The organism is Paenibacillus sp. 2TAB19 (genome assembly GCF_052115185.1).
In the GTDB taxonomy this organism is placed as follows: Bacteria; Bacillota; Bacilli; order Paenibacillales; family Paenibacillaceae; genus Pristimantibacillus.
Window position 1 is genome coordinate 1 of sequence record NZ_JBFRGE010000052.1, and the last position, 45,852, is coordinate 45,852.

Sequence of the window (45,852 nt, forward strand, 5' to 3'; positions counted from 1 at the left end):
ATACAAATGAATCTTGTGATTTTTTCAAGTCAAGATTTTCAGAAATGATTAACTTGAAATCCGTACCTACAAAACCAACCGACTTTGTTTGAGCATCATAATTTATAGAAATATCATATTTTTCTCCGCCTTCTCTAAGCGGAAGATATACGACTCCATTAACTCTAATTGCAGGTGTCGAAGAAGTCGGTAAATAATCGTTCAAAATTTCAGGCTGTTGATTACTTGATCCTTGAGAAGGCTCTGTCTCAGAATTATAATCATGAATCTCAACTGTCTTAGCCGAGGAATCCCAAGCAATCTCCTTGCCAAAAACGGATGCTAAATCTCGAACAGATAAGTAGGTGCTTCCTTCATAAGTTATTGCTTGTTTTGCTAACTTAACCTGTGTCCCATTTGTATTCACTTTAATATCGTCTCTAAGAAAAACTTGAATCTTTTTGTACGTATCTGCTGCAAAAGAGGTAGTCGATCCAAACAATGCTGCTCCGCAAAGAAAGCCGATTATAAATTTTTTCATTTTTACATCTCCATAAATATGTTTTTGAATTGGATTGATGCAGTACTCCCTAGATCTCATTCTCGCTATCTAATTTGAACACTATAAATTGTTGCATATTTCAAATACAGTTGAGTAAATATTTTTTCTCGAAACAAGGGGGTAACCTCTATATTGAACATCACAATTTTTACAAACAACAAAAAAAACACGGTATCATTAGTATGTTAAGCATCCCAATGATACCGTGGTTTCTCCTATTAAACGTGATTGCAGTTGATAACAAGCGTCTTTTGCTTCATTAAACCGTTCTGAGCACGGCGATTTCATCGCATGCATGCTGCTTCGGGCAGTTGACGCAGTCCTTCCACACCTTCTCCGGAAAAATCTCTTTCTCCACGATCGTGAAGCCGTTGCGCTTGAAGAAGTTGTCCGCGTACGTGAGGGCCATCACTTTAGTAACGTTCAGCGCCTTGGCCTGCTCGATCAAGCTCTCGACAAGCTTGTTGCCGATGCCAAGCCCTCTGTAACCATCCGTCATCCCGAGCGAGCGAATTTCCACCAAGTCGTCGCCAAGCCTGCTTAAGGAGCCGCAGCCAACGACAACACCGTCAACCTCGGCAACGACGAAAGTATCTATTATATGTTGCAGAGCTTCTCGTGTACGAGGCAGCATAATGCCTTTCTCGGCATAACCCTTAATTAATTGAAACAACGTCTCGATATCATCGGACGTCGCTTTTCTGCATAGAACCTCTAATGCCTGCATCGCTGCCTTCGCCTCCGCTCACCACTGATGATAAAAACAATATGAATAAATATACAACACAATGTATTTTAACACAATAGTAAAAATAGTGCCGATCATTAGCCCTCGAGGAAAGCTCCGAACACTTCATTTCCGAGCAAAACACCTTGTGAAGTAAGCTTATATACGGTATCGTCCGATAATTCCAGCTTCTCGAGCAAGCCGTCTCTTATAAGCTTGTCTATCGTCGGACCAAACTTCTGTTCCAGTGATAGGCCGCCGCCAAACTGCTTGGAGAAATTCGAAGAGCGAACGCCTGAGAGCAGCCGCAAGCCTACCATCATGAAATCCTCCATTGCTTCTTGCTCGCTCACCTCGAAAGAGTCCAGCCGCGGCAGCTTCTCGGAGGCAGCATCAATGTAAGGCGTAATTCCTTTCAAATTCACATGACGCTGACGATTGGCGTAGCCATGCGCGCCTGCACCGAGGCCGTAATACGGCTCATTGCGCCAATACGTAGAGTTGTGACGGCTTTCATATCCCGGTTTTGCAAAGTTGCTGATCTCATAATGCTCGTAGCCGCCGGCCTTCAGCAAATCCATTAACCGAATGAACATATTAAATTCTTCATCCTCAGTTGGCAAAGGTAGCTCATTGCGCTCATACAGCTTGTGGAACAGCGTATTCTCCTCAACCTTCAAGCTGTATATCGAATAGTGCTTCAAATCGAGCGCAAGCGCGCTCTCGACGCTGCTCGTCAAATGCTCGATCGTCTGACCCGGCAAGCCGAACATAAGGTCGATCGACATATTGGTGAAGCCGACCTTGCGTGCATTCTCCAAGCTCCGGTATACATCATCTACACTATGGATACGACCGATTCGCTCCAGCAAGCCATTATCGAACGACTGAACACCAAAGCTGATTCGATTGACTCCGCCATCTCGCATCGCCTGTAGCTTCTCGATATCCGTAGTTCCGGGATTCGCTTCCATCGTGAATTCAACGTTCGGAGCGAGTGGAAAATGAGACTTAACCGCATCAAGAAACACTTTCATCTGCGGCGGTGTCAGTACGGTCGGCGTACCCCCGCCTACGAAGACGGTATCGATCTCCACGGGCGGCAGCAGCTCGGTCGTCCGCTTCATCTCCTGCTCTAGCGCAATCAAATATTGATCGACGGGCTGACCCTTCAATACATAGGAAGTAAAGTCGCAATAATGACATTTGTTCGTACAAAAGGGAATGTGAATATATAACGCTCTTGGCGATTGTATGACACTTGTAACATTCATCGTTAGTCCTCCTTCCGTCGTGCGCTAAAAAAATAATATCTCAATAAAAAGAAGGAGAGCCGCGCTCTCCCTCGCTTCGCTACTTTAGTCGCTTAAGCTTAATTCTCGTCGATCTTAAGAACAGCCATGAACGCTTCCTGCGGCACCTCTACGCTGCCGACCTGCTTCATCCGCTTCTTGCCTTCCTTTTGCTTCTCAAGCAGCTTACGCTTACGGCTGATGTCGCCGCCGTAACACTTGGCAAGAACGTTCTTGCGCATAGCCTTAACCGTCTCGCGGGCAATGACCTTCGTTCCGATCGATGCCTGGATCGGCACCTCGAACATTTGACGCGGGATAAGCTCTTTCATTTTCTCGCAAATGAGACGTCCACGGTTGTATGCGCGATCGCGGTGAACGATGACCGACAAGGCGTCAACCTGCTCGCCGTTCAGCATGATGTCCATCTTCACGAGATTCGAGCGGCGATAGCCGGATACTTCATAATCGAACGAAGCGTAACCCTTCGTATTCGACTTCAATTGATCGAAGAAATCATATACAATCTCGGACAACGGGATTTGGTACGTAAGCGTAACGCGGTTCGTATCCAAGTATTCCATGTTAACGAACTCGCCGCGTTTATTTTGACAAAGCTCCATGATCGCTCCGACATAGTCGTTAGGCACGATAATGCCCGCTTTAACGAAGGGCTCTTCAACATAATCAAGCTTGCCCGCTTCAGGATAGTTCGACGGGTTATCGATATCCATTGTATCGCCGTTCGTCAACGTTACTTTGTAAATAACGCTTGGCGCCGTCGTAATAAGCGGAATATTGAACTCGCGCTCGATACGCTCCTGAATAATCTCCATATGCAGCAGTCCCAAGAATCCGCAGCGGAAGCCGAAGCCAAGTGCTGTCGAAGATTCCGGCTCGTATCTGAGCGATGCGTCGTTCAGCTCAAGCTTCTCAAGCGCTTCGCGCAAATCATTGTAATCTTGCGTCTCGATCGGATACAAGCCGCAGAATACCATCGGATTAATACGACGGTAACCTGGCAGCGGCTCTGGAGCCGGACGCTTCGCTTCCGTCACCGTATCGCCGACACGCGTATCCTTCACGTTTTTGATGCCTGCTACAACGAAGCCTACGTCGCCTACGGCCAGCTCGTCGACAATCGTCATCCGCGGCTTGAAGGCGCCGACCTCAATGACTTCGAATTCCGCTCCTGTTGCCATGAAGCGAATTTTCTTGCCGGCTTTGATGCTTCCGTCCATGACGCGCACATATACGATTACGCCTTTGTAGGGATCGTAGTGTGAGTCGAATATAAGTGCCTTAAGCGGCTCATCCGGATCTCCGGTCGGTGCAGGAACTTTGGCTACGACCTGCTCCAATATTTCCTTTATGCCGATACCCGCTTTCGCTGATGCAAGAACGGCTTCGCTTGCATCAAGGCCGATAACATCCTCGATTTCCTGCTTCACTCGTTCAGGCTCGGCGCTAGGCAAATCGATCTTATTAATGACAGGCAAGATCTCCAGGCTGTTGTCCAATGCCAAGTAAACGTTGGCAAGCGTCTGCGCCTCGATACCCTGCGCCGCGTCAACAACAAGCAGTGCTCCTTCGCAGGCCGCCATGCTTCGAGATACCTCGTATGTAAAGTCGACGTGTCCCGGCGTATCGATCAAGTTCAGAATGTACTCTTCGCCGTCGTCGGCGCGGTATCCTAATCTAACAGCTTGAAGTTTAATGGTAATGCCGCGTTCCCGCTCCAGATCCATCTGATCAAGAACCTGCGATTGCATCTCGCGGGAAGTAAGTGCGCCGGTATACTCCAGTATCCGGTCGGCTAAAGTTGATTTGCCATGGTCTATATGCGCAATAATAGAAAAATTTCTAATTTTCTTTTGTCGGTCACGAACGTCTGTCATGCCTAACCCCCACAATTTCCAATAATTCTACTCATTCTTTCTAGTATATCAGCTTAAGGGGCATGTGGGCAATGTTCATTCTTACTTCGTCAATCCGTCGAAGATCGAGACGACGAAACGGATGCCTCCGCTCGATACAGACTGCAGCATTCCTGAAGCGGATTCCGCCAGCTTGTCGACGGCGGGCTCGTTCTCTTGAAGCGGAATACCAGGCAGCCGCTCGTTCTCATCGACAACCGCATTCTCGTCTGCTCCGGCATCTGCTTTGCCAGCTTTGGTCAGCAGACGCTTCGTCTCCTCAAGCTCCCGCTCCAATTGCTCAATCTTACGCGCATAGACCAAGTTCTCATCCTGCTGCTCTATATTTTCCTCAGTTCCGTCACTTTCGTATTCGTCATAGTAGCCGCTGCCCGATTCCGTTTCCTCGAAGGAACCGTTAATGCGCTCAATGCCGGATGAAGACATCTCGATTCCGTATAAGACAATAAACACAATCGCGCCTCCCAGCAGCGTCCACTTAAGCGCACCCTTCTTCATCGCTCATTCTTCCCTTCCACTCGTTCATAATGGCTTCTTTGTATTAGGAGCTGTTACCTTCGCATCTTCCCAGTAGATCTCGCCAATGACTTCCGCAAGCGCATCTGCCGTACGGTAAGATTCCTCAAGCGTGTTATCTACACCGCCGATCTCGATTAGCACGCTGTCCGAAGCGAGCGATTGATTATATTCCCCATTACCTGTAGCAGCTGTCTTGCCCCAAATGCCGCGCGATATGCCAGGATACTTTTTCTCCAGCTCTTCATGGATTTGCGTAGCGAACTCTTCGTTTTCTTTCCAGTTCGGATTTTTGTGGCCGATTATAAAATACACCTGAGCATAACTTTTGCCCTTAATATCAATCGTCGTATATTTACGCTTCTGCGAATCGCGATGCAGATCGAAAAAAAACTTAAGCTTCTTGCTGCTCGCAATCGCTTCCTTCACGGTCTTCATCGAATATTTGTAGGACAGCTCCCAGCGGTAATCCTTAATCGCGGTCGGGTAGTCAGTCTTGCTGTGCAGCGCGCCGACGCCTTCTTCCTCCAATTTATCCGCGAGTCTTTTGCCGACCAAAGTGATGTTAGTCGTCGTGGAGTTCGGATCCTTCATCTTCTCCGTCAATTCAGGGAACCAGGATTCGCGATTATGCGAATGATAGATGAAGACAACGTCCTCGCCACCTGTCGTTGGCTCTGACGGTTCGTCTCCATCACCTTGCGATGGAGCATCGGTCGCTGGCGTTGTTGGTGCAGCTCCAGGATCGGTTGCGCCTTCAGAGCCTTCAGAGCCTTCAGAGCCCTCAGAGCCTTCAGAACCAATACCTGTGCCCGTATTAGGCTCGGATATGATTGGCGTATTGTCTTCCGGTCCAATTGCGGTGTCCGTTCCAATGCCCTGCCGAATTAGGAATGCGTCGTTCGCGCTCATACCCGGCAATTCCCCCGCAAGAAGACTTTTCGGATCATTCGGATTAATATCGGTTAACGCACGAATGAGAAATTTKCTGATTTGCTTGCTGGAAAGTGAACCCGATTCGCCGCTGCTCTGGAATGCAGGCATCTCCATCTCTAGCATGTCCCCAAAGAAGCCGCTAGATACCGATGCAGCGAAGCCTTTCATTGAATTGACCGGATCGGCCGTCGATTGCTGATGAGCCATGCCCGCTAATCCTATCAAAATAAAAAATAAGGTCGAGCTAAATGAAAGAAGCGCAAACGTGCGCCCCGTCACCAGCAAATTTCGTATCCGCCTGCTTTCTTTCCCGAAATCCAGCAGCATCATCGTTCGTTTCATCACTTGTATTCCTCCCGTCTTAAATGTCCGTTAGCTACTATTAATCTATGATCGCCGCCGAGTTCATAGAACCACTAGAGAGCAGTTTGTTGGTTACAATCTCATAGATTTGGATTGGGAGAGGATCGTTTTATGTGAAAAGGTAGGAATGCAAAAAAGAACGTCCCAGCCAAAGACCGGGACGTCACATGTGATCCTTAATGCGTATAGGCAGCCACATTATCGGTATCCACCGCATCATGAAGCGAAGCGTTAAGTCCGCTTGCGATAATGTTGGCAATATCCTCAATAAACTGGTCTATCTCCTTCGGGGTAACGAGCAGATCATGGCCAAGCGGACTCAGAACTTCCTTTACAAGCTGAAGCCGCTCTTGTTCGGGCAACTGGTTCATGACTCCGAAAATATGATTCGAATCGCCCTTCTGCTTCTCGATATGGGATCTCATCATCTCGAGCGTATTGTTGACAATGGTCGAAGCGTACACGACGGTCGGCACGCCGATCGCGATGACAGGCACGCCCAATATTTCTTTCGTCAATCCTTTGCGCTTATTGCCTATACCCGAGCCGGGATGAATGCCTGTGTCCGCAATTTGAATCGTCGTATTCACCCGTTCAATCGCTTTAGACGCCAAAGCGTCGATTGCAATAACAAGATCAGGCTTCGAGCGCTCCACGATCCCTTGTACGATCTCGCTTGACTCGATGCCTGTAATGCCGAGTACGCCTGGCGCGATCGCGCTAACGGGACGATAGCCTGGCGCGACTTGATCGGGCATTAATTCAAAGTAATGCCGAGTAACCATAACGTTCTCGACGACTAGCGGTCCAAGCGCGTCGGGAGTAACATTCCAGTTGCCCAAGCCGACGATCAATACTTTGGCCATTTTGTTAATGCCGAGCCGCTCTAGAAACTTCTCGAAATGTTTGGCGAACGCCGTTGCCACCCGGTCTTGAAGCTCCGTATCCTGATTGCGCAGCTCCGGTACCTCGATTGTTACGTATTGGCCTTGCATTTTGCCGATAGCCTGCGAGCCCTGCTCATTCTGCACATGCAGCTGCGTAATCGTAATGCCTTTATCCTCCGTCACCTCGGAGACAATGCCGGGTATGGGACCGCCGCCCGGCGTTTCCGCCATTTCTTTCGCTTCCAGCGCCAAGTCGGTTCGAATATTATATTGCTGCAGATCAAGCTCACTCATTGTTCGGTGCTCCCTTCTTGCGTACGTATGTACTTTCGTTATTGTTTGCAAGGAGATCATTTTCATACTTTGATTTCTTTGGCTGCATCCTATTGACGTCTAGACCTCACATTGGTTACTATTGCTTTTTGGCAACCTGCATGATAATATATTTTAAGTTGTGTTATCTAGATATTTACCGTTGTGAACAGTTTAGGAGGTGAATTCCATGCCAAACATTAAATCCGCAATTAAACGCGTCAAAACAAGCGAAAAACGCCGTGCTTTGAACGCATCCCAAAAATCCGCACTTCGTTCGGCCGTTAAATCTGCTGACCAAGCAATTGCTGGCACTGACGTTAACGCAGCTAAAGCTGCATTGATCGCTGCTACCAAAAAATTGGACAAAGCAGCTACGAAAGGCCTGATTCATAAAAATGCGGCTTCCCGCAAAAAATCGCGCCTTGCTAAAAAGCTGAATGCCTTGTCGGCACAAGCTTAATAACAGCCAAGTTGAAACGGCTTCATCGATCGCTTAGCGAACGGTGAAGCCGTTTTTTTTGTTATAAGGCATAGTGGGAATTCCAGTTTGAGATAAAAAAAGAGCAGCAGCGCTGCCGCAATGTCGCGGCTACGCTCTCTGCTCAAGTCCTAATGATAGCAAGTACAATTCAAGTCCTAATGTCTTGTCAATGGCGCCTGTCTTCATTTTGTAATCCAGGTCGGCTAACGACGCGAGCAGTTGCCCAAGTCTTGCTGTTTGGAACTTGCGGCTCTTCTCCGCTGACAGCTTCACCGCATAAGGATGAAGGCCGAGCTGCCCCGCCATCTGCTGCGGCGAATACTGATGCTGCTCAAGCTCCTTAATCTGCAGCATGATACGCAGCTGCCTTGCGATGAGCGCAGCAATCTTAATCGGCTCTTCCCGCCTGATGAGCAGCTCGCGATACATACGGAGCGCACGGTCGATACGCAGCTCAGCGATAGCTTCGATAAGCGCGAATACATCCTCTTCGGCCGTTGCGGCAGTAAGCATCGACGCTTCTTCAGCGGTAATCGTCCCCCCTGCTCCAGCATGCAGACAAAGCTTGTCTACCTCTTGCGCCAGCTGCTGCATATTGGCGCCTGTCCGCATGAAGAGAAGATCGGCTGCATCTGACTCGAGAGTTCTCTGCTGTTCTGCTGCACGCTTGATCATCCATTGCTTCAATTGCGCCGCGTCCAGCTCTGGAAAAGCGATTAGCGAATGGCGATCCTTAAGTGTCTTCACCAGCTTACGGCGTTCATCCAGCTTTTCCGCATGCACGCTTACCACAATAACCGACGTTTCGGAAGGATTCTCTATGTACTGCAACAGCTTCTCGGGCTTATGCTCGATCTTGCCGCCTTCTTTGCCGCCAGCGGCAAACACATTCATATCTCGAATTAACACGAGCTTGCGCGGCACAAAGAATGGCAGCGTCTCCGCTTCCAATACGGCTTCCTCGATCGATGTCTCGGCGGTATCGAATTTAACGATGCCGAGCTCCCTCTCATCAGACGTAAACAGCTTGTCCGATAACGTATCAATAAAATGCTGAACGCGGTAACGATCCTTACCGTACAATACATAGATCGGTCTGAAACGGCCTCCCTTAATTTCCTTTAATGCTTCCTTCGGATCCAATCGTATTCACCGCCTTCCCAATGATGTCCTTAATCTCGGCTTGGCACACGATGACTTAGAATAGACGGCAACAAAGGGATGTGCCGTCAGAAGGCTACATCCCTTTGTCCAAAGATAAGAGCTGATTCATGAAACAAACAACGCTTATCCCTCAACATGACCCGGTTCTCACTATTATCCGGATGCCCTACTCCGTTAACAGTCAGCCCGACCCAGCTTGCCGAACATCTATATAAACAGCCGCAGGCAGGTCCATGGTACCGCCCTACGGTTGGTCATACGTTCGTCACGCTCTCGCCAGCTTGCAATGGTTGCTCGTTGCTTATACTATACGCAAAGCTTCAGGATAGTGTGCGAATACCCGCAAATTAATGTTGCGCCTTCGTGTCGCTTCCCGCCTTTACGTCTATAACGTATTTCTCACTAGCGCCTTGTTCCAACTGTACTTCATAGTTCAGCACGGTATTGTCGTCTGACCAGACGAGCCCGGCAAGCTTGCCGTTCTTTCGGTCCGTCTCGAACAGAAGCGATTGATCCGCAGCCTTAAATATCTTCACCTTAAAGCCTTCCGCGACCGCTTGCCATTCTCCATTAGGTGAAATGGCAGTAATCGCAACCGGCACTTCGCTCATAATCCCTTGAGTGCCCGGCGTAGAGGTAAAGGTGTCGGTTCCGGACTTATTGCTCATTCCATCGCCGCTTAACGCTCCGCTTTCCAAGGTATTAGACGTCTCCATCTCCGGTTCGGATTCAGGTATCGGTTGTTTGCCGACTTCTCCCGAGCTCGTTGCTTCGTCTAACTGGTCTGGAGCTCCTGCTGCAGGTGATCCTTCATTTCCTTGCGTGCGAACGCTAGGCTGAGCACCGCCATCTGAATCACCTGACGATTCGATGTCCTCTTCGGCGGCAGACGCGTCCTGCTCTATTTTTTGGTCCGATTTCAAGCTATATACGTCGCTTCGCTGAGCAATGTCCATCGTGTCATTGGAAGCCGATTCTTGAGCAGTCATCGAATTCGCACTGTCGTTGTCGAAGCCCGGGCCGATTCCTGCGTTATAGCCAATAATGAACAAGCCGGCGACGACGCCTGCCGCTATGATCCCGCCCACATACCGAAGCGATGGAAGACGTCGGCTGCGTGCCAACCGGCGAGCTGCAAGCTTACCCTGCTCCTGTTCAACTTCATCCTTATGAACGACATACATCGAATCGTTTCGCTCTTCCAGATCCAAACGCTGTAGCTCCGGCAATATCGCATCGACTAAGCTATAGCTTGGAACAACCTTAGGCAAACTAGTAAGTTCGGCGGACAGCAACTGAAGTCTATCATACATTGCTGCACAGTCCGGACAATGTCTAGTATGATCTATCAAGACGCTGTACTCGCTCTCGTCGAGATCGCCATCTAGCTGCCTGTGCATTAAATCCATCACCTCTTGACAATTCATCCCCGGACACCACCTTTCTGATAATCATGGAGTAAAGTTTGCAGTTGCTGTCTAGCTCTAAACAAATAAGACTTCACCGTATTGAGCGGCAAATCGAGCGAATCGGCAATTTCGTTGTACGAAAAATCCTGCAAATAACGAAGCACGACGACAGCCCGATGATGCTCGGGAAGCTTCTCGATCGCGGACCGAATGTCTTGTACCGCATACGCGGACATAACCTCGTCCTCTACWTTCTGCTTCTCGCGAAAAACCATCTCATGCTCGTCAATCGATACCGTCGGCTTATTCCTTCGAAATTTATCGATACATATGTTRGTCACGATTCGTTGAATCCATGTCTTGAATTGAGCCTTCTCTTCATAAGAGCTGATCTTCGTATAGATGCGTATAAGCGMCTCCTGGGCCGCATCCATAGCGTCCTGCTCGTTATTCAATATATAATAGGCTGTMCGATAAACATGGGTTTCAATCTCACGCAATAGAGTTATTAAAGCGTCGCGATCTCCCGACTGAGCGGCTCGTATGAGGTCCGGCTCCACCACGAAGGATCCCCCTCTCTTGCAACCTCTCTGACGAGGCGGTTGCATTAAAAGTTGCAATTTTTTTTAAGAATTCTTAAGAAATATTAAGAAATATGAAGTTCGCCTTTAATTAGCTTCTAATCGCCAACACACTGCGGCAGTTAAGCCCCCACAGTCAGAGTTCGATCACAGCTGTATACGCTAATTTATATACTAAGAATTATTAGAAAAGTTTCATGACAGACAAYTCCACATTAAAGGATACCAAATATTCAGTTGCCCGTATATAGAAATGCGATGTTCCGCTTGCATTTACAAACGTCAATAAGCCCTCTGCTCGATGAGCGGGGCTAATATAATGACTTTTAGCAGCTATGCTTTTGATTCATCATCAACTCTAATTTCCAACAAATAGTCCTTTCTCCGATATGGAGAATTGGATCTCTCCGTCCAGGTCGGTTCGCCATAGCCGAGCTCCAGCCGCAGCAAGTTTGGCAAGAACGTCCGGATGAGGGTGACCGTAGCTGTTCGTTGCTCCAACCGAAGCTGCCGCACCCATTGGCCGCCAATAATGAAGCCATTCATCGCTTGTCGAGAACCTGCTGCCATGATGAGCGATCTTTAATACAGCTGCACGGTCGATTGGGTCAATGGCATGGTTGGTTTGGCGCATCAGGTCGATAATCGCGTGCTCCGTAGACGCATTGATATCGCCGGACATAACGAATAATTGTTCGTGGATTCGAAGGGACAAGACGACGCTTAGCTCATTCTGCTCCTGCTGTACTTCAATAACGTCATTTGATTGTTGCGGCGGCCATAACACTTGAACATCCGTACTGTCATCAACATTCATCTCCATCCCCGCATAAACTCCGTACATGGGGATAGACTTGTCAAGCGCAGTCTGGATAAGCTTCTCTGCGTCCTCAGCTTGCTTGACCGATCCATTCCACCAAATACTTTTGACGGGAATCGATTCAATCACTGCCTGCAGTCCCCTTATATGATCGCTGTCAAGATGAGTAATCACAAGAACGTCAATCTCCCGCGCGCCTCGCTTCATTAAAAGCGGTACTAGAAGCTTGCGTCCTACCTCGAAAGGATCGCTTCTCGCACGCCATTCTTCGCCTGGCTTCACGAAAGATAAAGTACCGCCCCCGTCGATAAGCATATGCTTGCCTTCTGGCGTTCTAATATGGATGGCATCCCCTTGTCCGACATCGATGACGCTGATCTTCGCCTTGTTATCCCATCGATCGGGATCGTATGCCAAAAATAAGAGTGTTCCTATAATCATTATCATTACAAGAGGCTTGTACACTTTGCGAAGTACTTCACCCACTGAGTGCTCCTCCCTTATCGTTGACAGGTTAAGGCGTTGTCGTAACTCGATTAACGGGTCGGGAAGCACGACATCGTTCGAAGTGCCAACAGGAAGCGGAATCGTGGGTACAACCAAACGATCTGTTATCTGATCTATAGGATTGTTTTCATTAAGCTGAGGACGAACGCGCTGATTAAGCCAATGAAACGTCAAGCACAGTGCTGCCAGCCAAGCAACAACCCACCATAAGGGCGGGCTCGCCCAGATCGTTCGAAGACTATCGACCGCAGCTAACTTCTCGACAAGAGCGAACGTCCATTCGTTGGCATAATGGGATACATAAGAGAGCGTCTTACCGCCGCCCTCCCATAACAGGCTGATAATGAGCGCTCCAGCACCTATCGGCATGACGACAAAGCTAATAAACGGGACGAGAATGAAATTGGCCGGAAGCGACAATAGATGAAATTGGTTAAAGTAATAGATCGATATCGGAAACGATACAAGCTGCGCGACGAGCGTCACTGCCGCAAGGTCAAGCAGCGCCTTGCCCCTGCGCCACTCAGGCATTGCCTTTCGCACTGGATTGACGCCGAGTATTAGCCCGATCGTGACAATGAAAGACAACTGGAAGCTTACATTCTCGAGGAAATAGGGATCGTAGATGAGCATAACCAAAGCAGCTGCCGCCAGCAGATGCAGCCCGTCCTTAAGTTTGCCCAGCCGCGCTGCAAGCAGGCCGAGTATCGCCATAAGTCCGGCTCGCACGACGGATGGCGATGCGCCGGAGAGCAGGACATATAGCGGTACGGCAATCATAAGCAGCAGAAGCGTTCGCTCGCGCGTCAGCCTTGCGAGCCGCAGCAGTCCTCCAAGCGCGTAGAGGAACACCGCGACGTGCAGTCCTGAAATGGCCAATATATGCGTCAGACCAAGACGCGAGAATTGCTGGAACTGCTGCGGGTCGAGGTCCTCGCGGATGCCGAGGACGAGACCCTTCATGTACCCGGACTGATCGGACGGGTACAGGGCGTTCATCCGTGCGCCGAGGCTGTCGCGCGCGGCATCGATGCGGCCGAGCATAGCGGCCGCGGTCCAGGCTGGGCCCGCCGACGCTTTGACGTAGGCGGCGCCCTTGACCTTGAGCAGCCAGTGGATGCGCTGGCTGCGAAGATAGCGGCGGTAATCGAAGCCGCCGCTATTCGTTGCTGCGGCCGGCTGCGCTAGCTCGCCGCTAATCACGACCTTGTCGCCGCGCTTCCAGCCCGCGGCAACAACTTGCTCCGGCTGCTCCGCCAGCCGCACCTGAACGATCAGCCGCTCGCGCACAGCTCGCGGCTTCGCATCCCCCTTCACGCGCAGACGTTCCGTCCTGACGCGGAAGCTGACCCGGTCGCCGTCGACCTCTACGACCGACACGATAACCCCCTCCGCCTCCGCCTCGAATCCGGCTCGCGGCCCTTCCGCCTCGGCGGCGGCCAGCAGCTCCGGCAGCCCGGTCACGTTATGGGCATCCGCCCATAGACGCTCCCCTGCCGCAAGCCCCGCCGCGAGCAAGCAGGCGATCGCCAGTCTCGGCGACGCCTTCCCTAACATCACGCAGGCGGCGGCCCCGAACAAGGCCGCCTCGCCGGCATATACGACGCCTTGCGCGTTAAGTCCCGCCGCAGCCGCGCTTCCGCACACATAACATAGCACAAACCAAATAAGCGGCCTTCTGTTCATCCCGCTCCCCCTTTCCTACCTGCAACATCGCAACAAAACAACAAAAAGAACCACCGCCGGCATCAAAAAAGATGCAAGCGGAGGTTCTTCCTCTGCCACTTTAATATTGAAATACGATTTACTACAATGTAATTTCCATCTGAGCTTGAGCCGGCGGATCGAACTGATCCAAGCTGCGAAACACAATTCCCTTCTGTTCCATTAGCGCAGCGACTTTCTCGCTGTCCTTCGGATAGCTGCGATGATATACGATCTCTACGATACCGCTATTGGCAAGCATATTCGCGCACGTCCAGCACGGCTGATCCGTCACGTAGACGACCGACCCTTCGCGGTCTGCGCGATCGGTGAACAGGAGGAGATTTTGCTCGGCATGTATGGTCCGAATGCAGCGCTGCTTCTTCACAACCTGCTCCTTGCCGTCCACGAGCTTCATCTCGATCTCTTCCGCGATCATACAGCCCTCTTCCAGGCAATCGTGTACGCCCATTGGCGCGCCGTTATAAGCAGTCCCGAGCAGCTTCTTGCCCTGTACGAGCACGGCTCCGACATGTCTTCTTGGACAGCGCGATCGCGTTGACACCATGTAGGCGATATCCATGAAATACGTATCCCAATCTTTACGGGCAGTCTCTTGTGTTTCCTTCAACATTGTTCAGCTTCTTCCTCTCTCTTGCTCATGCTGCTTCTATCCTTCATGCTGTAAGCTTGACTATGTGCCGTTATGTTATGATTTCGTCTTATGCACCCTGTTGGCTAAGCGTAAGCGCCTGACTCAGGTCTGCCAAAATATCGTCGATGCCTTCCGTTCCGATCGACAAGCGAATCATGCCTGGCGCAACGCCTGCCGCATCCTGCTCATCGGCCGACAGCTGCTGGTGCGTCGTACTCGCCGGATGAATGATAAGCGACTTCGAATCGCCGACGTTAGCGAGATGAGAGAACAGCTTAACGGAATTGATCACTTTCTTGCCGGCTTCTACGCCGCCTTTAATTCCGAATGTAAGAATAGCGCCTTTGCCCTTCGGCAAATACTTCTGCGCCAGCTCATAGGATGGATGGCTTGGAAGGCCCGGGTAGTTCACCCATTCAACCGACTCATGAGCTTCCAGGAACTCGGCCACCTGCTGAGCATTCGAGCTATGGCGCTCCATACGCAAATGCAGCGTCTCAAGTCCTTGCAGCAGCAGGAACGAGTTGAACGGCGATAAAGCCGCGCCCATATCGCGAAGCAGCTGTACGCGAGCTTTAATAATATAAGCTATCGGACCAACCGCATCCGTATATACAACGCCGTGATAGCTTGGGTCCGGTTCGGTAAGGCCAGGGAACTTACCGCTTGCCTTCCAATCGAACTTGCCTCCGTCGACGATAACGCCGCCTATCGATGTGCCGTGACCGCCAATGAACTTCGTAGCGGAATGGACAACGATATCGACTCCATGTTCAATCGGACGGCATAGGTAAGGACTTGGGAACGTATTGTCCACGATGAACGGAATGCCGTTCTCATGCGCGATCGCCGCAACAGCTTCCAGGTCGATAATATCGCCCTTCGGATTGCCGATCGTCTCCGCATATACGGCTTTCGTGCGCTCTGTAATCGCAGCGCGGAAGTTCTCCGGATTCGAAGGATCTACGAATTTGACTGTAATGCCAAGCTTCGGAAGCGTCGTGGAGAACAGGTTGTATGTACCGCCATACAGGCTTGTCGCAGAGACGATCTCGTCACCGGCGCCTGCAATGTTCAGCAGTGCATAAGTAATAGCAGACTGGCCGGATGCGACCGCAAGCGCTGCCGGTGCGCCTTCGAGCTCAGCTACGCGCTTCTCGAATACGTCCGATGTCGGGTTCATTAGGCGCGTATAAATGTTGCCGAATTCCTGCAAAGAGAATAAGCTTGCTGCGTGATCTGTATCTCTAAATCCGTACGACGTCGTTTGGTAGATCGGTACTGCGCGCGACATTGTCGTTGGATCGATTTGTTGGCCTCCGTGGACGGCTACCGTATCAAGTGAGAGCTTGCGTTGTTCAGACATCTTAATTGAACGCCTCCTATAAAAGTAAATGATAATGGCACTGCGGTCAAAGCAGGATACCTGCCTCGTCAGCTTCAGACTCCTGCTGCAACCGATTCCTTCCATTATCTCACAATCATGGACGAGCCACAATGCCCTCTTTCATGCCCRCAAGCAGCTTTTCGCCTATTCCTCGCACTCTGAGCAGATCATTTACCGTGGCAAAAGGACCATTCTTCTCCCTATCATCGACAATAGCCTGCGCCTTAGCGGGGCCGATTCCTTTCAACGCATCCAGTTCTTCTGCGGTCGCTCGGTTAATATCAAGCTTGCCCGTCTGGTCATCTTCAATCATTAGCTCGCTGTCCGCTTGAGCATCATCAGCATCAGCTGCGCTACCCGTCTTCCCTGCTTCGTCGTTCACAGCGCGCCTCTCCTCACCCTCATGAGCATCGCCTGCCTCGTTCTTTGAACCAGCCGCCTCCTCACCGCGCGTTGAAGCATCCGGCTCCAGCTCCTTCAAAGCAAGCTCCACCTCGTCATTCAATGCAGTCCATTGTTCACGGTTATCCTGCTTAGGCTGAGTGAATGCTGCGACGAGCAAAACCGCTGCCGCTGCTAGACAAACCGCCGCCGGCAGCCATAACTTCATCTCCACACGAGCATACTTTTTTTGCATTACGCAACAGCTCCTCTTTATTTTCATATATTAGCTAGAAGTGTCTGTTATCTTAATTGCGTGCATATGGAACAAGTCATGCAGAATATGGTAAGAGAGTACGCAAAACGCGGCTTATGCTTAGGGGGGCTCCGCATGAATGTCGGATTTATCGGGACGGGAACGATGGGAAGCCTGCTGATTGAGGCTTTTATCGCATCGGGCGCGCTTTCGCCTGCACAAATTGTTATTAGCAACCGCACCTTTGCAAAGGCGCAAGCTTTGGCTGACCGTTACTCCGGCATGACAGCAGAGACGACGAATGCTGCGGTTGCTTGCGGCAGCGAAATTGTTTTTTTGTGCATCAAGCCTCATGAGTTCAAGAAAGCGGTCGACGATTTGAAGCACATCGTCCATCCCAGTCAAATCATCGTGTCCATCACGAGTCCCGTGCTGATCGCCCAGCTCGAAGACGAACTGGACTGCAAAATCGCAAAAGTCATTCCAAGCATTACGAACCAAGTATCGAGCGGCGCCACGTTATGCATCTATGGCAAACGAATGAACGAGGCGGATAAAACGAAGCTTGAACAACTCCTCGCCTACATTAGCGAACCGCTTCGCATTCAAGAATCCCATACGCGAATCGTGTCCGATTTATCGAGCTGCGGTCCAGCCTTCTTTACGTTTCTGCTGGAGCAATTCATCGAAGCTGCAGTCGAAGAAACAGGGATCGCGCGCGAAGAAGCGCGCAAGGTCGCAAGCGCGATGATGCTCGGAACCGGATTGCTGCTGACGGAGGGCGGATTAACGCCTGCCGACGTGCAGGAGAAGGTCGCCGTACCAGGCGGAATAACGGCGCAAGCACTGGAATACTTGAAGCGTGAGACAGGCGGCATGTTCAATCAGCTTATTCGTACGACGCATAACAAGTATAAGGACGATTTAATCAAGGTTTCTGCCTCATTTATGAGCGAAGAGGTGAACGGGCAATAGCTGTGCTTCAGCTAAAGCCCGCTCACCTCTTCGAAGTTTTGCGGCTGTATTCGTATTAGTTGGCTACGATGTTAACAAGCTTGCCTTTTACGGCAACCACTTTGCGAACGGTTTTGCCCGCGATAAGCTCTTGAACCTTCTCGAGCTCCTTCGCCAGGCGTTCCATCTCGTCCGTTTCTGTATCGGCAGCGATCGAGACGCGTTCTACGATCTTGCCGTTCACTTGAACGACAATCTCTACCTCTTGATCGACCGTCCAAGCTTCCTCGTACTTCGGCCACTCGGAATACGTAATCGTCTCCGCGCGTCCAAGCTTCTCCCACAACTCTTCCGTAATATGCGGAGCGATCGGGGACAGCATTTGCAAGAACTGCGCCATCGCCTCACGCGGAAGCACTTCCGTCTTGTAGGCTTCGTTAACGAAGATCATCAACTGGCTAATGACCGTATTGAAACGAAGGTTTTCGTAATCCTCGGTTACCTTCTTAATCGAACGATGCCATGTGCGCTTGAACGCATCGCTAGTATCGCCATCYGTTATTTTCGCGCTCAAGCTGCCGTCCTCGTTAATGAACAAGCGCCATACGCGGCTCAAGAAACGGTAAGTGCCTTCAACCCCGTTCGTATTCCACGGCTTCGTCGCTTCAAGCGGACCCATGAACATTTCGTACATGCGAAGCGTATCTGCGCCGAACTCGCCTACGATGTCGTCCGGGTTGATGACATTGCCGCGTGATTTGGACATCTTCTCGTTGTTCGTACCAAGAATCATCCCTTGGTTAACGAGCTTGTGGAACGGCTCCTTCGTATCGACAACGCCAATATCGTACAGCACTTTATGCCAGAAGCGCGCATACAGCAAGTGAAGCACCGCATGCTCCGCGCCGCCGATATAAAGATCGACCGGCAGCCATTCCTTTTGCTTCTCCTTGGAACAAATCTCATTCTCGTTCTTCGGATCGATGAAGCGCAAGTAATACCAGCAGCTGCCTGCCCATTGCGGCATCGTGTTCGTCTCGCGGCGAGCATTCATCCCCGTCTCCGGATCGATTGTATTGACCCATTCAGTGACGTTCGCTAGCGGTGATTCGCCCGTTCCGGACGGCTTGATCGCATCGACATCAGGCAGCAGCAGCGGCAGCTGATCCTCAGGGACAGGCTTCATCGTTCCATCCTCCAAGTGGAGAATCGGAATCGGCTCGCCCCAGTAGCGTTGACGGCTGAACAGCCAGTCGCGCAAGCGATAAGTCACTTTTCCTTGGCCCTTGCCAGTCTCTTGCAAATGCTTAATCATTGCGGCAATTGCCTCTTCATTGTTCAGACCGTTAATGAAATCGGAGTTAACATGCGGGCCGTCTCCAGCAAAAGCTTCTTTCGTTACGTCTCCGCCTTCAACAACCTCGATAATCGGCAACCCGAACTGCTTCGCAAACTCCCAGTCGCGTACGTCATGACCAGGTACGGCCATAATTGCTCCCGTKCCGTAGCCTGCAAGCACGTAATCGGCAATCCAGATCGGCGTCTTAGCTCCATTCACCGGGTTGATCGCATAAGCGCCAGTGAATACGCCTGTCTTGTCCTTCGCCAAATCTGTACGTTCCAAATCGCTCTTGCGAGCAGCAGCGTCTTGATAAGCTTCAACAGCAGCCTTCTGATCGGCTGTCGTAATGGAAGCTACCAGCTCATGCTCAGGTGCAAGCACGCAATACGTAGCGCCGAACAGCGTGTCGGGACGGGTTGTGAACACAACTAGCGAATCGTTATGGCCGTCAATTGCGAACGTCACTTCCGCGCCCGTCGACTTGCCGATCCAGTTGCGCTGCATATCTTTAATGCTTTCCGTCCAATCCAGCTCTTCCAGATCTTCAAGCAAACGCTCCGCGTACTCGGTAATTCTCAGAATCCATTGACGCATCGGCTTGCGAATAACCGGATGGCCGCCGCGTTCGCTTAGGCCGTCGATGACTTCCTCATTAGCAAGAACGGTGCCAAGCGCCGGACACCAGTTAACCGGAACCTCTGCTACATAAGCAAGTCCGCGGTTGTACAATTGGATGAAAATCCACTGCGTCCATTTATAATAATCCGGGTCCGTCGTGCTGAACTCGCGATCCCAATCGTAGGAGAAACCTAGCGATTTGATTTGACGGCGGAAGTTGTCGATATTTTTGAACGTAATGTCTCTTGGATGCTGGCCTGTATCGAGCGCGTGCTGCTCGGCCGGCAAGCCGAAAGCGTCCCAGCCCATTGGATGAAGGACATTATAGCCCTGCATGCGCTTGTAGCGGGATACGATATCTGTTGCGGTATAACCTTCCGGATGGCCTACATGCAAGCCTGCTCCAGATGGATACGGGAACATGTCGAGTGCGTAAAATTTAGGTTTGCCTTGCTCTTCCTTCGTTTGGAACGTCTTGTTCTTATCCCAATATTGCTGCCACTTCGGCTCTACAACAAGCGGGTTGTAGCCGTGAAATTGCTGCTCCTGACTCATCATCTATTCCTCCTACAAAGTTAAACTTACTCACGATTAAGCGCTCAATCCAAGGCTAGGCTTAGATTGCAATAAAAAAACTCCCGCCCCTAGCGTATTACGCTAGGGACGAGAGTTGAGCTCCCGTGGTACCACCCTAGTTAGCGACGGGCATGCTTTGCCTGTGCTCACTTGTCGCCTTTATCGCAGGCCAGACGGCGCGTATGGATAACGCACAGCTCCAAGGCGAGATTCGTTCCGCAGCAGGTCCGGCTTACACCCTTACACCGGCTCTCTAGGCCTTGCTTTGCGAAATTACTGCTCCTCTTCAACGCTTCTATGGATGAAAATAGTTATTTTCGATTATAAAGATCGTTATGCTCTGTGTCAAGATCCGACAAGCGTCCGTCTCATATACCTAACGCTTCCGATAAGGATAACCAACAATAATAAATGGATTAGCAGTACCCATACCGCATTCCATTCGCCTATAAGAACGACGAACGTCCACAAGAAAAGCGGAGCAAGCTGAATAAAGCACAGCAAGAAAAGAGTGATAACCATCCATTGCTTCAACATTTGCCGATTGCTGTCCATGGTTACCATAACAATTGAGAGCAATACAGCGCCAAGTCCGATCGATACAAAGCCCCATAGGTGCACGGTCTCCCGCTCCGATCCCATTTCCATGCCAAGAAAGCTGTAGTCGAAAAACAGATCGCCGATATAACAAGCGCCAATGGTCAAGGACATAAATGCCGCGGCCAACGCGTACACATAACTTTTTCCGATCATGCGCTGCCAGCTCTCCTCATCTTGCGACCGAATGCCTCACTTATCGAAACAACAGCGAGTATAAGCGCAAGCCACAAGGTACACCACATTGACTGATCAAATAATCGTTGGAACAGCCCCATACTCCATCCATCCTCGCCAATAATCCAATAAGCAATCCGATTTGGAACACTAAAGCCTTCGTTTGCTGCTGGATTCGAGTTGGCGGCAATTGTGGAAACCAAGGCAACATTCGCGATTAGGCTTAAGAGAACCGCAAGAAACAACGTCTTCGACCAAGGCGAGTTGACAGATGCCGCTTTGGCTGCGAACGCAAATCCTATCACGATAAAGGCGCATCCGAATAGGTAGAGCATAGCTTATCCCTCCGCATTGTAAAGTTAGACTGCAATCTACTAAACGGATTCGCTTTAAATAAAGTTGCCGAAATATCCCAATTATTGCGAGTTTACGGTTTTGTCGGCAGCCGCATACCACCCAGCAACCCCGAACAAGATCGTAACGGCCAATATCATCCATAACGATGACGACCATCCATGCGTCGCGTCATGCAGCAAGCCGAATAGCAACGGCCCGGTCGCTGCCAGCAAATAGCCAATCGATTGCGCCATGCCCGATAGCTGTGCCGATTGCTCCGCATTGGACGTTCGCAGTGCGAAGAACATGACCGCCAGGCTGAAGCCTGCGCCACCAGAGATACCTAAGAGCATAATCCATAGCGGAATCCAGGATGAGGGTCCGGCTAACAACCCCACATAGGAGATGATTAGCAGAATAGCCGAGGATAAGGCGAGCGGCCGCTGACTGCGCCTCTTCGCTGCGAGAATAGGAACAATGAACGTCGCTGGAAGGCTGACGATCTGGAGCATGAACAGCATCCAGCCTGCTCCGCTATGGCTCATGCCGCGATCATGCAATATCTCCGGAAGCCATGAAATATTAACGTAAAACGTGAATGATTGCAGCCCCATGAACAGAGTAACTTGCCAAGCCAGCGCCGACCGTGTCAGCTTGTTGCCAGTCTTGTTGACGCTTGCTGATTTCCTGCCGCTACCTTCGCTTTGGAAGAAATGTTTCAGCTTGTTGAGCCGTCCGCGTACTTGAGGCAGCCATGCAGCTGCGGCAATAAGCGCGAGCAGCGACCACGAAGCGAGCATGCCTTCCCAGCCGAGCTCAAGACTTTCGGCCATTGGAATGCTGAAGCCTGATGCGAGGCCGGCGCCAAGATTCATGACGACGGAATACAGCCCTGTCATCACGCCTACCGAGCCTGGGAAATCTCGCTTGATCAGACTAGGCAACAGTACATTGGCAATCGCAATCGCCATGCCGAGCAGCATCGTTCCGGAAAGAAGCGCTGCCAAGCTTGGGAGCGAACGGATGAGGACAGCCCCGAACAGCAACAGCATAGATAGAAAAAGGCTGTTTTTTATGCCAATCCGGCTAGCCAAACGCGGCGCGAGCGGAGATATCAGGGCAAAAGCAAACAGCGGCAGCGTTGTCAGCAAACCGGTCATCGTGCTGGACAAACCGAAAGTTTGCTGAATATTCGATACGATCGGGCCGACAGCCGTAATTGGAGCGCGCAAATTAAGGGCCATGATTAGTATGCCTGCGATTAATAACGAGGTGCCGTTAATGGTGGAAGACGATACCCCGTGCGCATTCGGCAAAGATTGTCCTGATTGAAAACTTTTCACGATTAAGTCCTTCTCTCCTGTTGAATAAAGCTCTAAGTTGTTAAATATGCGAGTGGACTGCAGAACCTATGACGGACAAGCCTTCACTCTGTACCAATACTCATAAGCTTGTATGTAGCCGATCTTGTCATATAATCGGTTGGCAGGTTCATTCGCTTTGACGACAAGCAAATAACCGTGCGTTGCGCCTTCCTTCTTAGCCCAACCGAGCAATTGCCGAATAAGCTTCTCGCCGTAACCTTTGTTGCGGAACTGCGAATCCGTAACGATGTCATACAAGCCGACCCAGCCTTGCTCAAGCGTTGCGAAACCGCAGGCGACTGGAATGCCGTTATCGTAGAGCAGTCCATAACATTTCTTAATCGATGAAGACGTCAGCATGTTTCTAGTCGCGGATTTCTGCCCCTCCGTTAAGCGATTGAATACGGCTACCGCATCCAGCCACAGCTCAGAGAGCACAGGCTCGAGGGAAATGTCCGAATCCGGACCTGACGGAAGATCAACATCTTCAAGAGCGACCGTCTTCACGCATGTGCGGTCAATCAATTCATAGCCCATATCGGCTAACGCACCGTCCAGTTCAACGGGTTTGGCGAATGGCGTTATTTTAAAAACAGTCGGCGACTTCAGCTCATTGTATAGCGTCTCACAATGACGGATTTTCAACTCAAGCGGAAGCGTATGCCCATATAACGGCTGGACCGAATTCGACCGCTTCGTATATCCGTCAGCCGTGCGTATAAGCCAGCCATCGTATACCGTCGTCTGAAGCGCCGGCCAGCCGTTAAGGCTCATCTCCTCGAGCTTGAAATGGATCAGTCGCTTGATTTGATCCATATGATGACGGTCATGCCAGATGAAATCCTTCAAATACGTTTCGAATTGAAACGGATGACCGTCTGCGTCTGTATATGCGTCTTCATATTCGGTAACGCTCAACCCTTCTATGACGCTAATAATTCGACGGCGAATCGAAACAGCGTGTTCGGCCAGCTTCCGAATTTCCGTCGAAGTTCCGTAAGCCTTGGAGATTTCGTTAAATGTATCATAATCCAAGTGCTTGACCGTTAGAGATTCCATTCTGGCAGCTTTGGCAACTGCTTCCTCAAAGAAATAATCGTCCCAACGCGCGATATGGGCCACAACTTCGCGAACCGACCATTTACCTTCCGCAATGTTCTGATTCCACAGCTGCTCTCCAAGCCGCTCGATATGATGGATGAATGTATTCCATGAAACGAATTGCTCTAGCAATTGCGCTCTTGACTGCTGCTCCATACTCATACCCCGTCCTCCCAATAAGTGTTAACCTCGTGTAGTCAAATCCGATTTTCATAGATTCTATCACTTGAAGGATACCGCCACAATGAGAAAAACTCCTACCGGAGTACTTCGAGGATGAGCGACCGCGTTTAAGCGGAAGTTTTTATCGCCAATCTGAATGATCTCCTTCACGCTTTATCGCTGTAAAGCACTTAAACATTCTTATGTGGTAAAAAAAAGCCGCCGATTCGGCAGCTGCTGCGATATGGTTATAGTAGTCCGAATCTCTCCAGCTGGTCATGCTTGTTCTCCTTTAGAAGCAACTCGCGCTGCTTCGCTCCAAGAAGATCAAAATGAGGAAATGGATCTCGATTGTGAATATATCGCGGGTTCAATCCATTATCGAGACACCAACGTGACAGCTTCGCCAGATCGGAGCAGCCGACCTTCGTTACGGTTCGCATATCCGGAAATCTCGGATCAAGCCAGTAATGGGTCAGAAAGGCGATATCGCCCCCCGCAACCGCCGTTTTCCAACTCTCCATCTCCGCTCGCGTTATTCCAAAAGCCATGTTGAGCCGTTCCTCCTTTCCCTCGTCATCACAGCCTAACAGAAAGGTTCAACTATCCTTCTATGCTTGCGATTCATTTACGATTTGTTTGACTCTGCCGACCTGACCATCCGTCAGACGCACTTTAATGCCATGCGGGTGGTTCGGCGAGTTAGTAAGTATATCTTTGACGATGCCTCGCGTAAGCTTGCCTGTACGTTGATCCTGTTTGAGGACAATATCAACCGTTAGCCCCGCTTTAATCGCCGATCTGATTGTGCCATTCATTTTTTTATCATTCCTCTGCTAATCTTCGATGAAAATCAGCATAACATATGTAATGTAAAGATGCACATTAAGTGGACAACTGTTATACTAGTCTTCAAACGATCGAAATGAAATGAGGAAATATACGAATGTCTAACGCTTTTAAAGCTTTGGGGATCAGCCCCGAATTAAGCGATTTGCTCCAAAAGAACGGAATAACCGACCCAACCCCGGTACAGAAGCAGACGATACCGATGCTGCTCGAGGGACAGGACGTCATTGCGCAAGCGCAGACCGGAACAGGCAAGACGATGGCGTTCGCGCTTCCGATTCTCCAACGGATCAACACGGAGAAGGAGCAGGTGCAGGCGCTAATTCTAACGCCTACCCGCGAGCTTGCAATCCAAATAACGAGCGAGCTCAAGAAGCTTGCGCCTATCGTCGGAGCCAGCGTGCTGGCCGCTTACGGCGGTCAAGACGTAGAGGCTCAGATTCATAAGCTGAAGCGTGCGCCGCATATCGTTGTCGCAACGCCAGGCCGATTAATCGACCATATGAAGCGGCAAACGATCAATCTCGGCAAGCTGCAGATGCTTGTGCTCGACGAGGCTGACCAAATGTTGCACATGGGCTTCCTGCCCGAGGTGGAGAGCATTGTCACCCAAACGCCACGCGCTCGTCAGACGATGCTGTTCTCGGCTACTATGCCGGATGCGATCAGACGCCTAGCCGCAGAATATATGAAGACGCCATCGGATGTTCGAATCCGCAGCGCGAACGTGACGCTTGATAATATTAAGCAGCTAGTCATCGACACAACGGACCGTACCAAGCAAGACGCGCTTGTACACCTGCTGCAGCTTCATCAGCCTTACTTGGCTGTTATCTTCTGCCGCACGAAGGTGCGTGCGAAGAAGCTGAACGAGGCGCTGCAGGATCTGGACATCGAGTCCGATGAGCTGCACGGCGACTTGACGCAAGCTAAGCGCGAGCAAGTGATGAAGCGTTTCAGAGACGCACGTCTACAGGTGCTTGTCGCTACGGACGTAGCGGCGCGCGGACTTGATGTTGACGGCGTTACGCATGTATACAATTACGATGTCCCGCAAGATGGCGAGCTGTATATCCATCGGATCGGCAGAACCGGACGCGCGGGTCATAACGGTATGGCGATTACTCTTGCTACTCCTTACGACAAAAACAATCTATTGCTTATCGAGCAAAGCATTAATGCGAAGCTTGAGCGCCGTAAGATCGATAACGAAGGCGTCTTGTCAGCATCTAACGAGCAAGGCAGCGAGCGCGGGGCTGGACGCGGCAGAACTGGCAAGCCAGTTAGCGCCGGCGGCAGTGACCGGTCACGCGATGCTAAAGGCAAAGGCCGTGGACGACAACGGAGCGAAGGTTCAAGCAGCTTTAAGTCTGCTGGCCGAAGCGGCGGTCGCGAGCAGAAGAATGAAGGCAGACGCGGCGGCAGAAGCACTGAACGGAGCGCAAGCGCAAACACGGAGAAGCCAGGCTGGGACGTTCCCCGCGCCGCTGGACGCGGTGCGGAACGCTTCGCGGAACGTGATTCTTCAGCACCTCGCGGCGCTGACCGCGGACGTGGAAGCCGTGCTGGAAACGACGGTGTGTCTGCCGGTAAGCGCGGCGGTCGCGCCAGCGGTGGCGGAAGCCTGGAGCGCGTAAGAGACGGTGCTCACGTAGCGGGACGCGAGATGGATGCGGTCAACAATCCATGGACGGCGCTGCGAGGAGAATCGAAACCAAGCGGCCAAGGCGGTCGCGGCAGCGCTAACCGCAGCCGTGGCGCAGCACGCGGCAACATGTCGGGCGGCTCAGGCAGCAAGTCCGGACAGCCTAGAGGCGGCAAGTCCTCCGGCGGCGGCAGATCCTCTGGCAGACCGGGCGGACCTGGCGGTCGCGGCAGATAATAAACAAGGGTAAGAGGCAAGCACTGAGCAGAGCTATCTGCTTCGTGCTTGCCTCTATTTTATATGTGCCGCCGTCCTCTGCTGCCCGTACTTCATCTAAGATACATATTTCCGCAGTGCAGCAGCAACGCCGTCCTCATGGTTAGATAGCGTGACTGCGCCCGCTGACTGCTTAACAAGCTCTGGTGAGTTGTCCATCGCAATGCCTAACCCCGCGAACTCAAGCATCGAAATATCGTTATAATAATTGCCGATAGCCAATATCCGTTCCCGATCGATCCCCCGGCTTAGAGCCAACTGCCTAAGCGCTTTCCCTTTGTTCGCATCCGCATGCTGCACATCGATGAAGAAATCCCCGCTCCGGATCGATTGAAGCTGTCTTGGCCATTGCTCCCAATCGGATTGTACGACATCCATCTGCTCTTTGCTTGCGAATATCGTGAATTTCAATAGCYCTGACGGCAATCCAGCTGCAAAGTCAAATACAGAAGGTTTCGCGTGGAAGCGCGCATACATCACTTCCGCTTCAGGCGTCATTCGCTCGACCATCATGTCAAACGCAGTATTTAAATCAAAATGAACGCCGTTCTCTTTGCAATAAGCGATATAGGGGGCAAGGTATTCCGGGATAATCTCGTATTGATGAACAAYCGCCAGGTCATACGAGCTTACTGTCGCGGCGCCGTTATGCGAGATGAGTGTTCCTGCAAGCTCCAACTGCTCCATGATCGGCAAAACGCCAGACGGTCCGCGTCCCGAACATAATACGATCTGAGCGCCTTTGGCAGCCGCCTCCTGAACTGCTTCCCGCACTTCATCGGTTAAAACATGGTCGTCGGTTAGCAAGGTTCCGTCTACATCCAGTGCAATTAAGTCGTAATTCAAAGCCATCTCTATCTCTCCCATCCTGTTGTAGCGGTACTACCCACTTTGTCTCTATCTCTATGAGTTATTTGCAAACCATTACGTTCGTTTGTATGTGCGCAAGAGCTCTACTTCCTCTTCCAATAGTTCGCGATATTCACCTTCCGGCAAATGATTGTCCAACTGAAGCGGTCCCATTGACACTCTCTTCAAAAATATCACTTGTTTCCCGACCGACTCGAACATACGCTTTACCTGATGGAACTTGCCCTCTTTAATGGTGAGGGTGATTATTGAGATCACATCTTCGCCGCGCTGCTCCTTGCTATCGATACTAAGCTCGGCAGGCATCGTCACATAACCGTCGTCGAGCGTTACTCCAGAGGCGAATTGCTGCCGATCCTGTTCATCGACGTCTCCTAGAACATGCGCTACGTAGGTTTTGTCCACATGCTTGCGCGGCGACAGCAGCTCGTGCGCGAGTTGACCGTCATTCGTAAGCAGCAGCAGCCCTACCGTATCCTTATCGAGCCTTCCCACTGGAAAAGGCGACAGTACACGATCCTCAGGCGCCAGCAGATCGATGACCGTTCGCTCCCTGCCGTCCTCTGTTGCGGAAATAACGCCGGGGGGCTTATTCAGCATGAGATAGACGACCTCCTTATAGGCGACGATCTCACCCTCGAAAGAAACCTTATGCACATCCGGATCGACAATGAGGCCGCTATCCTTCACCGGCTTGCCGTCTACTGCCACTTTCCCTTGCTTGACCGCCTTCTTAATCTCGCTTCGCGTACCGATTCCCATATGAGACAGCAGCTTATCGATTCTGATTCGCTTCGCCATTTTATATCCATCTCCATCCTGCTGGAAGCTCATTTTTAATCATGCCGCCCGCATACTTCGCCCAGCCGAGCGGATAACCGTCTGTGCATACGAGCACATACCCTTTCGCGATAACATCGCTTTGTCTAACAATATCCCCATCCTCCGCAAACAACGTCTCCCCGCGCAAATACCGCTGCGTCTGCGGATCATCCGATCGGAAGCTAATCGCTCTTACGGCTTCTTGCGCCGCCAAGCCCATTGCTAACGGCTGTGAGGGAACAAACTTGCCTCGGTCAGCCTCGCCGACGAACCAGCCTGCCCTAACGACTTTGAGCCCATTAAGCGACGGTACACCCTCAGGCTGCAAATAAACCCTTGAACCGTAGGCGATTGGTTTGCCTTCCCATGCTTCCGCACCGTTTACGAATTGACTTGCATATGCCTTCCACAAGCTGATCGGATCTTGATCGTCCTGTACRTCCTTCCTTCCGCCGGCAGCACGTCCGCGATCTGCGGCTGCTTTGGCGCCGCGCTTGTCCCTTTGCTGGGAATGACGTCCGGAATCACGTCCTCCGCGAGTATCGGCTGCTCTCAGCAGCTTATCCTTCGCATGCCGGGAAGGAGGAAGAGGAGCTTCTGCGGATGCCAAAGCACGTTCCTCAGGAACAACAATCGTCTCGCTGCCCATTACTACAGGCACCGCTTCACGTCTCCTTAATACAGCCGCGTAATGGCCCTCTCCTTCGATCCGATGAGGCCAGAGCCGAACAGTGCCCTCTATGCTGCGCAATCGCTTCTCGTCAAGCTCAGCGGCGGCTGACGATGCCGCCGCAAGGTCTGCTCTTCCTTCCGCCCAGCCATAACGATGCGCTACCGGAACAACTTCAAAGTCGCTATGATTAGCCAGCAATTCAGCGATCTGCCATTCATCTTCTTCAGGCGAGAAGGTACATGTCGAATAGACGAGTATTCCTCCTGGGGCAAGCATCCCAGCAGCATGGCGCAATATATCCCGCTGCATCGCCGCGCATCGCTCGACGGAATGCTTCTCCCAATCGGCAATCATCGATTCGTCCTTGCGGAACATCCCTTCACCCGAGCATGGCGCATCAATAAGGATACGATCGAACCATTCCGCGAAAACCGGAGCAAGAGCTGCCGGCTCTTCGTTCAGAATAACGGCATTGCGAACGCCTACCCGTTCGATATTTTTGGTCAGCGCTTTCGTCCGCTCCTGCGCATTGTCGTTCGTAACGAGTACGCCTTTACCTTGAAGCTTGGCCGCAATTTGCGTGGACTTGCCTCCTGGCGCAGCGCATAGATCAAGCACTTTATGACCCGGCTTCACATCAAGCAGTTCCACCGGCGCCATCGCGCTGGGCTCTTGGATATAATACAGCCCTGCATAATAATGCGGGTGCTTGCCCGGCCTGTCTTCCTCGGCGTAATATAGTCCATCCTGGGTCCATGGAATTGGACGGACGCGATCGCCCATCGGGGACAGCTTCTTCCAGTCGCCGATTGTCAGCTTCAATGCATTTATTCTAAGCCCGTATACACGCGGCGCAGCATAAGATGCCATAAAATTGTCATATTCGCTGCCAAGCAGCTTTTCCATCTTTTGCGTGAATTTTGTAGGCAAATGGCCGATCATACGGTCTCCTCCTGCTAATTGTCTAGGTTGCGGTCTGATGTACAAACGCAATCGGCTATGTTGTATAATAGAATATAATGTGGACAAGACCTGCAAGAGCATAATTGCTTGTCCGTTCAATAAAGAGTTGGAGGCTGAATACTTTCATGAAAAAGAAAAAAAAGTTCAAAATGTTTTATGTCTACATCGGTATCATAGTCGTCTTGTTCGGCGCAATCATTTATCTTAATAATAACGAGACAATTAACGCTTTGTACGACAAGCCTGCCTCCAAKCTGAATCCGGCTACGCGTGAACTGCTTGACGACCCTAACTATCAGAATATCATATTGCCGGCTGAATTGGATAAGAAGATCGCCGATAAGGAAGATTTCTTCGTCTATCTGTTCGCTTCCGACTGCGGTTTTTGCCGCCAAACGACACCTGAGCTTATGCCGCTGGTCAAGGAGCTTGGAATCGACCTTCCGCAGTTCAACCTGCGTGAATTCGATTCATACTTCAAGAGCTTGAAGGTTGAATACACGCCTACGCTCGCTTATTTCAAAGACGGCGTTGAAGTCGAGCGCATGGAAGGCGGCATTGCCGCCGAAGGAACAACTCAAGGCTATACGTTGGACGATTTCAAACAATTTTTCAATAAGTATTCGGGAGAAGCTGCCCAATGATAGAGCATGATCAAACGCCTGCAGTTGGTGTTCATGCTCCCAAGACAAGCGGAAGGGGCAGCAGCGCCCGGGGCATTATGTACGGAATGCTGCTCGCCTTCGCCTTCATTACGCTGCTTACGGCATGCGGCTTATCCGATGACGACAAGCAGAAGGGCGCCGAGCATCAGCACGGTTCGGAAACGTGGCAGACAACGGCCTCTCCTGACGTTCTTCCCGATTTCCTATCCAATCATACCGAGCATACGAGCGATCTCTATCGTGCTGTTCATCAGCATGCGGACATTATGGCCCAAATGAATTGCTACTGCGGCTGTATGGACGGTTTGGCCGTAGAGACGCCTCATGACTCCTTGCTTCGCTGTTACTTGGCAGAGCATCCTGCCGGCGAAGACGGCGTCACATGGACCGATCACAGCACGAGCTGCGGGATATGCAAGAAGGAGATGGAGATGGTCATCGACTTGACTAAGCAGGGTAAGACACCAGACGAAGTCCATGCCGCAATTGACGAGGCGTTCAAACCGAATAAAGCCAGCTAATAACAAAGAATCAACAAAACCTCCAGCCGCACATTGCGCTGGAGGTTTTGTTTTATGATGTGGCGCAATTAGGATTGGCTTGCCTTCTTCGCTTTGCTGATTGCAAGCTGTATATCGGACGATAACTGACTGAGACCTTGATAATCTTCTTTCTCGAACAGCTCGTTGAACTTCATCTGGTATTGAGCCGCTTCGCGCACGCGATGGAAGTAATATAAATCTTGGATGCCCTTCAGCACCTTCGATACGACATTCGACTGCTCCTCGAATTCCGTCTGAGCATCGAGAATTTCTTTCCGAATGCTCGTCATCTCGTTATCAAGCAGGAATGCCGCCTCTGACGCTTTCTTCAAACGCGCGCGCACATCTTCGGGCAAGCTTTCCTTAAATTTATAATTAAGCGAATGCTCGATCGTCGCCCAAAAATTCATGGCCAACGTCYGTATCTGAATTTCTGCGAGCACTTTCGTATACCCGAGCGCCGTCTGAACCGGATACTCCACGATCATATGGTAGCTGCGATAACCGCTGTCCTTGAAGTTTGTAATATAGTCCTTCTCGTAAACGAGCGTCAAGTCCTTCCGGCTGCGAATTAAGCTTGCCACGCGGATAATATCGTCTACGAACTGACACATAATTCGTATTCCCGCTATATCCTCAATTCCCGTATCCAGCTTATCTGCCGGAACGTTAAGCCGCTTCGCCTTCTCGAGAATGCTGGATATCCGTTTCACTCGGCCGGTGACAAACTCTATTGGCGCATACGCCTCTCGAATCTTTAATTCAACTCGCATCGTCTTAAACTTCACTTTCAGTTCTTCGACCGCTTGTTCATAAGGCTGTAAAAAAAGACTCCAATCTCTACCGTCCATCCGGCCGCCTCCTGTTCCTAACGATGATCTGCGCCAATTGCTTCGGCAATATTCCGATAGCCATCCTTGCGCAAGCATTCCTTCAGTCCGTTCGTTAATTCGCGAAGCAATCCTGGCCCTTTATAGATGAGCGCGGTGTATATTTCAACCAGCGACGCTCCTGCGCGGATTTTATCGTATGCATCTTGAGCTGTAAAAATGCCGCCTGAGCCAATAATAGGCAATTGTCCGCCAGTCTGGCGGTAAACAGCGCGGATTACCTCAGTCGAACGGTCGCGAAGCGGCTTGCCGCTAAGCCCGCCAGACTCGCCGGCATTGTGATGGCGAAGCCCTTCGCGCGATAATGTCGTATTGGTCGCAATAATACCGGATACGCCGCTCTCCACAATGGTATTGACCGTATGCTCAAGCTCGTCGCCCGTCATGTCGGGAGCAATCTTGACGAGAATCGGCTTTGTCTTCTGTCCCGACTTCGCTCCTTGACGGCTCATCTCCTCCATAACGGCGGCAAGCAGCTTGCGCAGCTCGTCGCCATGCTGCAGATCGCGCAACCCTTGCGTATTCGGAGAGCTAATGTTAACGACGAAGAAATCACCGTAGTTATATAACGTACGAATGCAAGCCTCGTAGTCTTCATGAGCCTGCTCATTAGGCGTTACTTTATTTTTGCCGATGTTGACCGCGATCGGGATTCGGTTGATTTTGCGACGCGCCAGGCGGCCTGCCATCGCTTCCGTCCCTTCATTGTTGAAGCCCATTCGATTAATAAGCGCTTCATCCGGCGGAAGACGGAACAACCTCGGTAGCTCATTGCCAGCTTGTCCCTTCGGCGTAACTGTGCCTACCTCGGCGAAGCCGAAGCCGATGCTGGAGAAGCCGTCAGCCGCCTTGCCGTTCTTATCAAGTCCAGCCGCAAGACCGACTGGATGGGGAAAATGAAGTCCGAACAGGTCCATCTTCAGCTCCGGCGAAGGGGCAACTCCGTACATCGCGTGCATCATACCTGTCATGCCGGGAATACGCCCGCCTGTTGCTAACCCGTCAATGACGAGATGATGCGCCTTTTCTGGATCCATTTTGAAAAAAATCGGTTTGAGTATAGAAGAATAAAGCAACTTACCACTCCGTTCCAAGATGTATGTTCTACGGAACAGTTTATCTTTTTTGCGACAAAAAGAAAAGAGCTGCAACCATTTGAAAACGCTAGCATGGTTGCGGCTTTGGAAGAAAACGATTACAATGAAAACAGCTATTTTCATTAAGAGATAGAAAGGTTGATTGTCGATGAGCACAACCAAAAGAAAACCGCCCGTTATGAAAACAAAGCCGAAGGAAGAAGTAAACAAGAAAGCTCTGATCTGGATCGGCTCCATCGCTGCTGTAGTTGTAATCGCGGTCGCCGTTCTTCTTATCGTATCCTAGTATTGCGCTTGCTAGCCTAGTTCAACCATTCATACACTTTGACGGGATTGGTTTCATCCTGCTTCGGTTCCAGCTTGAATCTAACGGCTGCTGGCTTCGAATCAGATGGAAGCGTCCCGTTTTTCACTTTCACAGGCGTTCCAAGCGGCACAAGATCGTACAGCTCCTCAACATCGGCTTTGCCCATGCGGATGCATCCTAGCGATTCGTCCTTGCCGATGCTGTCCGGCTCATCCGTTCCGTGAATCGCGTAAAGCGTATTCGACAAGGTCATGCCTCTGCTGCCGAACGTTCCGTTATCGCTCCCGTTCGGATTTTTCACCTTCTCGCTTATGTAGAAGTTGCCTTCCGGCGTGCGATCCGCTCCTAAGCCAACCTTATAGCTGCGAACGATGATATTCCCCTGTACGACAGCCAACCGGTGGGTAGACTTATCGACTACAATCTCCAGCGGCTTGCTCCAATTCGGCTCCAAATAGCCATTCGACCCGACAGATGAGGCCGTCCGAATCTCGTTGCCGTTGCCATTCGAACCTCTCGATGCTTCCGTTCCCTTCTCGCCGCTCTGACCAGACTGGTCCTTCGTTTTCAAACGCTCAAGCACTTCGCGGAATACTTCTCTCATGCCTTCCTTCTYGCCTGCAAGCACATTGTTCGGATAAGGCCTTACGAGATCCTCCAGCTTGTCCGGCCAATTTCCATACAGCTTCTTATATTGCGTGACCGCGCTGCCAACCGTCCAATGAAGCTCCTGCTTCGTCTGCCAATCGCGGTACTCTATATAGATGCCGGACGACTCCGCAGGAATGCAGTTGCATGTATTGGAGTCGAACATCGTCGCACCCAACTCATTGCCGTCAGACGTTCGCACGCCGCGGCTTCCTTCCGCACTCGTATCGTCCTCTTCATCAGACTGCTTCACTTCTACCGCCATCACAATCGTAGCGCGTCCCGTCCATTTACGCCAGCCTTTGTCCTCTTCCAGCTTGGCCGCGATCGTCTTAAGAGGTGCCGATTGGCCAGCATTCATCAGCCCTTCCCAAGCATAACCTACCGGACGAAGCTCCTTCTGAGGAACTAAGATGACGCCGACCTTGGAAACCGTCTGCTGCGAGCCAATAATCGGCGATACAGCCTCTTCATGATTCAACTCCCGGCCGGCGGGCAAGCTTAAGACAACCCCCATAAGCACAATAGCAACGAGGGCTAAACGCCTGGCAGTCCGTTTTTTCTTCTGTTTTTGACTCCATTCCTTCAAGAATTGCAACTGATGCTCGGCTAGCGGATGACTCTCACGCTCGAATGCATCATATATTTCGCCTGCCTGTATAAAACAATAGTTTGCTTTTCCTTCCTTGCCAGCGAGCAAATATTGCTTGCCGAGCAAGTACCAGCCCATTTGGTTGTCGGGATGCTGCTTCACAAATTGCTTCAAATAGAATATGTCCTCCGGCGATTCCATCCCTAATCCCTCCATTAACATGTATATACCCTATATCGGCTAATTGCTGCGTTCGTTGCAATCTATGAAGGAACAATAGAGTATTTTATGTCTAAAAGAGTTTAAAGGGTTATGCCCAGGAGGCTCATATGACGAAATTCATTGCTCAGTTTCGTTTATTTACATTGAATCGCAATACCGTTTTCAGCTTGTCTGCTTCCGTCTTACGAGGGTCAGATATATAAATTTCACGATGAATAAGCGCAGAACGTTCGTATCCATGCTCGTTACAGTAAGCTTCCATCTTGGCGAAGCTGGCCGGTTCATCCGCATAACGTCCAATGTGCATCATTTGGCAGCTTAGCCCGTCCGTCATCTCCCCGTACACAACGTCATTAAGTACAGGCATCGGCTTCTTCTTGTTAGTCTGATCTACCAGCTTATTGAACAGCTCCTCTGTCAGAAAGTCGGGCTGCCTTATCATTATCGTATATTTTAAATTATCAAGGTCCGTTGCGGGTTTAGACGTATCGATCAAGTCCCATATGCCCTCAAGAGGAAAAACGGTGTATTCATAGTACCCCGGAGGTACTTCAACGCTCTTATATGACATCTTAACCGCGTAGCTTAATCGATACAGCGCTTCGACCTTTTTGACATATTCCTCACCGTTCGGATTGCCTTCACCGCTAATCATCATATACGGCATCGCGTCCACATCAATAATAACGGGCTCCACAGGGGGGAGATAAATCTTTTTATAGTCTTTTTTGTAGTCTATTTTTTTGTTCATAGCCAATTCTCTCCTCAGTATGTTTGTGTTTGATACTCCAACCATACACGAACAACTATGACAACAGTATGTCATGATTTGCCTGGCAAAAAAAAGCTCCCCACCGTCCATAAGGACGATAGAGAGCTTCTGTCTAGATGTATGAGATGATTGTATTAGTAGTTAAACGGCTCATCTGCAATCTTGATGGAATCAGTAGGGCAGCCGTCAGCTGCGTCTTGCAGATCGTCGTAAAGATCTTCTGGAATTTCAGTATTGCCTTTGTTTCCGTCTGCTTTATAAATAACTTCAGCTAAGCCTTCATCGTCGTAATCATAAATGTCAGGAGCAGTTGCTCCGCAAGCTCCACAAGCGATGCAAGTGTCTTTCTCTACCCAAGTAAATTTACCCATGGAAAATTCCCTCCTATAAATGTACGGTATAATCTCTAGTATACATGCCGTAAACCCTCACTCATCAATATATAACAAACCATCGTCCCTTTGCAAGGATGTCCCGCGAATTCGTTTATTCCTAATTAAGGCTGACGGATCATCCCCCAGCATGCCTGCCGTCAACACGGCATCCTCGCCGAACTTATCCCGGAGCCGATCCATCGCTTTCGTCAGCGCTTCCTTCTTGGGCTGCTCCTCATAGCTGAACAGATCAAGCTGCATCGCCGTCTCATCGACTAACGACAGATTCTGTAGCGCAACACCAAGCAAGCGTACCGGTTCCCCATGACTCCAATGAAGGTCGAATAACCGGCAAGCCTCACGATAGACAATGTCCGTTGTGTCCGTCGGAACGGCTAGCGTATGCGATCGATTGATCGTCGTCATATCCTGTCTGCGAACGGTAATCTGAACGGTTAGAGCGACTAGCTTCTGGCGGCGCAAGCGGCGGCACGTCTGATCGGATAGGTTAAGCAGCACGCGATGAGCATCCTCTTTGGCTACGATGTCGCTGGGCAGCGTGGTCGTATGGCCAATCGATTTGTTAAGCTCTCGATTCCCATTCACGGCTGAATGATCAATTCCGTGCGCAGCCGTCTTCATCCAGGAACCCATTACGCCAAATTGCTTGATGAGCAACTGCTCGTCAGTGTGAGCCAATTGTCCAATCGTGCGAATATTCATCTTCGTCAGCTTCTYCGCTGTTTTCCTGCCGATACCGAACAGCGTATCGCATGGCTTATCCCATAACAATTGCGGGACGTCTCTAATGCGAAGGACCGTTAAACCGTTTGGCTTCTTCATATCGGATGCCATCTTGGCAAGCAGCTTGTTGGGTGCCAGTCCAATAGAGCATGGCAGCGACCATTCCGTCTGTATGCGCTTCTGCAGCGAATCGGCAATCTCGAGCGGCGTTCCGAACAACTTGGATCCCGTTATATCCATATAACATTCGTCAATCGATACGGACTCCACAAGCGGCGTGTACTGCCTTGCAATCGCCATAAAACCTCTGGAGTATTTGCGGTACAGGTCAAAGTCGGGTCGGATAAGGATTAGCGATGGACATAACTTCATCGCTTGCCTGACCGTCATCCCCGTCTTCACGCCCATACGTCTTGCCTCATAGGAGCAAGTAACGACAATGCCTTTGCGAAGCTCGACACTGCCGGCTACAGCAGTTGGCTTATCCTTATAATTCTCAGGTTGCTCCGCTTCATGCACAGAGCAATAGAAGGCATTCATATCCAAATGAATAATTACGCGTCCCTTGGCGGGATAGTGCTCATTCGTATCGGACACTGGCATGATCGGATTCACCTCCATAATTACAAAACATATGTTCCCAAACTTTCGAATATCCTTAATATACGATTGGTACATATTCTAGTCAACTGAAGCGAAGTGGATATTGCTGTCCATTTGGCGGCGAACAAGAAAAAAACGTTTCCTCCTCTCTACAATCAACTGAACAAGTGTTATAATAGTACATTATGATTTGAAAAGGCTATCAGTGAAGGAGGCGTCCCGATAATGACAACAATCATCTCAATCTTTGATACGACGCTGCGCGATGGAACGCAAGGCGAAGGGATCAGCCTGTCGGCGGATGATAAATTGAAAATTGCTCAGAAGCTTGACGCACTGGGTGTTCATTATATTGAAGGCGGCAATCCAGGAAGCAACAGCAAGGATATTGAATTTTTTCAACGTGTCAAATCTTTGAATTTGCGAGCAAAAATAACGGCTTTCGGCAGTACGCGCCGCAAGAACAGCTTAGCGGAGCAAGACGCCAGCCTGCTGCGGATCGTAGAATCAGGCGTACCGGCGGCGACGCTCGTCGGCAAAGCATGGGACTTCCACGTTCATACTGCGCTGCAGACGACGCTGGAAGAAAATTTGGCGATGATCTACGACTCGTTCGCTTTCCTGAAGCGCAGCGGTGTCGAAGCGATGTACGACGCCGAGCACTTCTTCGACGGTTACAAGCATAACCCGGAATATGCGCTTGCTGCCTTGAAGAAAGCACAAGACGCCGGAGCTGACTGGCTCGTACTATGCKATACGAACGGCGGCACGCTGCCAGGTGAAATTACGGAAATCGTATCTCGCGTCCGTCAGGAGCTTAGCGCCGAGATCGGTATTCACACGCATAACGATTGCGAGCTGGCTGTTGCGAACACATTGGCTGCCGTTCAAGCGGGCGCCAGACAGGTGCAAGGAACCATCAACGGCTATGGCGAGCGTTGCGGCAACGCTAACTTGTGCTCCATCATTCCGAATTTGCAGCTTAAGCTCGGATACGACTGCTTGCCGGAAGACAAGCTCCGGACGCTTACGAATACGGCGCGTTATGTCAGCGAGATTGCCAATGTGCATATGCCTGTCGGCCAAGCTTATGTCGGCAATGCGGCATTCGCCCACAAAGGCGGCATTCACGTATCCGCTATTATGAAGGATTCCAAAACCTATGAGCATATTCAGCCGGAGCTTGTAGGCAATAAGCAGCGTATTCTCGTCTCCGAGCTTGCCGGTCAAAGCAATATTATCTCGAAAGCTCAGGAGCTTGGCCTGGACGTCAACGCCAACAACGAGAAGACGAAGCAAATTATGGATCAAATCAAAGAGCTGGAGCATCAGGGCTATCAGTTCGAGGGCGCGGACGCCTCGCTTGAACTTCTGCTGCGTGATGCATTTGGCGGCGAATCGAAGGAATTGTTCAAGATTGAATCGTTCAAAATGCTCGTAGAGAAAACGAACGGTCAAATGCTGTCGGAAGCGATTGTCAAAATCAACGTGGACGGCGAGCAGGTGTACACCGCCGCGGAAGGCAACGGTCCGGTCAATGCGCTTGATAACGCGCTTCGTAAGGCGCTTGTGCAATTTTATCCGAAGATCGAACAAATTCACCTGTCCGACTATAAAGTGCGTGTCATCGACGAGAAGGACGCGACAGCAGCAAAGGTACGCGTACTAATCGAGTCAACCGGCCTCGACAATACGTGGAGCACGGTCGGCGTCTCCAACAATGTCATCGAGGCAAGCTGGGAAGCGCTAGTCGACAGCATTCGCTATGCGCTACTCGGCATGGTGAAGGTTGAATCGCCTTCTCATGAGCATACGGACAGAATCGGTCTCGTGAACCACTAATTGACTTAAATTTTAATGAGACTGCCCTAGACCAAAGCTTTTGGAGGGCAGTTTTTTTCTTCCTTCTGACTTCCATTCGTATGGTAAGGGTCTCAGATAGCGCTTACAGTCCGCAACGAAAGAAGAGGCGATCGAACATCATACATGATGATGTCCAATCGCCTCTTCTTCTTCCTATCCCTTCCTATGTCCACTTCTCAATCAAACGTTCCCATTCTGCGAATGTAATGACGCCATTAATTCGTTCACGGATGACGCCATTGCTGTCGATGAGGAAGGTTGTCGGGAACGTATCCACTTTGTATTTCTTCGTTACATCCCCTTCTCTGTCCATCAGAATCGGAAATGTGAATTCATGATCGGCGACAAACTCGCGCGCTGCCCGCTCCTTATCAWATTTCGTCGCATTGACGCCRTATAACGTGATAGCATCGCCGTATGTCTCATGCAGCTTCTGCAGATCAGGCGCTTCAAGTTCGCAAGGACCGCACCAAGAAGCCCAGAAGTTAACGAATGTCAGCTTTTCGCGCTTGCCTCCGACAGCATAGGATTGTTCATCGAGCGCCGGCAGCTCGAAGGAAGCAGCCTCGAATCCCGCTTTCGGCTTAAAGCCTTCCGCGGAAGCCGCAAGCGATACTTGCTCGTTTCCTCGATTTATATATTGATATACCGCTAATCCCGCAAAAACAAAAGCGATCGTAAACAAAGCAATCACGCGTTTCATGCTGCACGCCCTTCTTTCTTAAAAATGGTTTCTAACCAACCTATACAAACTGCCTACATCGTAACATGCACCGCATGGAAGCTCAAGACGAAGGGCATATTAGCCATAAATACGTCACGAATTAGAAATGGAGATACGCTAATGGCCCAATCGAAGTCCAAGTGGATTCAGTTCTCCGCATTCGCAACCGTTCCTCTTGTGCTCGTGCTGGGCAACTCTATGCTCGTCCCCGTGCTGCCCGATATGGCTAAGCATATGAAGCTCTCCGAGCTGCAATCCAGCCTCGTTATAACGTTATTCTCGGTTAGTGCCGGTCTGTTCATACCTTTCATCGGGTATTTATCCGATCGTATCCGCCGTAAAACCGTTATAGTGCCCGCACTGGCCCTATACGGCGCTGCAGGGATCATGGCTGGCATGGCAGCCGTATGGAACTCCTACCCCCTTCTCATTGCCATGCGAAGCGTACAAGGACTTGCAGCGGCCGGCACGGCGCCGATTGCAATGGCACTCGTTGGCGACATGTACAAGGATGGAGAAGAAAGCGAAGCGCTGGGCTTAATTGAAGCATCGAACGGCGCGGGCAAAGTCATCAGTCCGATTATCGGATCTCTGCTCGGACTGTGGTCTTGGTATGCGCCTTTTTTTGCTTTTCCTTTTTTCTGCGCAGGTTCGCTTATTGCTGTCATTTTTCTTATCAAAGAACCTAAACAAAAGGAGAAGCCATTGCCATTCAAGAAATATATCGTCGAAATTAAAGCTATCTATGCTAAAAACCTAGCCTGGCTGCTTACAGCCTACGCCTCAGGGGCGTTAGGCCTGTTCATCCTATTCGGCGTGCTGTTCTACTTATCCGATATGGTCGAGAAGCCGCCCTATTCAATTGACGGAGTTGCCAAAGGGGGCTTGCTTGCCATCCCTCTGCTGGGACTCGTCTTGACTGCCTATACGACTGGTCGAATCATCAAAAAGAAGCAAACGCTCATGCGCAAGCTTATGATTGCCGGTTTGAGCGTAATTGTTTTATCCTTGGGAGCTGCGGCTATATGGCACCGAAGTCTAATTGCATTAATCGCATTTGTAACGATCAGCAGTATTGGAACGGGTCTGCTGCTTCCTTGCTTAAATACGATGATAACCGGCTGTGCCGAAAGAGCTTATCGAGGGACGGTCACATCGTTCTACAGCAGCCTGCGCTTTCTTGGCGTAGCTGCCGGTCCTCCCTTGTTCAGCTATATTGCCGATAAGTCAGTAACGATGCTATTCATTATTCTTGTCCTATTAGCCGCTGCTTCCTTATGGCTCGTCTTTCGCTTCATCCATCCGAAGGAGCAAGCAGCAAACAGCGGCTAATTATTAGCCGCTGGTCCATCCTTGAGATGTTATAATGAATGTAAGACTTACGCTGAGAAGGAGGTTTCGTAAATGGAACAATTGCATTCGATACCGCATCATGAGGTTGGACGAATCACTAAGCAGGCCTATGATCAATTGCTTAGCATTTGCATAAGCAGGCTGCCTGAGGAAGCTTGCGGGATTGTTGCCAGCGGAATAGCCGTTCATGGCGGTGAACAAGCTCCTATAGATACCGTTATCCCTATTCGCAACATACATAACGATCCGCGTAAAGCGTTCACATTCGATCCTGCTGAATGGACGGCTGCTTATTATACCATGCAAACAAACCGACAATCGCTTGTCGGCTTGTTCCACTCCCATCCTACTACCGAGGCTATCCCATCAAGCCTGGATCAAGCCGGCTTCTGGCCCGCCTCATCTGTTTCTTATTGGATCATATCGCTTGCCGACCGCAGTGCACCGTACATTCAACCTTATCGCCGAACGAATGCCCGGTTCGAGCCGCTCGAGCTAGTGTTTGCTTAAATAAGCGTACAAATCGCCAAGCGTCGTAATATTCCGTTCTAGTACACGGGTCAAATAGTTCTGCCATAGCTTCGCTGTCATTAACGAATCCTGCAGCGCGTGATGACGGTCTACGATCTCGATGTTGCAGCTTTCCAGCAGATCATCAAGGGCGTAGCTGTCACGTTTCGGTTCAAGCCACTTGGCAACCATCATCGTATCCAGCACACGATGATTCAAATTCACCTTCGACGTACGCCATAATGCTGCATTTAAAAACTGTTTGTCATGCCCTGCCGCATGAGCGACAAGCAGCCTTTTGCCAACGAACTCCATGAAATCATGGAGCACCTGCATCAGATCAGGGGCATCCTGCGCCATCTCATTCGTAATGCCGGTCAGCTCGATTATCGATTTCGGTATCTTTCGCTTCGGATTAACGAGACTGTAAAACGTATTCGACTCATGCACTTCAACCCCTTGCATGAGCACCGCACCAAACGATATAATCTCATCGCCATTGTTCGGATAGAAGCCTGTCGTCTCCAAGTCGAATATAACGACCTCCAGCTCCCGAAGAGGAGTGTCCAGCATCGACTGCTTGCGCTGCTCCTTATTCACCGATCGAATAAACGCCATTTGCTGTGCATTCTGAGAGCCTAACATAGAAGCGATGGCAGGCGTAAATCCTCCCATTTTGTATAGGTTCCACATGCGACCGACGCCTTTTTGTTCCTTCATAACATCTCCACCGCCCTACGTTAGCCTTCCCATTGTCTGCTTCATCACCAAACGCTGCAGCTTCTTGCCTAGTCGCAGACTGCTCTTCAGCTCATCCGTCATTTCCCTCGTCAGTTTCCTGCTCGAAATCTTGCCATTGTTGGCATAATACCCGTCTTCCATCTGTTCTGTCGTCATGAGCCTCAGGCGCAGGAAGAAACGAAACGCCTGCTCATATTGACGAGCATCCGATTCCTGCAGTAAGCCAGTCTGCGCAAGCCTCTTAATGCGCTCGAGCGTTGCCGTCTCCCTAATCCCTCGATGAATGGACATCAGCCTAATGGAATTGACCATCGGTATGTAGGCGCCGTATTTGATATCGAGGCTGCCCGCATCTTCCCCGTAACGTTCCTTAAGCAGATGACCGAATACACCGAGAAGCACTTTGTGCCGCATCGTATTCTCAAGCATACGCCTAACGATGATCGGATGATTAAGCATATCGGTAAAAAAACAATCCTTGAGCGAATCCACTAAGTCTTGATTGCCATAAACGCCCCGACCGTCCGCAATGATGAGCAAATAACGAACCGATTCCCAAGCTGGCTCCTCGAACCAATGATCGAGCTTCGCCCGCCATTCGGATAACGAGAGACACCATTCCGAATTACTGCTAAGCACATTGCCTTCGCATGGCGGATAACCGCTTGTCTGAAGATAACCGACAACAATGTCAGTCAATTGCTTGAAATATTGCTTTACTTTCGCCGAATCAGACACTGGATCCTCGTAGACAACACCGCTGTCTTGATCGCTAGACAATGTCTGCTCTTTCCGACCGCCGCTGCCAAACAATAAATACGCATAAGGCACGGGAGGAGAACCCATCCCCATCCGTGCCATCTGCGTCTCTGCGAGAGCAACGGCGCGGCTAATAACCGCGTCGTGCATCTCATTCAGATATTCATTAAATTGTTCGACTGGGCGCGCCCAGAGAAGAGCCTCCATCTGCTCGTGTACATGATCCCGCAAGCTTCGCAGCTCTTCCACATGATCGGCTGAACCGATCCGTGCAAGCAGCTGCGCCCACACCGGATCAACCATCTGATGCCTCTCCCTTCGGTCAGTCCCTCATGATAGCCAATTAATGATTACCCTTGAATCGTTTTGTCAGCTTTTTTCATTTGCTCAGGGTAACCGTAAGCACCGTGCTCACTAAGGTCAAGACCGATAATTTCTTGCTCTTCTGTTACGCGGAAGCCCATGATAAGTTTCATTACGCCAAGAACAAGGAACGAAGCAGCAAGTACGAATGCGCCAACTACGACTACCGATTCGAATTGAACCCACAATTGGTGCCAGTTGCCTGTATCAATCAGACCGCCTTCACCAACGGCCACTTTCTCAGCCAATTCTTGCGTAGCGAAGATACCGTTAGCAAGCGTACCCCAGATACCAGCAGCGCCGTGAACCGAAAGAGCGTAGATTGGATCGTCAACTTTGATTTTCTCGAAAAATTTCACGCTGTAGAATACGAGTACGCCAGCTACCAAACCGATAACTACTGCCGCCCAAGGATCTACGAATGCGCAAGATGCCGTAATGGCTACTAGACCTGCAAGCGTACCGTTAAGCATTGTTGTGATGTCAGCTTTTCCGGTAACTGCCCATGAAATGAGAAGTGCTGCCACACCGCCGGCGCCAGCGCCCAGCATTGTGTTGAATGCTACGAAGCCGAAGAAGCCGTCGCCGATCGCTACTGTCGAGCCGGCATTGAAGCCGAACCAGCCCACCCAGAGAAGCAATACGGATAGTGCAGTGAATACTTGGTTATGTCCCAAAATTTCGTTCGCCGAGCCGTCTTTGTTGAACTTGCCGATACGAGGTTTAAGTAATACTGTAGCTGCGAATGCCGCTAGAGCACCCGTTAAGTGAACGACGGTCGAACCCGCGAAGTCTTGCGCGCCGTCTTTTGCAAGCCAGCCGCCGCCCCAGATCCAGTGAGCAACCGTTGGATAAATGATGGCAATGAAGAATACTGTAAATACAACATAAGATGAAAGCTTAGCGCGTTCTGCGAAGCCGCCCCATGCGATCGAAAGCGATACAGCCGCGAATGCGAGTTGGAACAAGAAGAAGATCGTGCTTGGCAATGCGTTCTCTACGCTTGCCTTCGACGGATCGAAGAAGAAGTCGCCCCATCCGAATATCGCGCTGACGCTGCTGTCTCCGCCGAATGCGAAGCCGTAACCAAACGCCCAATAAATAATTGCCGCAAGGCCTGTCGTGAAAATCGTCTTGCCGGCAACGTGACCAGCGTTTTTCATTCGAGTCGAACCCGTTTCAAGAAGGATGAAGCCGCCTTGCATCAATAATACGAGGATGAATGATAGCATAACCCATAGAGCGTTCAATCCCATGTTCAGCGTGCCGCCGGATGGGTCCTCAGCAAAAGCCATTGCCGGGAATAAAAGAGTTAAAGCACCAAAAGCTAACACCGTTTTCTTAATCAATACGACCACTCCCTTAATGTAATGTTTCCTAACATGTGAGGAAAGACTTAATGTCATTATAGTCAGAAGTACTCAATTTGACAATACGCTTTCTTCTATTTTCGAAAAAAAATCTAACGTTCGGCATAAAATCTAACACGAACGTTAAGTTTTTTTACAATTCATCTCCAAAAAGGGTTGTGAGGGCATCTCATTCTTCGCGTTTAGCCTCTATTAATAGAATAGACAGCTCTATAAGATCGTGTATCTGACATCTAGTTGTAAAGTCGCATGTCAGGTTTGACTGCGCGGATACTTCCTATTATCATATTTAATATAGATCAGAGTATTCGTCTAATGAAGGAAGGTGTTGTTATGCAAGGTGCAGCTTTATACCGGATTGGAGAATTATCCAAGCTTGCGCAAATTAGTCAGAGAACGCTTGATTATTACACTTCGATCGGCTTAATCGAGCCAGCGGAGCGTTCTGCCAAAAATTATCGACTGTATGCCCACGAGACGCTGCTCCGCTTGGAGCGTATTGAACAATTGAAAAAAGATAAATATACTT

General features: G+C 50.4%; 44 protein-coding genes and 1 other annotated feature. Of the genes, 10 read left to right on the plus strand and 34 right to left on the minus strand.

Going from position 1 to position 45,852, the window contains the following annotated elements:
• From AB4Z33_RS21010 to gpr, 7 genes are all read right to left on the minus strand, one after another.
• On the minus strand, positions 1-520 hold a 520-nt coding region (locus tag AB4Z33_RS21010; protein WP_442051758.1), incomplete at its 3' end, for a stalk domain-containing protein.
• 280 nt (positions 521-800) lie between these two features.
• Positions 801-1,268, minus strand: a complete 468-nt coding sequence (locus AB4Z33_RS21015) for an N-acetyltransferase (protein WP_337101566.1) — start codon at positions 1,266-1,268, stop codon at positions 801-803.
• Positions 1,269-1,366: 98 nt separating this feature from the next.
• A complete protein-coding gene (gene hemW / locus AB4Z33_RS21020) occupies positions 1,367-2,542 on the minus strand; it encodes a radical SAM family heme chaperone HemW (RefSeq protein WP_442051759.1) in 1,176 nt (391 codons plus the stop codon).
• Between the two features lie 98 nt (positions 2,543-2,640).
• Positions 2,641-4,458 carry a translation elongation factor 4 gene (gene lepA / locus AB4Z33_RS21025; protein WP_442051760.1) on the minus strand — a complete coding sequence of 606 codons (1,818 nt, stop codon included), beginning with the start codon at positions 4,456-4,458 and terminating at the stop codon, positions 2,641-2,643.
• A gap of 81 nt (positions 4,459-4,539) precedes the next feature.
• Positions 4,540-4,995, minus strand: coding sequence for a hypothetical protein (locus AB4Z33_RS21030; RefSeq protein WP_442051761.1), 456 nt, complete (start codon positions 4,993-4,995; stop codon positions 4,540-4,542).
• A gap of 24 nt (positions 4,996-5,019) precedes the next feature.
• A complete protein-coding gene (gene spoIIP / locus AB4Z33_RS21035) occupies positions 5,020-6,291 on the minus strand; it encodes a stage II sporulation protein P (RefSeq protein WP_442051794.1) in 1,272 nt (423 codons plus the stop codon).
• Positions 6,292-6,488: 197 nt separating this feature from the next.
• Positions 6,489-7,493, minus strand: a complete 1,005-nt coding sequence (gpr, locus tag AB4Z33_RS21040; protein WP_442051762.1) for a GPR endopeptidase — start codon at positions 7,491-7,493, stop codon at positions 6,489-6,491.
• Positions 7,494-7,701: 208 nt separating this feature from the next.
• Between gpr and rpsT the strand changes: the two genes are divergently transcribed.
• Positions 7,702-7,974, plus strand: a complete 273-nt coding sequence (gene rpsT, locus AB4Z33_RS21045; protein ID WP_337101560.1) for a 30S ribosomal protein S20 — start codon at positions 7,702-7,704, stop codon at positions 7,972-7,974.
• Between the two features lie 129 nt (positions 7,975-8,103).
• Here rpsT and holA read toward each other — a convergent pair whose 3' ends face one another.
• From holA to AB4Z33_RS21080, 7 genes are all read right to left on the minus strand, one after another.
• Positions 8,104-9,138, minus strand: coding sequence for a DNA polymerase III subunit delta (gene holA / locus AB4Z33_RS21050; protein ID WP_442051763.1), 1,035 nt, complete (start codon positions 9,136-9,138; stop codon positions 8,104-8,106).
• A gap of 368 nt (positions 9,139-9,506) precedes the next feature.
• Entirely contained in the window at positions 9,507-10,586 is a 1,080-nt protein-coding gene (locus AB4Z33_RS21055) for an anti-sigma factor family protein (protein ID WP_442051764.1), read from the minus strand.
• Entirely contained in the window at positions 10,583-11,131 is a 549-nt protein-coding gene (locus tag AB4Z33_RS21060) for an RNA polymerase sigma factor (protein WP_442051765.1), read from the minus strand. The genes AB4Z33_RS21055 and AB4Z33_RS21060 overlap by 4 nt, the downstream gene beginning before the upstream one ends.
• 376 nt (positions 11,132-11,507) lie before the next feature.
• A complete protein-coding gene (locus tag AB4Z33_RS21065) occupies positions 11,508-14,162 on the minus strand; it encodes a ComEC/Rec2 family competence protein (protein ID WP_442051766.1) in 2,655 nt (884 codons plus the stop codon).
• Positions 14,163-14,283: 121 nt separating this feature from the next.
• Positions 14,284-14,814: a deoxycytidylate deaminase gene (locus tag AB4Z33_RS21070; protein ID WP_337101556.1), complete on the minus strand. Its 531-nt coding sequence runs from the start codon at positions 14,812-14,814 to the stop codon at positions 14,284-14,286.
• Between the two features lie 88 nt (positions 14,815-14,902).
• On the minus strand, positions 14,903-16,201 hold the full coding sequence (locus tag AB4Z33_RS21075; RefSeq protein WP_442051767.1) for a homocysteine synthase: 1,299 nt from the start codon (positions 16,199-16,201) through the stop codon (positions 14,903-14,905).
• Between the two features lie 115 nt (positions 16,202-16,316).
• On the minus strand, positions 16,317-16,859 hold the full coding sequence (locus AB4Z33_RS21080; RefSeq protein ID WP_442051768.1) for a ComEA family DNA-binding protein: 543 nt from the start codon (positions 16,857-16,859) through the stop codon (positions 16,317-16,319).
• 135 nt (positions 16,860-16,994) lie between these two features.
• Here AB4Z33_RS21080 and comER point away from each other — a divergent pair, with 135 nt between their 5' ends.
• The gene (comER, locus tag AB4Z33_RS21085) at positions 16,995-17,834 is read left to right on the plus strand and encodes a late competence protein ComER (RefSeq protein WP_442051769.1); all 840 of its coding nucleotides are present in this window, start codon (positions 16,995-16,997) and stop codon (positions 17,832-17,834) included.
• A 55-nt stretch (positions 17,835-17,889) separates the two neighbouring features.
• Here comER and leuS read toward each other — a convergent pair whose 3' ends face one another.
• The 7 genes from leuS to AB4Z33_RS21120 form a co-directional block, all read right to left on the minus strand.
• Positions 17,890-20,328, minus strand: coding sequence for a leucine--tRNA ligase (gene leuS, locus AB4Z33_RS21090; RefSeq protein WP_442051795.1), 2,439 nt, complete (start codon positions 20,326-20,328; stop codon positions 17,890-17,892).
• 101 nt (positions 20,329-20,429) lie between these two features.
• Positions 20,430-20,648, minus strand: a binding site (T-box leader).
• Positions 20,649-20,694: 46 nt separating this feature from the next.
• Positions 20,695-21,102: a hypothetical protein gene (locus AB4Z33_RS21095; protein ID WP_442051770.1), complete on the minus strand. Its 408-nt coding sequence runs from the start codon at positions 21,100-21,102 to the stop codon at positions 20,695-20,697.
• The gene (locus tag AB4Z33_RS21100) at positions 21,099-21,458 is read right to left on the minus strand and encodes a hypothetical protein (RefSeq protein ID WP_442051771.1); all 360 of its coding nucleotides are present in this window, start codon (positions 21,456-21,458) and stop codon (positions 21,099-21,101) included. The genes AB4Z33_RS21095 and AB4Z33_RS21100 overlap by 4 nt, the downstream gene beginning before the upstream one ends.
• 81 nt (positions 21,459-21,539) lie before the next feature.
• A complete protein-coding gene (locus AB4Z33_RS21105; protein WP_442051796.1) occupies positions 21,540-22,703 on the minus strand; it encodes a CynX/NimT family MFS transporter in 1,164 nt (387 codons plus the stop codon).
• A 165-nt stretch (positions 22,704-22,868) separates the two neighbouring features.
• A complete protein-coding gene (locus AB4Z33_RS21110; RefSeq protein WP_442051772.1) occupies positions 22,869-24,086 on the minus strand; it encodes a GNAT family N-acetyltransferase in 1,218 nt (405 codons plus the stop codon).
• Positions 24,087-24,334: 248 nt separating this feature from the next.
• Positions 24,335-24,637, minus strand: coding sequence for a hypothetical protein (locus AB4Z33_RS21115; protein ID WP_442051773.1), 303 nt, complete (start codon positions 24,635-24,637; stop codon positions 24,335-24,337).
• A 60-nt stretch (positions 24,638-24,697) separates the two neighbouring features.
• Positions 24,698-24,904: a YwbE family protein gene (locus tag AB4Z33_RS21120; RefSeq protein ID WP_442051774.1), complete on the minus strand. Its 207-nt coding sequence runs from the start codon at positions 24,902-24,904 to the stop codon at positions 24,698-24,700.
• A gap of 128 nt (positions 24,905-25,032) precedes the next feature.
• Between AB4Z33_RS21120 and AB4Z33_RS21125 the strand changes: the two genes are divergently transcribed.
• Positions 25,033-26,817 carry a DEAD/DEAH box helicase gene (locus AB4Z33_RS21125; RefSeq protein ID WP_442051775.1) on the plus strand — a complete coding sequence of 595 codons (1,785 nt, stop codon included), beginning with the start codon at positions 25,033-25,035 and terminating at the stop codon, positions 26,815-26,817.
• Between the two features lie 96 nt (positions 26,818-26,913).
• Here the strand turns inward: AB4Z33_RS21125 and AB4Z33_RS21130 are convergent, their stop codons facing one another.
• The 3 genes from AB4Z33_RS21130 to AB4Z33_RS21140 form a co-directional block, all read right to left on the minus strand.
• Complete coding sequence (locus AB4Z33_RS21130) at positions 26,914-27,708, minus strand: Cof-type HAD-IIB family hydrolase (protein ID WP_442051776.1); 795 nt, start codon at positions 27,706-27,708, stop codon at positions 26,914-26,916.
• A 72-nt stretch (positions 27,709-27,780) separates the two neighbouring features.
• Positions 27,781-28,527 carry a pseudouridine synthase gene (locus AB4Z33_RS21135; RefSeq protein ID WP_442051777.1) on the minus strand — a complete coding sequence of 249 codons (747 nt, stop codon included), beginning with the start codon at positions 28,525-28,527 and terminating at the stop codon, positions 27,781-27,783.
• A gap of 1 nt (position 28,528) precedes the next feature.
• Positions 28,529-30,163: an RsmB/NOP family class I SAM-dependent RNA methyltransferase gene (locus AB4Z33_RS21140; protein WP_442051778.1), complete on the minus strand. Its 1,635-nt coding sequence runs from the start codon at positions 30,161-30,163 to the stop codon at positions 28,529-28,531.
• A gap of 146 nt (positions 30,164-30,309) precedes the next feature.
• Between AB4Z33_RS21140 and AB4Z33_RS21145 the strand changes: the two genes are divergently transcribed.
• The gene (locus AB4Z33_RS21145; protein ID WP_442051779.1) at positions 30,310-30,828 is read left to right on the plus strand and encodes a thioredoxin family protein; all 519 of its coding nucleotides are present in this window, start codon (positions 30,310-30,312) and stop codon (positions 30,826-30,828) included.
• Entirely contained in the window at positions 30,825-31,370 is a 546-nt protein-coding gene (locus AB4Z33_RS21150) for a PCYCGC motif-containing (lipo)protein (RefSeq protein ID WP_442051780.1), read from the plus strand. The genes AB4Z33_RS21145 and AB4Z33_RS21150 overlap by 4 nt, the downstream gene beginning before the upstream one ends.
• A 68-nt stretch (positions 31,371-31,438) precedes the next feature.
• Here the strand turns inward: AB4Z33_RS21150 and AB4Z33_RS21155 are convergent, their stop codons facing one another.
• Positions 31,439-32,242, minus strand: a complete 804-nt coding sequence (locus AB4Z33_RS21155; RefSeq protein ID WP_442051781.1) for a GTP pyrophosphokinase — start codon at positions 32,240-32,242, stop codon at positions 31,439-31,441.
• Between the two features lie 17 nt (positions 32,243-32,259).
• Positions 32,260-33,357, minus strand: a complete 1,098-nt coding sequence (locus tag AB4Z33_RS21160) for a quinone-dependent dihydroorotate dehydrogenase (RefSeq protein WP_442051782.1) — start codon at positions 33,355-33,357, stop codon at positions 32,260-32,262.
• 169 nt (positions 33,358-33,526) lie between these two features.
• On the opposite strand from AB4Z33_RS21160, the gene AB4Z33_RS21165 reads away from it, so the two are divergent.
• Complete coding sequence (locus tag AB4Z33_RS21165) at positions 33,527-33,664, plus strand: hypothetical protein (protein ID WP_337101536.1); 138 nt, start codon at positions 33,527-33,529, stop codon at positions 33,662-33,664.
• A 16-nt stretch (positions 33,665-33,680) separates the two neighbouring features.
• Here AB4Z33_RS21165 and AB4Z33_RS21170 read toward each other — a convergent pair whose 3' ends face one another.
• The 4 genes from AB4Z33_RS21170 to AB4Z33_RS21185 form a co-directional block, all read right to left on the minus strand.
• The gene (locus AB4Z33_RS21170) at positions 33,681-35,126 is read right to left on the minus strand and encodes a L,D-transpeptidase (protein WP_442051783.1); all 1,446 of its coding nucleotides are present in this window, start codon (positions 35,124-35,126) and stop codon (positions 33,681-33,683) included.
• A 145-nt stretch (positions 35,127-35,271) separates the two neighbouring features.
• Positions 35,272-35,898, minus strand: coding sequence for a GyrI-like domain-containing protein (locus AB4Z33_RS21175; RefSeq protein ID WP_442051784.1), 627 nt, complete (start codon positions 35,896-35,898; stop codon positions 35,272-35,274).
• 155 nt (positions 35,899-36,053) lie between these two features.
• The gene (locus AB4Z33_RS21180; protein WP_307201979.1) at positions 36,054-36,290 is read right to left on the minus strand and encodes a ferredoxin; all 237 of its coding nucleotides are present in this window, start codon (positions 36,288-36,290) and stop codon (positions 36,054-36,056) included.
• Between the two features lie 57 nt (positions 36,291-36,347).
• Complete coding sequence (locus AB4Z33_RS21185) at positions 36,348-37,640, minus strand: DNA polymerase IV (RefSeq protein ID WP_442051785.1); 1,293 nt, start codon at positions 37,638-37,640, stop codon at positions 36,348-36,350.
• 225 nt (positions 37,641-37,865) lie between these two features.
• On the opposite strand from AB4Z33_RS21185, the gene cimA reads away from it, so the two are divergent.
• Positions 37,866-39,482 (plus strand): citramalate synthase, encoded by a 1,617-nt coding sequence (cimA, locus tag AB4Z33_RS21190; protein WP_442051786.1) that lies wholly within the window; start codon positions 37,866-37,868, stop codon positions 39,480-39,482.
• A gap of 184 nt (positions 39,483-39,666) precedes the next feature.
• On the opposite strand, the gene AB4Z33_RS21195 is transcribed toward cimA, so the two are convergent.
• Positions 39,667-40,206, minus strand: coding sequence for a TlpA family protein disulfide reductase (locus AB4Z33_RS21195; RefSeq protein ID WP_442051787.1), 540 nt, complete (start codon positions 40,204-40,206; stop codon positions 39,667-39,669).
• A gap of 141 nt (positions 40,207-40,347) precedes the next feature.
• Here AB4Z33_RS21195 and AB4Z33_RS21200 point away from each other — a divergent pair, with 141 nt between their 5' ends.
• Together AB4Z33_RS21200 and AB4Z33_RS21205 are read left to right on the plus strand one after the other, a co-directional pair.
• Positions 40,348-41,559 carry an MFS transporter gene (locus AB4Z33_RS21200; protein ID WP_442051788.1) on the plus strand — a complete coding sequence of 404 codons (1,212 nt, stop codon included), beginning with the start codon at positions 40,348-40,350 and terminating at the stop codon, positions 41,557-41,559.
• Between the two features lie 72 nt (positions 41,560-41,631).
• On the plus strand, positions 41,632-42,090 hold the full coding sequence (locus AB4Z33_RS21205) for a M67 family metallopeptidase (RefSeq protein WP_442051789.1): 459 nt from the start codon (positions 41,632-41,634) through the stop codon (positions 42,088-42,090).
• Here AB4Z33_RS21205 and AB4Z33_RS21210 read toward each other — a convergent pair.
• Genes AB4Z33_RS21210 through AB4Z33_RS21220 form a run of 3 tightly spaced genes read right to left on the minus strand, consistent with a single transcriptional unit; the run spans position 42,076 to position 45,248 of the window.
• Positions 42,076-42,810, minus strand: coding sequence for a 3'-5' exonuclease (locus AB4Z33_RS21210; protein ID WP_442051790.1), 735 nt, complete (start codon positions 42,808-42,810; stop codon positions 42,076-42,078). The genes AB4Z33_RS21205 and AB4Z33_RS21210 overlap by 15 nt on opposite strands.
• A 15-nt stretch (positions 42,811-42,825) precedes the next feature.
• The gene (locus tag AB4Z33_RS21215) at positions 42,826-43,893 is read right to left on the minus strand and encodes a DUF294 nucleotidyltransferase-like domain-containing protein (RefSeq protein WP_442051791.1); all 1,068 of its coding nucleotides are present in this window, start codon (positions 43,891-43,893) and stop codon (positions 42,826-42,828) included.
• Between the two features lie 47 nt (positions 43,894-43,940).
• Positions 43,941-45,248 carry an ammonium transporter gene (locus tag AB4Z33_RS21220; RefSeq protein ID WP_442051792.1) on the minus strand — a complete coding sequence of 436 codons (1,308 nt, stop codon included), beginning with the start codon at positions 45,246-45,248 and terminating at the stop codon, positions 43,941-43,943.
• Between the two features lie 408 nt (positions 45,249-45,656).
• Here AB4Z33_RS21220 and AB4Z33_RS21225 point away from each other — a divergent pair.
• Positions 45,657-45,852, plus strand: a 196-nt coding sequence (locus AB4Z33_RS21225) for a MerR family transcriptional regulator (RefSeq protein ID WP_442051793.1), incomplete at its 3' end; no start/stop codon positions are given.

Excerpts from the sequence above, each read along its gene's own strand:
- AB4Z33_RS21015 (WP_337101566.1), bottom strand. The coding sequence starts at position 1,268 with ATGCAGGCATTAGAGGTTCTATGCAGAAAAGCGACGTCCGATGATATC.
- hemW (WP_442051759.1), bottom strand. The coding sequence starts at position 2,542 with ATGAATGTTACAAGTGTCATACAATCGCCAAGAGCGTTATATATTCAC.
- lepA (WP_442051760.1), bottom strand. The coding sequence starts at position 4,458 with ATGACAGACGTTCGTGACCGACAAAAGAAAATTAGAAATTTTTCTATT.
- AB4Z33_RS21030 (WP_442051761.1), bottom strand. The coding sequence starts at position 4,995 with ATGAAGAAGGGTGCGCTTAAGTGGACGCTGCTGGGAGGCGCGATTGTG.
- gpr (WP_442051762.1), bottom strand. The coding sequence starts at position 7,493 with ATGAGTGAGCTTGATCTGCAGCAATATAATATTCGAACCGACTTGGCG.
- rpsT (WP_337101560.1), top strand. The coding sequence starts at position 7,702 with ATGCCAAACATTAAATCCGCAATTAAACGCGTCAAAACAAGCGAAAAA.
- AB4Z33_RS21055 (WP_442051764.1), bottom strand. The coding sequence starts at position 10,586 with ATGAATTGTCAAGAGGTGATGGATTTAATGCACAGGCAGCTAGATGGC.
- AB4Z33_RS21065 (WP_442051766.1), bottom strand. The coding sequence starts at position 14,162 with ATGAACAGAAGGCCGCTTATTTGGTTTGTGCTATGTTATGTGTGCGGA.
- AB4Z33_RS21070 (WP_337101556.1), bottom strand. The coding sequence starts at position 14,814 with ATGTTGAAGGAAACACAAGAGACTGCCCGTAAAGATTGGGATACGTAT.
- AB4Z33_RS21075 (WP_442051767.1), bottom strand. The coding sequence starts at position 16,201 with ATGTCTGAACAACGCAAGCTCTCACTTGATACGGTAGCCGTCCACGGA.
- comER (WP_442051769.1), top strand. The coding sequence starts at position 16,995 with ATGAATGTCGGATTTATCGGGACGGGAACGATGGGAAGCCTGCTGATT.
- AB4Z33_RS21095 (WP_442051770.1), bottom strand. The coding sequence starts at position 21,102 with ATGATCGGAAAAAGTTATGTGTACGCGTTGGCCGCGGCATTTATGTCC.
- AB4Z33_RS21100 (WP_442051771.1), bottom strand. The coding sequence starts at position 21,458 with ATGCTCTACCTATTCGGATGCGCCTTTATCGTGATAGGATTTGCGTTC.
- AB4Z33_RS21105 (WP_442051796.1), bottom strand. The coding sequence starts at position 22,703 with ATGGCCCTTAATTTGCGCGCTCCAATTACGGCTGTCGGCCCGATCGTA.
- AB4Z33_RS21110 (WP_442051772.1), bottom strand. The coding sequence starts at position 24,086 with ATGAGTATGGAGCAGCAGTCAAGAGCGCAATTGCTAGAGCAATTCGTT.
- AB4Z33_RS21115 (WP_442051773.1), bottom strand. The coding sequence starts at position 24,637 with ATGGCTTTTGGAATAACGCGAGCGGAGATGGAGAGTTGGAAAACGGCG.
- AB4Z33_RS21120 (WP_442051774.1), bottom strand. The coding sequence starts at position 24,904 with ATGAATGGCACAATCAGATCGGCGATTAAAGCGGGGCTAACGGTTGAT.
- AB4Z33_RS21125 (WP_442051775.1), top strand. The coding sequence starts at position 25,033 with ATGTCTAACGCTTTTAAAGCTTTGGGGATCAGCCCCGAATTAAGCGAT.
- AB4Z33_RS21135 (WP_442051777.1), bottom strand. The coding sequence starts at position 28,527 with ATGGCGAAGCGAATCAGAATCGATAAGCTGCTGTCTCATATGGGAATC.
- AB4Z33_RS21150 (WP_442051780.1), top strand. The coding sequence starts at position 30,825 with ATGATAGAGCATGATCAAACGCCTGCAGTTGGTGTTCATGCTCCCAAG.
- AB4Z33_RS21165 (WP_337101536.1), top strand. The coding sequence starts at position 33,527 with ATGAGCACAACCAAAAGAAAACCGCCCGTTATGAAAACAAAGCCGAAG.
- AB4Z33_RS21175 (WP_442051784.1), bottom strand. The coding sequence starts at position 35,898 with ATGAACAAAAAAATAGACTACAAAAAAGACTATAAAAAGATTTATCTC.
- AB4Z33_RS21180 (WP_307201979.1), bottom strand. The coding sequence starts at position 36,290 with ATGGGTAAATTTACTTGGGTAGAGAAAGACACTTGCATCGCTTGTGGA.
- AB4Z33_RS21200 (WP_442051788.1), top strand. The coding sequence starts at position 40,348 with ATGGCCCAATCGAAGTCCAAGTGGATTCAGTTCTCCGCATTCGCAACC.
- AB4Z33_RS21205 (WP_442051789.1), top strand. The coding sequence starts at position 41,632 with ATGGAACAATTGCATTCGATACCGCATCATGAGGTTGGACGAATCACT.
- AB4Z33_RS21210 (WP_442051790.1), bottom strand. The coding sequence starts at position 42,810 with ATGAAGGAACAAAAAGGCGTCGGTCGCATGTGGAACCTATACAAAATG.
- AB4Z33_RS21215 (WP_442051791.1), bottom strand. The coding sequence starts at position 43,893 with ATGGTTGATCCGGTGTGGGCGCAGCTGCTTGCACGGATCGGTTCAGCC.
- AB4Z33_RS21220 (WP_442051792.1), bottom strand. The coding sequence starts at position 45,248 with ATGGCTTTTGCTGAGGACCCATCCGGCGGCACGCTGAACATGGGATTG.